Below are 57,193 nucleotides of genomic sequence, written 5' to 3'. Positions count from 1 at the left end.
GCTGACGGAAGCCGCGCGCGAGGCGAACTTCACCAACGAACTCGGTGTCGACGGGCGCATCCGATTCCTGCACAACGTGACGGGTCTGTGGCTGCTCAGCGAGGCCGTCCGTGCGTGGGAGGCCGAGGACGGAGCATCGATCAACCTGCCCTCGCTGCTGGATGCGACGGGCGGGTCCACCGAAGACGGCCCCCTCTTCGACGCGAACGATCCTGCACTGAGCGCACCCGGTGACATGCCGGCGCGCATCGCCTCGGTGCTCGCGGCCTCAGGTCATGCCGCCCCCGCGGACCGTGCGGGCTTCGCACGCGTGATCCTCGAGTCCATCGCGTCGGCGTTCGCGGATGCGGTGCAGACGGCGTCCGACCTGTCGGGCCGCGAGATCGATCGAATCCACCTCGTCGGCGGCGGCTCGCTCAACCGGCCGCTCTGCCAGGCGACGGCCGACCGGTCAGGGCTCCCCGTCTTCGCCGGCCCCGTCGAAGCGACCGCCCTCGGCAACGTGCTCGTTCAGGCCCGCGCTCTCGGCGCCGCCCCGGTTGCACTCGAAGAACTGCGCTCACTCGTGGCCCAGTCACACGTACTGGAACGATACCTGCCTCGCTGACCGATCGGATCGCTCGCACTCGCCCACTCGCGTGGTGACGCTCACGCGTTCCGATGGGTGCTCGGGTAGCCGGGCAGCAGATCACTCCGGACTGCTCGCCCGCAGGATCAACCGTGTCGGGATGACCGTGGCTTCGTCGCCCAGCGGCGTCGGCGGATCCGCGACGAGGGCGGTCACGGCGGCCTCGGCGAGCGCGGTGAAGTCCTGGCGCACGGTCGTCAGCGGGGGCAGGTAGTCGGCTGCTTCGGGGACGTCGTCGAATCCGATCACCTCGGTGTCCTCGGGCACACGGTCGCCGCGTTCGGCGAGCGTCCTAAGCACCCCGAGCGCCATCTGGTCATTGGCGGCGAAGACGGCGGTCGCGCCGCTCAATCGCGCGGCCGCGTCGTGTCCGGATGCCGCACTCCAGTCACCGCGCACGACCTCCGGCACGTCGGCTCCCGCCGCATGCAGGGCCTCGCGCCATCCGCGTTCGCGCTCTGCCGCGGCGAAGGAGTCGACGGGGCCGGCGACGTGATGGATCGTCCGATGGCCTCGGTCGAGCAGATGCCGGGTCGCGGCCATCGCCCCGCCGGCGTGGTCGCTGCACACCGTTCGCAGCCCGCTGTCGGCTGCGGCGTCGACGACGACGAGTCTCAGTCCCTCGAGCTGATCCGCGGCGTGGGTGAGGGCGGATGCCTCGTTCAGGACGACGGCCCCGTCGACGCCCTGGTCGCGCAGGCGCGCGAACGCCTCGCCGATGCCGTCTGCGGCGGTGACGACGGTGAGCGCGTAGCCGCGCTGCGCCGCGGCCTCGGCCGTGGCCTGCAGCATCCGCGAATTGCCGGTGGTCGCGAGCGTGGTGGCGACGATACCGAGGGTGAGCGAACGCCCGGTGCGGAGCGCTCTGGCCGCGCGATGGGGGCGGTAACCGAGCTCGGCCATGGCCTGCTCGACGCGCGCACGCGTCGTCGGATCGACGCGCGGGCTGTCGTTGACGACGCGCGAGACCGTCTGGCCGGACACCCCGGCGCGGCTGGCGACCATCGCCATCGAGACGCGTCCTGACGGCGTGCCGCGGCGGGGCCGCCGCGCGGGCATCAGGCCGGAAAGGTCATCGGTCACCGGCATCCCTCGCTTCTGCTCGTGCGTTCACAACTCCGCAGCGTTCACGACTCCGCCGTGTTCACAACTCCGCAGTGTTGACGTTATCACCGCTGTGGGGCTACCGTGTTTACGTGAACATGCACGCATCTCCGGAGTTGCGCCCAGCCGACCCCGTCAAGCTCGGCGCGGGCGTCGTCAAGCGGCCCACGCGCCTCGCCGACGGACGCGAGCTGATCTACTACGACGACCCCGATACGACGCTCGGACCCGATCGCGCCGTCGATGCCCGAACGCTCGATCCGCGCCCCGAGACGGCGAGCATGCGCCTCGACGTGCTGACCGGTGACTGGATCACGGTCGCATCCAACCGCCAGAACCGGGTGATGATGCCGGGCGCCGACGCCGACCCGCTGGCGCCGCAGACCCCGGAGAACCCGTCCGAGGTGCCGTCGCGCTACGACGTCGCCGTGTTCGAGAACCGCTCGCCCGCTTTCGGGCCGGCACTCGCGCAGACGTCCGGGGATGCTCCAGCCGCGGCCAACGCTCCGCGCGGGCTCGACGACCTCGATGCGCTGGGTCTCGGCCGTACGCGCACGGCGACGGGCCGGTGCGAGGTCGTGTGCTTCAGCCCCGACCATTCCGGCTCGTTCGGCACGCAGACGGTCACCCGCGCACGCACCGTGATCGAGGCCTGGGCCGACCGCACCGCCGCACTCTCGCAGCTGCCGGGCATCGAGCAGGTCTTCCCGTTCGAGAACCGCGGGGAGGCGATCGGCGTCACGCTCCCCCACCCGCACGGGCAGATCTACGCGTACCCGTACGTCACGCCGCGCACTCGGAGGGTGCTCGAGAGCATCGACCGCACCGCACCGGAGCTCTTCCAGCACATCCTCGACGAGGAGCACAGCTCCGAGCGCGTCGTGCTCCGCGGCGAGCACTGGACGGCGTTCGTGCCGTTCGCCGCGCGCTGGCCTCTCGAGGTGCATCTGATGCCGCACCGGCACGTTCCCGACCTCGCCGCGACCACGGCCGCCGAGCGCGATGAACTCGCGCCACTGTACCTGCGGCTGCTGCGCGGCGTGGATGCGCTCTACGACACCCCGACGCCGTACATCGCCGCGTGGCATCAGGCGCCGGTGAACGTCGGCCGGGATGCCGTCCGGCTGCACCTGCAGCTGACGAGTCCGCGCCGGGCCGCCGACAAGCTGAAGTTCCTCGCGGGGTCAGAGGCGGCGATGGGCGCCTGGGCGACCGAGGTGATGCCCGAGCTCGGTGCGCAGCGGCTGCGCGACGCGATCGCCCGCGCCGAGGAGGCCGCGGAGTGAGCGCGCGGGATGCCGCTACCCGGCTGTTCCGCGAACTGACCGGCCGTGATGCCGACGGCGTCTGGTCGGCGCCCGGGCGGGCGAACCTCATCGGCGAGCACACCGATTACAACGACGGGTTCGTGATGCCGTTCGCGACGCCGCATCGCACCTATGCCGCTGTCGGCATGCGCGATGACGAGCGCATTCGGGTCGCGTCGACGTTCGCCGAGGCGCCGGTCGAAGCTGAGCTCTCCGAGTTGGAGTCGAGGTTCCCGATCGCCGCCGAACAGGATGCCTGGGCCGCGTACCCGCTGGGGGTGGCGTGGGCGCTCCGGCTCGCCGGCGCGCGTGAGCGCGGCGTCGACATCGCAATCGCCTCAGACGTGCCCGTCGGTGCCGGGCTCTCCTCGTCGGCCGCGATCGAGGGCGCCACTGCATCCGCTCTGAACGAGCTGTGGGATGCCGGTCTCGACCGCACCGCACTGGCGTCGATCGGCCGCCGTGCCGAGAACGAGGCCGTCGGCGCTCCGACCGGGATCATGGACCAGATGGCGTCCATGCTCGGCGAGGCCGATGCGGCGCTGTTCCTGGACTGCCGCTCGCTCGAGGCGCAGAGCATCCCGCTCGGCATGGCCGAGGCCGGGCTCGCGGTGCTCGTGATCGACACTCGGGTCGCGCATGCGCACTCGACCGGCGGATATCGCGAGCGCCGCGCATCGTGCGAGAAGGGTGCGGCGATCATGGGCGTTGCCGCGCTGCGCGATCTCTCGCCGGCCGATCTGCCGCGCGCACGAGAGGTCATGGATGATGTGACGTTCCGCCGCGTGCGGCACGTCGTCACCGAGAATCAGCGCGTGCTCGACACGGTGCGCGCGCTGCGCGAGCACGGCGCCCGCGCGACCGGCAATCTGTTGACCGCGTCGCACGCGTCCATGCGCGATGACTTCGAGATCTCGGTGCCCGAGCTCGACACCGCGGTGCAGTCCGCGCTGGATGCCGGTGCCCTCGGCGCCCGCATGACCGGCGGCGGCTTCGGCGGTGCGGCGATCGCGCTCGTCGAGCGGGATGCCGTGCCGGCGGTGGCGGATGCGGTGGCGGCGGCGTTCGCCGCGGAGGGGTTCGCGGTGCCGAGCGTGTTCGCGGTCTGCCCGAGCGCCGGAGCCCGGCGGGACGCGTAGCCAAGCGTGCAGCTGGAACGCCGAGGCCGGCGTCGTGCTCGTCGGCCTCGCGGCGGAACTAACCGATGAGGTAGACCATGCCTCGGCCGCGGCCGGCGAGCGCGTCGATGAACTCCTGCGCGCGGCCCAGGAACTCAAGCACGTATCGTGTCCGACGCTACCCCGCCGGCCGGCTTCGGGCGCCCTGGCCTGACCGCCTTCGCGTCTCATCCCAATCGACCCTGATCGGGTCTGCTGATCCTCTCGACGAGAACGCAACGACAACACAGCCACCCAACCCCGACCGTCCGGGAAGCCGGGGCACGTCGCATGGCCTGTGCTGCGGGCGTGTCGAGTGGGTCGTCCAGGTGCGACGCAGGAGCGTCGACGCGACGTGCTGAGAGGTGGTTCTAAGGCATGGCGATAGGTCAGGAACGGCGTCGCTCCCTGCGCAGGAGGGAACGCAGAGTCTCGGCGTTCGCGTAGCCGACCCGTAGCGCGATCTCGGCGGAGGTGAGGTCCGTGGTTGCTGAGAGGTGCCGAGCTCGTTCGATGCGAAGCCGTTGGACGAAGCCGAGCGGAGTGAGGTTGAGCGCCGCACGGACTCGTCGTTCGAGGGTGCGCCGGCTGGTGCCGAGCGACTGCGCGACGAAGGCGACGTTGAACGGTTCGTCCAGGCGGGCGCGCACGAAGCGTTCGAACTCGACGACGATCGGGTCCTCGTGCCGGAGATGTTCGTAGGCGACGAAGGCCGCCTGCGACGGGCGCTCGTCGATGATGAGGAGCTTGGCGACATGTTGGGCCAGGTCGGGGCTGATCGATCGCACGAGTGAGAGCGCGAGGTCGATGTGGGCGAAGGCGGCGCCGGCGGTGACGAGGTTCCCGTCGGCCACGACCATGGTGTCGAGATCGAGGGCGACGGTCGGATAGCGCTTCAGGAACTCCGGCCCCAGGAACCAGCTGGTCGTCGCCCGCCGATGATGCATCCGCCCGGTCTCGGCGACGGCGAACACGCCGGTGCACGCCGCGGCGATCCGGGTGGTCGCCTCATCGAGGCGCCCGAGCGAGGCGATGACCGAACGAGCATCTCGGCTCTGGAGGGCGTCGTTGGTAGCGGCGGCCGTAAGGGTTCCAAGCGCAGGGACGACGACCACGTCGAACTCTCCGGACTCCGACAGCGGGTGGTCCACCGACAGGGTCATCGATGCCGTCGTGGTCACTCGCCGTTTCGGTCCGAGGATGGCGAGTTCGATCGGGTCGATCCGCGGGTCGACATCGCCGCGGACTCCGTCGGCCACCCGCACGATGTCGATGATCGACGCGATAGCCGAACCGAAGCAGCCGTCGATCGCGATCAGTCCGATACGCATGACGTAAACAATAGCAATACTGCCGTATACGCCACTCCTCACCGGCCCTCGCTCGTCATACGCTGAACTCGTCCCACGAAGAACCCCGACCTCAAGGAGAGTCCCTCATGTCCACACCCGCATCACTTCCGTATGCCTTCGTCGCCAAGATCGTCGCGGCCGATGGACAGCACGACGCGCTCGCCGATCTGCTCGCCGGCGCTGTCGCACTCGCCAACGAAGAAGTAGGAACGATTGTCTGGTTCGCGGTCAGGACCCACGCCGACACCTTCTGGATCTTCGATGCATTCCCCGACGAGGCCGCTCGCGACGCCCACGCCAACGGCGCCATCGTCGCAGCCCTGATGGCCAACCAGCACCTCCTCGGCGCAGCACCCGAGATCCTGGCGGCCGACGTCCTCGCGTCCAAGCTCCCGTAGTCCGCCAACGCACGAGACGATCGCGCCCCGCCGAGCCGTCGGACCCGACTGAATCGCCCCGGGTTTAATGGAGGGCGAGTTCTCCCGGCGCCGGCTGGCGCTGGGAGTTGATCTCACGGTAGTACTCGTTCTCCTTCTCGATGGGGGTGAGGTAGCCGATCGAGGAGTGCAGCCGGTTCTCGTTGAACCAGTGCACCCAGGACAGCGTCGCGAGTTCGAGGTCATCGGCGCTGCGGAACGGGCCATCGATCTTCACGCACTCGGTCTTGTAGAGGCCGACGACGCTCTCGGCGAGGGCGTTGTCATACGAATCGCCGACGGTCCCGATCGATGCGATCGCGCCGACTTCAGCGAGTCGGTCTGTGTAGCGCAGAGCCGTGTATTGAGAGCCGGCGTCCGAGTGTTGAATGACGCCGGTGACGTCTTCACCGGCCCGATCGCGGATCCACAGAGCCATCTCCAGCGCATCCAGCGGCAGGTCGGTGGGCATTTTCGACATCGTGCGCCAGCCGACGATGCGGCGGGAGAACACGTCGGTGACGAATGCAGTGAACGCCATCCCTGACCATGTTGGGACGTAGGTGAAGTCGACGACCCAGAGCTCATTCGGTCTGTCTGCGTGGAACTCGCGCTTGACGTGATCCTCTGCCCTCGGCGCAGAGATATCGGGGCGAGTGGTGATGAACTGTTTGCCGCGGCGGATGCCGCGCAGGCCCTGCTGCCGCATGAGACGTTCGACCGTGCACCGGGCAACGACGATGCCCTCGCGCTTGAGCAGTCGCCAGATCTTGCGAGCACCGCTGATGCCGCGGCCGAGAGCGCGGTCCCAGAAGACCCGCTCGATCTGGACCACCAGTTCGGCATCGCTGACGGCGCGCGCGGAGTCGGGCCGTTTCTTGAAGGCGTAATACCCGGACGGAGCGATCTTCACCCCGTGCTCGGTGAGCACGCGGCAGATCGGCTCGACTCCGAACCGGTCACGATGATCGTCGATGAACTGAGTCACCACGGCAGTCGCGGGTCGAGCTCCCGCGCGAAGAAACTCGACGCCGCCAACAGGATCTCGTTCGCGCGCTTGAGCTCACGCACCTCCGCCTCGAGTTGCTTGATCCTCGACGCATCGTCAGTCGTCGTTCCAGGACGCTCTCCCGCGTCGATCTGGGCCTGCTTGACCCATCCGCGCAACGTGTCCGGATTCACCCCGACGCGCTGCCCGATCCGGATCACCGCCTGATTCACAGACAACTCCGGATCCTCCTTCCGCGCTTCCTGCACGAGCCTCATCGCTCGCTCCCGCAACTCCGGCGGATACTACCTCAAAGCTGGCATAGGTCTCATCCTCTCGGGATTTCAGACCCTCCACGAGACCCGGGGCGATTCATCCCGAAAGCGACCCCGACCACACCCGCCGACCCGAACATCTGGCGAGTCCGCGACGACACCATCGACAACGACGGCAAGATCACCCTCCGCCACACCGGCAAACTCCTCCACCTCGGCATCGGCATCGGCATCGGCATCGGCAGAGCCCACATCCGCACCGAGATCATCTGCCTTGTCCACAACAGCAACGCCACCGTCATCGCCCTGAACACCGGAGAACTCCTCGCAGAATTCACCCTCGACCCCACAAAGAACTACCAACGCAAAAACGACTGAACCCCCGGAAACCGGGGGTTCAGTCGTTCACGATGTCCTGAGACATCACATGGCGGAGACGGAGGGATTTGAACCCTCGGTCCCCGTGAGGGGACTCCACCTTAGCAGGGTGGAGTGCGCCGATTCCGCCGATCTCGGCGGCGTGCGCCGACAAGCCTTGAAACGACGGGGATCCGCGTCATTCCGCGGATCCTGCGACCCAACGAGGTGAACTCGTCACGCACTCAGGACTCGGCAGCACACGCCAGAATCGACGTTCCCGGGATGCTCGGGACACTTTTGGGACACTTGGCTCCGCTCTCGACTATCTCAGCCCCGCCGACTACGGAGCACTTCACACCGCCGCAGAGAGTGCGGCATGATCAACACACAAGAACCGTCCGGGAAACCGGGTCAAGCTCCCATCGTTGTGTCACGAACTCTATTGGCGCCACTGTCCACGGCCGAACCCTCGATGGTCTCGGCCGTGCACCGAAGGCGCGCCGTGCGCGCCTTCGGTGCACGGCGTGGCCCCTTTGCCTCATGCGGCAAGGACGGACCCGCCTCGGTTCGCCAGATCACGGAGATTCACGGCCTCATCGGCTGCGACCGCTGACGGAACGTCGAGTCCGGACTCGAGAATCTTCCTGGCCGCCATGTGATCTCGGGGCTGGTTCACGGACTCCACAGCGATGAGCTTGCCGCGCGAATAGCAGAACGCGGAGTAGCTTCCTACGGCCGCATCCCCGCGTACCTCGACATCATCGATCGAGTCGTCGATGATGCCGGCGATCTGCAGCTTCAGACCCCACTGCTGGGTCCAGAACCACGGCACGGCGCTGAACGGATCGCTCTCGGCGTGCCCCTGTTCCTCCGAGAGAATCTGGCGAGCGACGAATCGAGCCTGATCGACCGCGTTCTGGACAGATTCGACCCGCTGCCGGGTGCCGTAGCAGGCGGAGACCGCACAGTCGCCGATCGCACGGATGTCACGATCGGACGTCCGAAGTTGAGCGTCAACGACTATTCCGCCCTCACAGCTCAGACCAGATACTCGTGCTAGTTCATCGTTCGGCGTAACTCCGATTCCAACGACGAGACGATCGACTTCCAGCGAGGAGCCATCGGTGAGCCGCAGATTTGGTCGCCCTGCGGGGACCAACGATGAGACCTCCGTGTGGAACCGGACGTCGACACCGTTCTGAAGGTGTGCGCGCTCGAACACCCGCGACGTCACCTCACTCACAGATCGACGCATGACCCTATCCGCGCGGCACAACAACGTCACGTCTGCACCGTAGTGGGCGGCGGCCGCCGCGACTTCAAGACCGATGAAGCCACTCCCTGCAACGACGATGCTCTCGCCGCGCCCGTTCTGCAGCACTCCGCGGAGTGCTTGCGAGTGTTCCAGATCTCGGAGCAGATACGTGGGGATTGCCGCATCGACCCCTGGCAGATCCAATCCGATGGGTGCAGCGCCAGTCGCGAGGACGAGGTGTCGAAAGCCGATCGTGCCACCGTCCGACAGCGCGACCTTCCGGGCCGCGCGGTCGATTCCGATTGCGTGAACCCCGAGCTTCAGATCGATGCGCTTGGAGTCGTAGAACTCTCGCGGACGGATCACAACATCCTCCAGATCCCCATCGCCCTTGAGAAAGTCCTTCGACAGCGGAGGACGCTGGTAAGGGATGTCCGGTTCTGCGCTGAGCACGGTGATCTCTCCCGCGAACCCTCCATTTCGGAGCGAGAACGCTACCTCCGTGCCGGCCTGCCCTCCCCCGACGATGACGACGCTCATACCTGTCGCTCCGGAATCCTCACCCTGATGCCGTCCAGCTCATCGCTTACGGCGATCTGGCAGCTCAGTCTCGACGAGTCCGTCCGTTCACATACAGTGTCCTCGAGCATCTCGTCCTCGTCTGCCTGCATCTCTGGGAGTCGATCGAGCCAGGAGTCGTCGACGTAGACGTGGCAGGTCGCACACATGGCCTGTCCCCCGCACTCCCCGATGATGCCGTCAATTCCCTTCGCCAAGGCCGTCTGCATGACACGCTTACCTGCAGCCACATCGACCTCTGTAAGTCCGCCGTCCGATGCGACGTAGTTGATCCGTGGCATGACCGATCACACCAGCAGATCGTCGCGACCGGCAGCCTTGAGGCGCTCGATATAGATCGGATAGAGGAACTTCGTCGACGGCACCAGTTTGAGCACCTTCATGATCGCGCCCTCCGCCTTCACCTCGCCTGTGGCCATCGCCAACGTCATGTTGACTTTCCCTTGCCAGAACCGGTTCGCGGTGTCTGTGGACATCTTCAGCGTGGCGTTCGGCTTGTTCGGAGCGGCATCCACAGAGTCGTATGATTTCTGCGCGGGCATGTCCAGAACGACCTGAGAGTCAGGATCTGTGCACTGGACGAGCAGCACGGCGCCAGTGGCGCTGAGCTTCGGACCGAGCTCAGCATCCTGATAGGCGAGATCGAAGATCCCACCGACATACTCGTGGAGGTCGCTGGTTGATGTGTAGCCGCTCATGGGACACGCACTTCCTCTTCGCTGAAGAACATCGCGGCGCCGTTGTCCGCGAAGTTGGGAATGTCATCGGCCGCTGCTTTACCAGCCGGCGAGGCGAGAGCGGCGAGGGCTTTCTCGCGCGAGTCGAAGACGACCTCGGCCAGCTGGTAGAAGTACGGCTGCTCGCCGTCAGGGCTGTCGGCTCGCCCCGCCGTGAAGCGCACGACGTCGGGGATCTGGGCAGCGAGAGCGAGGTGGGTGTCGCGATAGTACGCGTCGAAAGCCGCGGGATCGGTGGGTTGCCGATAGGCGATGGTGACTCTGTATGACATGTTCTGCTCCTGAGGTCGGGGTTACGGACGGTCTTCGACGACCGGGTTGAGGGCGGGGTCCCAGCTCACGAGAAGATGCTCAGGGCCCCGGAACGAAGTGTTCGGGAGGTAGGAGTACTCTTGCCCGCTTTGCAGTTGCATATGCGGAAGGCGACGCGACAGCTCGCCGAGGAAGACCTTCATCTCCAGTCGGGCGAGAGATGCTCCCATGCACGTGTGGATCCCGACTCCGAACGTGAGGTGCCGTCGGGCGTTCCCACGATCGATGTCGAACACGTCTGGATTCTCGAAGACATCGGGATCCCGATTCGCGGAGGCCGTCACGATCAGCAGTCTGCTTCCGGCCGGAATCTCGACCCCACCGACAGCGACGTCCTCAGTGGTGAGTCGTCGCCACGCCACGACAGAACCGGAGAAGCGCAGGCATTCTTCGATTGTCTGCGCCATCAGCGACGGGTCCTCGGCAAGGCGCCGCCATGAGTCGGGGTGCTCGAGGAGCGTCCGCAGGGCGTTCGCTGTGGCGTTCGTCGTGGTCTCGTGCGCAGCCAGAATCCCGCTCATCATGATGTTTTGCAGGTAATTATCGCTGATCAGTTCAGGCTGCTCGCGCTGGACTTGGATCGCGTAGGGGATCCAGCCTTCGGCATCCGGTGAGTCCTTCAGCTTGTCGACAAGTCCACCCGCGAAGGTCCAGAAGTCGGCCATTCCCTGCGCGACTCGATTCTGTTCGCTGGGGTCCGGACGCCCCCACGTGAACAGCGTCTGCTGCATGCCGAACTGCCGGCAGGTCTCGATATCCTCGTCGGGGACGCCGAGGAAGATCAGCGCGATGATGCACGGAACCTCGTAGATCATGTCGTCGATGAGGTCCGCTTCACCTCGGGATATGAAGCGATCGATGTACGTCGTCACCACGCTGCGGATTCGAGACTCCAGCTTCGCGACCTCGTCCTGCTCGAAGGGCATGAAAATGGCACGACGATGGGCACTGTGGCCCGGCTCATCCTCATTGACGATCGTGGGACCGGGAGCGAAGTCGGCTGCGTCCAGGATCTCGATCGCTTCCTCACCGATAGGCGTGATCTGCTCGAGAGCGATGGCTGCGGAGAATCGTGCGGGATCCCGGAATACCTGCTTAACGTCCTCGTAGCGGGTGACCACCCAATAGTCGAGAACGGGGCTGTAGAAGACCGGCTCGATCTCTCGTGCCTCTGCGAGAGCGATGGCCGGGTCAGCCTGATACTCCCCTACGAATGGATCGAATGCCGCTGCTCCGCGGCTCACAGGGCAACCGGTCGGAGTCTCCGCCTTCGTCGCGTTGGCGGCACCGAAGCCGGTGATGGGACAAACCGCGCCCGAACTCGGGCGCGTTTCGTGTGCAATCTGGGACACTGTTGTGCTCCTTCAGTCGTCGTTGACGTCGTGAGAACGAAGCTACGAGGTGCGCGATTCTCGAGAAATCCGGAACGCGAACCTTGTCTGTCCGTTTTGCGCGATTCAGAAACGGGCTCGTCGAAGAGTCTCTGAGGGAAGCTGCCCATATTCACGTGCGTAGGAGTCTGCGAACCGACCCAGGTGAGCGAAGCCCCACTTCGCTGCGACCGATGCCACTGAGCTCGTAACCTCGGGAGCAAGAAGATCCCGGTGGGCGCCTCGGAGTCTGGCCCGTCGTACATACTGGCCCGGTGATTCGGAGAGGTGCTCGCGGAACGCGGCCTGGAGGGCTCGAGCGCTGACTCCGACGGCGCGTGCGAGCTCGACGACGGACACCACGTCCTGCGGGGCGTCGTCAATGATCTCCAGCGCACGACGCACTACAGGCGGCGCAATCTCTGAGTGCTCCGAACTCAGCGATTCTGGATAAGCCGCGATGAGGAACCCCGTCATCAGCGCCTGACTCGCTGATCGCATCATGAGAGGGTGTCCGAACAGCCCACCAGATGTCCGGCCATGGGAGAAGAGCAGTCGCGTGGTTCCGAGCCACTGCCGTGCCGCCGCCCCTGTGAGGTCGAGATGGCTGTTGAACGGGATGAGCCTGTTGAGGCTTCGGCCCGTCATCCCTGCCAAGTGCGCCTCAAGAGTCTCCCGCCGGAATTTGACGGCGAGCATGGTGTCGGGGATCTGCCACCCCTCGATGGCAGAAGTCTCTGTGGGGCCATAGACAGCACCCCTGTTCGGAAAGAGCAGAGAGCGGCGCCCATCGACAGACGTCGACAAAGAGGCGTGAAGAGGCACATTGAACTGATAGCCGTCCGTCAACTCCTCGGTGCTGATGCGCACGCGCGCGTTGTAGCTGATCGTCGCGATCGTGACCGCATCCAAGTCGACCGAGGTCAGAGTGAGATTGAGAGATCTGGCGCCGAAGGAATCGAGTTCGTGGGGGTAGAACAGCGTGGACCCGGCTTTCACCGCCGCGTCCACCCCGAACAGATGCAGCGGGCCCGCTGAGGGCGGCTCCGCACCGATTGGGCGTCCCATGCGGGGAGTCTTCCATCTGAACGACCTTCGCGCAGCGTCGGAAGCAGCCATCTGCTTCCGACGCTGCGCTCAGTCGTCAGAGTCCCCGACCCCGGAGACGGGCCGGCCAGATCCCGGCCTTGCCCGGGTTGAGGATGCCGTTCGGGTCGAGCGCGTCCTTCAGCCTCTCGTTGAAACGCAACTGCGCATTGTCGTTCCAGGAGTAGGTTGCCGCGATCTGGTCGTTGAGAACATTGTGCGACCGGTACTCGCCGTAGCCCTCCGCAGCCGCCTCGTCGATAAGAGTCCGTACGAGGCTCAGCGTCTCAGACCTGTGCGCGCTGTCCGTGGTGTCGTACAGGAGCAGGCTGATGTGGTGCATTTCGCGGAGGCCGATGACGAACTGCGCGCAGTAGTCCTTCTCGAACTCGTCGGCGCGCTTCTTGACCATCTCGAACTGACGCAACGCGTCTGCGCCATCTGGAGCCGAGATCGGCGAGAAGAAGAAATGACCGGCGTCGGGGATCCAGTTGAAGACGTTCGCCTCCTCCGTGGTCGGGACTCCGGTGTTGATCTTGTGCCGATCGTGGAGCGTGTGCGCTCCCAGGTCCTCGGGCGTACTGGGGCGCGTCTCCGTGGTGTAGAAATGAGCGCCGGGGATCTGAGTGAAGGCACCTTCGATCATCGCAATGTACTGATCGATCACGGGCCGCGGCCCATAGCACGTCCCGTAGAAGTTCCAGTATCCGAGGTTGAGCTCACGTTTCATTCGCTCGACGACATCATCGGGGATAGGCCCGTCGCCATCGAACCAATCGGAGCGCTTCGACACCTGCGCGGCATCCAGGAAGATGTTCCGGAGCACAGGAACGTTCTGGAGTGGTGCCATGTTGATTCGCAGTGGCAGCATGATGTCGATGATCTGCTCGAGGTCCGCAGCCTTGTCGAACGTGATCTGGAACGTCAGCGAGTCCGGGGGCGCCGGGAGGAGCTGAATGCCCATCTTGGTGACGATGCCGAAGTTCGACTGGACGAACAGATTGTCCGGCTGAGGGCCGAAACTGGCCGGGAACAACTGCCACGTGTTGCTACCCGGAAGCCCGCCCATACCCGTGCGCAGCACGTCGCCGTCCGGTAGCACGACCTCGAGACCGGATTTCCACATTCCGTGGTCGCCGTAAGGCGTGTATCCGACGCCACGGTCCATCGTGTTGCCGACGACGCTTCCCCACGCCAGGTCAGGGGCGTCGATCCACAGACCGTACCCCTTCTCCTGAATCGCGTTGTAGAGGTCGTAGTAGCTGACGCCCGGCTCGATGAGCGCGTACGCGTACTTCTCGTTGATCTCGAGGACGCGGTTGAGGCGCTTTCCGAGGTCGATCAGCAGCGACCCTGCCGTGCGTGGTGCCGAGCCGCCATAGCCGAGGTTTCGGCCTGTCGAGAAAGCGTGCAGCGGGATCAGATACTCGTTGGCGACGCGAACGATCGCCTGGACCTCTTCGGTCGATCCCGGGTAGACCACTCCGCTCGGCGCGAAGTCGGTCGGATCGTCGGTCACAGGAAAGGCGTCGTAATAGCGAGAGACGGTGTCGTCGTCGTCGCGAACGTTGTCCGCACCGATCGCGTCGCGCATCGCCTTGATCGCTTCAGCGAAGTCGTCCGCGGATACGTCCGGCGGCAGAACTCGTGCGTGGTCGCGAAGCGTCTTGGCGACGGGCGCGTCGATCGGGGATTCCAGCTTTGTCATCAGTCACTCCGTTGTGGTGAGTCCGATGCGATCGCACCGGGTGGACTCAGACTCGGTGGGAGAATCTGACTCCGCAACGCATGTTCGCTATCTGGATAGGCGTGTGGACAATCGTCACGCCGACAGCGTCGTCGACGGTGCGACGCCGAACTGATTGCGGTATGAGGTCGCGAACCGACCATGGTGATAGAAACCCCATCTATTGGCGACTTCGCCAACCGTGACGGAACCGGGCTCGGAATTGTGGAGCTCTTCATGCGCGTGGTCGAGCCGACGAGCGATCAGATAGGACAGTGGCGTGGTTCCGTACTGCCTCCTGAACCCGGCCTGCAGCGCCCGAACTCCCACTCCGGCGCGTTCAGCGAGTTCGGGAACGGTCAGCAGCGCAGCGTCGGGGGACGATCTGATGAGGTCGATGACGAAGTTCACCGCCCGGGGCCCAGCCGATCCGGCCGGCTCATTGAGTTCCTCCGAGTGATCATGGCGCGCGGCGATGAGCAGTCCGTTCAGCGCCGCGTCCTGAAGATGGGTCTGAACCATCGACTGAGAAGCAAGCGACTCGACCGCCCTCAGCGGACGAGTGAGCAGCCTGATCATGGCCAGCCACTCGAGGCCCCGAGCGGTCGTGAGATCGAAGCCGAGCTCGAATTCAATGTGCGGCTTCGCGAGCTCGTGCCCCAGCAGTTGCTCAAGGCGACGTTCGACGGCTGTCCTCTCGAACTTGACCCCGATCATCTGCGTCGGCGCGTCGAATCCGGAGAATTCATGCTGATGAAGGCCATAGACCGCGGCCCGCGATGCACTCGCTATGATCGCCTGCCCGTCCCGTTCGGTACGGACCTCTCCTCGGAGCGGAACATTGATCTGGTAGGAATCCCAGATAGAACCGGTAACCACGTGCGCACCGGCGCTGTATTGGATCGATCCGAGGGTCATCGCTCCCCTTCGGTACGAACTCAACGACAGCCTTGGCGGACGCCGAGCATCGAGCGCCGCGAGGGTGTGGGCGTGGAAGACCACCCCGCCGACCGACATTGCCTCATCGAGTGATTTCGTGCGCACTGAGATCGTGCCGGTCTCCGAGACGACCCCAGTGTCGCCATCTTCAGTGTTCATGACTTCGGAGTATCACGCCAATGACCTCGCATCAAGGTGAAGAGCGCGCTATCCGCGGGATTGTCCATAATGCGAATCCACGAACACCCGTCTCCGACTTCGACGCACACTCGTCGTACCCAGACTCAATGAGGAGACAGTGATGACAGTCATCGATACCGCGACGCCCGCGGAAGCACCGGCAGTTCGAGCCGGACGGCTTTTCGTCGGCGGCAAGTGGCGAGAGGCCAGCGACGGCGGAAGAGCAGACGTCGTCGCCCCCGCGACCGGGCGTAAGCTGACAGACGTCGCCAAAGCAACGATCCAGGACGTGGATGACGCGGTTCGTGCCGCCCGCGCGGCGTTCGACTCCGGCATCTGGTCGGGCCTGTCCGGTCGCGAGCGTTCCCGCGTTCTGCACCGCGCCCACGATCTCATACGCGAGCGTGCGGAAGAGCTTGCGTATGTGGAGAGTCAGGACGCGGGTAAGCCGATCACGTTCGCTCGTGTGGTCGATGTCGAGCACTCGGCACTGCAGTACGAATATGCGGCTAGTCTCGGCCAGCATCTCGACGGCTCGGTCCGGGAGACTCCAGGCAATACGCATGCGTACGTCCGGCGCGAGCCGCTCGGGGTCGTCGCGGCGATCACGCCGTTCAACTTCCCGCTGATCCTGTCGTCGACGAAGATCGCGACCGCGCTGGTGGCGGGTAACACGGTGGTTCACAAACCCGCGTCCGACACCCCGCTCACGGCACTGCTCATCGCAGAGATCCTCCAGGAAGCCGGCGTTCCTGACGGAGTCTTCAACGTCATCACCGGTTCCGGAGCGCAGCTCGGGGACCACCTCGTGACGCACCCCGACGTCGACAAGGTGGCCTTCACCGGCTCTACCGATGTCGGCGCTCATGTCGCCGAGCTTGCAGGTCGTTCGCTGCGCCCCGTGACGGCCGAACTCGGCGGCAACGCCGCCAACATCCTGTTCGCCGACGCCGATCTCGATCAGGCTCTTGGCGCCATCATCCCCGCGTTCGTATTCAACGCCGGTCAGTTCTGCATGGCGGGGCCCCGACTTCTCGTCGAGCGGCCTCTGTACGACGTGGTTCTCGGTATCCTCGCCGACGCAGTGCCTGGTGTGCCGTTCGGCGACATAACGGATCCGACCACCGTCATCGGACCGCTCGCGTCACAGAATCAGCTCGACAAGGTGTCCGCTCTCGTTCAGGCAGCGCGAGATGCAGGCGCCCGTGTCATCGCAGGAGGCGAGAAGGTCGACCTCGACGGCGGCTTCTACTATCGACCGACTGTGCTCGCCGACGTGGACAACGACAACCCTGCCGTGGCAGAAGAGGTGTTCGGCCCCGTACTCACCGTGCAGCCATTCGACACCGAGGACGAGGCTGTCGCGCTTGCGAACTCTACTCCCTTCGGCCTCGCGTCCGGTATCCAGACGTCGAATCTTGCGAAGGCTCACCGCGTCGCGGCGAAACTCGACGCCGGGATCACCTGGGTCAACGGATGGGCCCTCCTGGACCCGTCTGTCCCGTTCGGCGGTGTGAAGAAGTCCGGTTGGGGTCGTGAGTACGGTCCCGAGGCGCTCGATTCGTACCTCCGCTCGAAGTCGATCGTGATCAACCTCGATGAAGGGGCGGGACGATGACCTCCGGACGGGCTGCCGTACTCGCCGACGGTGAGTTCCAGATCGCGCAGGTAACGTTCGGCGCACCCGCCGCGGGAGAAGTACTTGTGCGCATCGTCGCTGCCGGTCTCTGCCATACGGATCTCGGCGTGATCGCCGGCGCCATCCCCTTCCCGACGCCTGGGATCATCGGTCATGAAGGAGCCGGTGTCGTCGTCGAAGTCGGTGAGGGCGTGACGACGGTCTCGCAGGGCGACAAGGTGCTCTTGAGCTTCACCTCCTGCGGTGCGTGCGAGGCCTGCCGCTCCGACCATCCGGCGTACTGCGCCACGTGGCTGCCCCGCAACCTCGTCGGGGCGTTGCGAGAAGAGGGGTCGGGCTCGATCGATCGGGACGGTTCCCCGGTCGCCGGGCACTTCTTCGGGCAGTCATCATTCGCCGAGTACGCGATCGCCGACGAACGTTCGATTGTCCGCGTCAGTCCCGATGCTGATCTCGCCGCACTCGCCCCTCTGGGCTGCGGCGTCTTGACCGGATTCGGATCGATGTGGAACGTCCTCGATGCGGGACCGGAAGACCGAATCGCCGTCTATGGAGCCGGTGCCGTGGGGCTGTCCGCCATCATCGCCGCATCGCTCCGCTCCCCTGCGCAACTCATCGCGATCGACGTCGTGAACGAACGCCTCGCGCTGGCGCGCGAGCTCGGAGCGACTGACGTCATCAACGCGAAGACTGAGCACGTCACCGGCCGGCTTCTCGAACTCACGGGAGGCCGCGGAGCGAACAAGAGCTTCGATACGACAGGCAACCCGACAGTCGCCCGAGGCGCTCTGGATGCGGCGAGCACAGGGGGCACGGTGCTCGTTTGCGGCGCACCCCCACCCGGAACCGAGATCCCTGTCGACATCCAGGGAATCCTGACTGGAAAGATTCTCCGCGGCGTGACCATGGGCGATGCGGTACCGCAGGACCTGATCCCGCAACTCGTCCAGCTATATGCCGAGGGACGACTCCCGCTCGACAAGTTGGAGCGCCACTACACCCTAGATGAGATCGGCGCCGCCGCATCGGACATGCATGCCGGGCGCACGGTCAAGCCGGTGATCCGGATCTCGGATCGCTGAAGAGAGCAGGAGGGGCCCACTCGAGGTTTCGCGGTCGCTCTCTCCCTACCAACCCACACGTAACACGAAGCGAACTCGGCCCACGGCCACATCGGCCGCTGCGAGTCGAGTTCAGGATCTAAGGAGTGCCATGTCTCTCGAAGGAAAAGTCGCGATCGTGACGGGGTCAGGACGCGGTCTCGGGCTCGCGTACGCTCAGGAACTCGCCCGCCAGGGCGCCGCCGTGGTCATCAACGACGTATCAGTCGAGATCGCCGAGACAGCTGTCGCATCAATCGAGGCGAACGGCGGCAATGCCATCGCTGTGGTGGCACCAGTCGGGCCGACCGAGACCGCCCGGGCGCTCGTCAAGGCGGCCGTGGACACATACGGGCGGCTCGACATCCTGGTCACGAACGCCGGGGTGATCCGCGATACCGTTCTGTGGAAGATGAGCGACGAGGACTTCGATCTCGTCATCGATGTCCATCTGCGCGGCACCTTTACTTGCGTTCGCGAAGCCGCCACCTACATGCGCGAGAACGAAATTCCCGGGCGCATCATCTGCATCGGTTCCCCCACCGGGCAGCGGGGAAACTTCGGCCAGACCAACTATTCTGCGGCCAAGGCGGGCGTCGTCGGCATGGTGCGCACGTGGGCCCTCGAGCTCAAGAAGGCCGGAATCACCGCCAATGCCGTCGTCCCCGTTGCGGCCACAGCGATGACTGCGACCGTGCCGTACTTCGCGGCGGCCGTCGAGGCCGAGGCTCGAGGCGCGGTGATGCCTGCCTTCTTCCGCCACGATCTCGGATTCGGCACCTCAGAGGACGTCGCCGGTGTGGTCGCCTATCTCGCATCGGATGAAGCGTCAGAAGTCTCTGGGCAGGTCATCGGGATCGGTGGAGACCGCCTGCAGGTGTGGTCACACCCCGAGCCCGTCGCCACGGACTACCACGACGGCGGCTGGACTGCGGAAGCTCTCGCAACGGAGTTCCCCCGCATCATCAGCGACAACCGGCAGTCCGTAGGAGACCGCTTCCCTCCGCTGCCCGAAGAACTGCAGCGCTGACGGGCTGTTCGTCCTGGAGAGATCATGACGCGGTATGAACCGAACGTCGACGTCGATGCGATCGACGCCATCGACATGCATGTGCACATCGAGGTCGACGAACACGGCCATGGCTCCCTCCCGGATGACCTGACTGAGGCTGCGTCTGCCTACTTCGCTGCTGATGCCGGCAGGCCTGACCTCGACTCGATCGCGGACTACTACCGCGAACGCCGCATGGCCGCGGTCGTGTTCACCGTCGACGCAGAACACCGTCTCCAGCATCCACCGATCTCGAGCGAGACGATCGCGGCGGGCGCCGCGCGTCACAACGACGTCCTGATCCCTTTCGGCTCCGTGGACCCAGGCCGCATCGATGCGATCGACCGTGTGCGGCGGCTCGCAGAGGACTACGGGGTGAGGGGGTTCAAGTTCCATCCCACGCTTCAAGGGTTCGATCCGAGCGATGAAGCCCACCAGCCGCTATACGCCGTCCTGGAGGAGCTCGGGCTCATCGCACTCTTCCACACTGGACAGACGGGGATCGGGGCTGGGTTGCCGGGAGGACGCGGACTGCGCCTCGCATTCTCGAATCCCATGTTGCTGGACGGCGTCGCCGCTGATTTCCCTCGACTTCAGATCATCATGGCCCACCCTTCGGTTCCTTGGCAGGACGAGGCGATCTCCGTTGCCACGCATAAGCACAACACCTGGATCGATCTCTCTGGCTGGAGCCCCAAGTACTTCCCGGAATCCCTTGTGCGAGCGGCGAATTCGTTCCTGCGGGAGCGAGTCCTTTTCGGCTCCGACTTCCCTCTCTTGACTCCAGATCGTTGGCAGCGCGACGCCGCAGCCGCGAACACCTTCAAACCCGAGGTGCTGCCCTCAGTCCTGAAGAAGAACGCCGCGCGTCTTCTCAGGATCAATGAGTGACCGCTCTCACCGACTGGCTCCGCCGGTCGCTTCTACCGATCGAAAGGATCACACAATGACGACCACTGTCGCGTACTCAGACATCGCAGGCCTCGCCGGCACCGATCTGGGATTCTCCAAGTGGCTGGAGGTGACGCAGGAGCGCATCAACATGTTCGCCGACGCAACCGACGACCACCAGTGGATCCATGTAGACCCGGAAAAGGCCGCAACCGGACCGTTCCGTACGCCGATCGCGCACGGCTTCCTCACGCTTTCCCTCGCGGTCAAGTTCTGGACAGAGTTGTTCGTGGCCGAGGGCGTGACCACCAAGGTCAACTACGGATTGGACAAGGTCAGGTTCATCCTGCCTGTGAAGGTCGGTGATCGTGTACGGATGAGTGCGGTCATCGCCGAGGTCACGGAGGTCGCGGGCGGATACCAGCTCGCCGTGGATCAGACCATCCACATCGAGGGCGGCGGCAAGCCGGCGGTGGTCTCGCGCGGGATCTACCGCTTCTACGCGTAGCCACCCCAGGCAGACCTGGACGTTACGCGACTCCATCAGCAAAGAGGCTCGGATGAAGAATCAAGGACTTGGTACGTGGATCGACCGTCGACGCGCGAAATCGGAAGGTGACGTCGCTATACGGCATGGCGACAAAGAATACCGCTACGAGGAACTCGCAGATCGGATCGATCGTCTGGCCGTTGCGCTGGCAGAGCGTTCGATCGTCAAGGGAGACCGTGTGGTGTACGTCGGGAACAACCATCCTGACTTCCTCACCGCATTCTTCGCATGCGGGCTTGTCGGGGCGATATTCGTGCCGTTGAACACCCGACTCGCACCTGGTGAACTCGAGTACATGATCGCCGATTGCGGTGCGCGTCTCCTCATCACGCATGATGATGTCCGCGAACTGGCGCGCGCTGCCGCATGGTCCAGCGACGTCGCGCATCGGATCGTGGTCGATGGGCCTGCGGAGTTGCCCGCAGTCGAGGCGATCGAGGATGTCCTGTCGTCCGCAACGGATAGTCCGAGGATTGCAGACGTCACACTGGATGACCCGGCCATGATCCTCTACACGTCGGGAACGACCGGTCGACCGAAGGGAGCAGTCCTCACCCACGGCAACCTCACCTGGAACGCACTGAACGTCCTCGTCGACTATGACGTCACGTCCGATGAGCGAGCCCTCATGATCGCACCGATGTTCCACGTCGCGTCCCTCGGAATGGGCGCCCTCCCGACCCTGCTCAAGGGCGGGATGTTGATTCTGCAGGAGAAGGTGGATCCGGGCACGGTACTCCAATCGATCGAGTTGCACGGCATCACGAGCCTCTCCGGAGTGCCGACGACCTTTCAGATGCTGGCTGAGCACCCACTATGGGAGCAGACCGACCTGTCGACGCTTCGCAAACTCACCTGCGGAGGATCGAGCGTGCCCCTTCGCGTTATCGAGGCATACGAGAAACGCGGACTGAGCTTCTCGTCCGGGTACGGGATGACGGAGACGTCACCCGGTGCGACATCCCTGCCGTACCGGAAGGCACGAGATCACCTTGGCTCTTCCGGCCTGCCGCACTTCTTCACCGATGTCCGGGTGATGAATGACGACGGTCACCCCGCAGAGCCCGGAGAGGTCGGGGAGATCGAAATATCAGGACCGAATGTCATGAAGGAGTACTGGCTACGTCCGGATGCCACGCGCGACTCGCATCGCGGCGAGTGGATGCGATCCGGCGACATTGGCTTCCTCGACGCGCAAGGCTACCTCACCATCAGCGACAGACTGAAAGACATGATCATCTCGGGAGGGGAGAACGTATATCCCGCAGAGATCGAGCAGATCATCATGGAGCACCCGGCAGTGGATTCGGTCGCTGTCATCGGCATACCCGACGATCGCTGGGGAGAGGTTCCACTTGCTGTCGTGGTGCGGCGAGCTGAAATAGAGGCCGACGAGATCTTGGCTGCTCTCAATGGGCGCCTGGCCAAGTATAAGATCCCGCGCTCGATCATGTTCGTCGATGAGCTGCCCCGGACAGCGAGCGGCAAGATCCGAAAGAATGGGTTGCGGGAACAGTACGCAAAGGCGCCCCATCGAATGTGATCCACCCGAACCGCCAATCCGACCCGCAGTTACACCTTCACCCGGTGTTTTCCTCCCGCTCCGAGCATCCGCGGCGAGTGCTTTGGAACGGGGGTGGGCACCACTCGTATGCCGCTAGATCACTCGAACCGGATCCATGGTCGAGACCGCCGGGTACATCCCGTCGAAGACGCCGCTTCCGCTCGGCAACAGCACTGAGCGCGAACCTCAACCATTCTCGGCGGGCGTCAAACACGACACTCGACCTCGGCGTGGCGACGTCGTCCGGCGCTGCGCGAACCGTCACGGCCGCCGGGGGCACCACGAGGTCGACCACGCTCTCCTTGTCGACGTGCCCAATCGCCTCAAGAGAGTTGGGCTGGCGGCCCTCGCAGACCGCGGGGGTCGTGACATGAGCGTGCAGACCCGCAAGACAAAGGACGGCCGGACCCGCTACCTCGCGCGCATCAAGATCGGTGACGCCCACGTGGGCTCGAAGACGTTCGCTCGCAAGAGCGACGCAGAGCGGTGGGAGCGCGAACAGTTGCACCGACTGGAGACGGGGCGCCAGGTTGCCGTGAAGTCCAGCTTCACCCTGGCTCAGCTCATCGCTGCGTTCCAGGCGACGCGAGAGCGCGGCAATCCGCACACGATCGACACCGACAACAACAACCTCGCCGCGTTACCCCGTTCCCTTGTCCGCCGCCCACTCAGCACCATCCACGCGGACGACATCCGCGAACACCTGCTCAACGAGCTGCGCAGCGGCAAAGCACCATCGACTGTGGCCCGTGCGCGGACGACCCTTAGTGCGTTGTTCGAGGCATTCGACGCCAGTATCGGGACACACTCCAGACTCGCGGAGCACGTCAGTATCACCGGTTCTCGGGATACTCGGGACACTTTTGGGACACATGAATTGCGTCCAGCCGCGGATCAAGAGTCCTTGCGCTCAGCGGCTGCTGACGGTTCCGAAGAGCTTCGCGATCGGGGCGAGCACGAGGGGGCGTGCGGCGATCCAGGCTGCGGCGATGACGACGAGGGATGCGACGAGGAACCAGAATCCGGTCCAGTTGTCGGCGTAGGCGTTCGGGTCGACAGAGCCCTGTGCGGCGTACATGTGGTTGAGGTTGCGCAGCGCACCCGTGGCGAACACGAGGAACACGTGGATCGCGATGAACACGACGAAGTAGAGCATCACCGGGAAGTGCACCGCACGTGCCCATTCGATCGGGTACGCCTTGCTGAGACGCTCGTTGTCCTTCGGCCACATGCCGCTCATCCGGAACCCGGTGACGGCCGCGAGGGGGGCGGCGAGGAAGATCGTCGTGAAGTACGCGATCTGCTGGATGGAGTTGTAGTTCACCCAGCCGTTCTCGGTGGGCCAGTCCAGCGAGATGTACTGCAACACAGCCGAGATCGCGTTCGGGAAGACCTCCCAGCTCGTGGGGATCACCCGCATCCACTGCCCGGTCACGAACAGCAGGATGACGAACACGACACCGTTGAGCAGCCACAGGATGTCCAGCGACTGGTGGAACCAGATCGTCAGGCTCACCTTGCCCTTGGCGTTCCCACGGGGAGTCCAGAACGCGGTCGGGCGCTTCTCTGTGCGGATGCGCAGACCCGACCGGATGATCAGCACCATCAGGAACACGTTGAAGAAGTGCTGCCAGCCCAGCCATCCGGGGAAGCCGACCGGTGCCCCCTCAGGCAGGTGGTACTCACCCGGGTACGTCGCGACGAAGTCCGCCAGGGCGCCGAAGCTCAGCAGCCAGCGCACCAGCAGCACGGCCATCGCCGCGGCTCCCAGCAGGGCGATGCCGCCGACGATCACGGCGCCGGCCCACTGGGCCTTGGTGAACGGACCGATGCGCGCGGGTTCGGGCGCAGGCGACGGATGCTCGAACGCGTTCTTACCCGGGAAGACCGTCTGCTGGAACGGCAGCGGCGTGCTCACGTCGACGGTGACGACGGCGGTGGATGCCGGGATCTCGGACTTCTCGATGAGCTCAGCCGGCTCGACCTCGTCGTAGACGGGGACGATCGCTGCCGCGGTCAGGCCCTCTGGCGGCCACGGCTCGCCACCCGGCGTGCGCGGAAGGCCCCGGCGGAGCGCGGCGCCGGATACTGCAGCGGGAGCAGTTTCGACTCGCTCCGCTCGCTCAACCCGTTTCGTCTCGCCTTCGGCTCGCTCAACGGCCCGCGTGGGCGAGGCCTCCTGCGGAACCGAATCGATCCCTGAGCCTGTCGAAGGGTCGACGGCAACAGCGGCGGCAGCATCCGACGGGGGCCACGGCTCTCCACCGGGCGTGCGCGGGAGCCCGCGGCGCAGCGCCGCTGCACCCGCGGGCGTCTTCTGGGGGTCGTTGAGCGGAGGCGACGCAGTCGCCGCAGACGAAATGGGCTGCGCGACGGAGGAGTCGAAGCCGGCTTCAGTTGCAGCAAGAGAGGCAGCCGTTTCGGCTCCCTCCGCTCCCTCAACGCGTTTCGTCTCGCCGTCGGCTCGCGGGGCGACCCGCGAAGGTTGACTCCCGGTGACGGCCTCGACCACAGCATCCGCAACCTCGACGTCCCCGGCGGGCGGCCAGGGCTCGCCGCCGGCAACGCGCGGCAGGCCGCGCCTGAGCATCCGCGTCGCCATGATTACTTCTTCCGTGCTTCGAGGGCCTCAACGACCTGCGGCACGATGGTGAACAGGTCGCCGACGATGCCGAAGTCGGCGATGTCGAAGATCGGAGCCTCGCCGTCCTTGTTGATCGCGACGATGTTCTTCGCGGTCTGCATGCCGGCCCGGTGCTGGATCGCACCGGAGATACCAACCGCGACATACAACTGGGGTGACACCGAGACGCCGGTCTGACCGACCTGGTGCGCGTAGGGGATGTATCCGGCATCCACCGCGGCGCGCGACGCGCCGATCGCGGCACCGAGCGCGTCAGCAAGCTGCTCGATGAGGACGAACTGCTCCTTCGAGCCGAGCCCGCGACCGCCCGAGACGACCTTCGTCGCTCCGCGCAACTCGGGACGAGACGACTCCACCTCGACGACCTCGACCGCGCCGGCCTTCGCCGCAGCGGCACCGGATGCTGACACCTCGAGCGCTTCGACAGTCGGAGTCGCGACGGCCTCGGCGCGAGCATCCACCGCCCCCTGGCGGACAGTGATGATCGGGGCACCGAACGTGGGCGCCGAGTCGACGAGGTACGCCCCGCCATACACCGAGTGGTGTGCGACGATGCCCTCGTCATCGCGGGAGACGCCGATCGCGTCGACCGAGAGAGCGAGCTTCTCACGAACCCCGAGACGCCCGGCGACATCACGGCCGGTGATGGAGTTCGAGATCAGGATCGCATCCGGCTGCACCTTCGCATAGGCGGCCTGGACAGCGTCGACCAGCGGAACCGTGAGGACCTCAGCGTCGACATCCGCCGTCAGCACGACGGACGCACCCGCTGCGGCCGCGGCATCCACAGCGCTCTGCGCGCCACCAGGTACCAGCGCGACCGGCGAACCGATCAGCGACGCGGCACCGATCAGTGCCGCCGTGCTCGCCGCGGCCTCGCCCGACGGTGTCACGTCGACGAGGACGAGAATGGAGTCTGCGGGGTAGCTCATGGTCACACCAGCCTGTTCTGCACGAGGAACTCGACCAGCTGCGCGCCGGCATCGCCCTCATCGGTGATCTTCACACCCGCCGCACGCGGGGGCTTCTCGGAAACAGTCGTCATGATCGTGCGGGGAGCGGCGGAAGGGTCAGCGGAGACGCCGAGGTCGTCCAGCGACAGCACCTCGAGGGGCTTCTTCTTCGCAGCCATGATGCCCTTGAAGTTCGGGAAGCGCGCGTCGGGCAGGGCCTCGGTGATCGAGATGACCGCCGGGTACGACACCGACACCGACTGGTTGCCGTCGTCGGCCGCACGAGTTGCTGTCACGCCGTCCGCGGCGATCTCGACCGCGTTCAGGGCCGTCGCCTGTGCGAAATCGAGATGCTCTGCCAGCATCGCCGGGATCATCCCACCCGAGCCATCGGTCGACAGGTTTCCGGTGATCACCAGGTCGGGCTCCGCCCGTCGGATCGCCGCCGCGAGCGCCTCAGCCGTCAGCCCCAGGTCGGCGCCGGCGAGCTGCTCATCCACGACGTGCACAGCGGATGCTGCCCCGATCGCAAGGGCGCGGCGGATGGATGCCGTCGACGACTCAGGAGCCATCGCAAGAGCCACGACCTCGGTACCGTCGTTCTTGTCTGCGAAACTCAACGCCACCTCGAGAGCACGCTCAGTGATCTCGTCCAGGACCACATCACCGGCCGCGCGATCGGCCAGTCCGGTCTCCAGATTCAGCTTGCGATCGCCATAGGTGTCAGGCACCTCTTTGACAAGGACGAAGATCTTCATCGAATGCTCCTCACGACAGGGCCCTATCTATAGGTGGAATTACGTATCTATTCCCAGCCATGGTCGTCACCCAACCGCGAAAGAACGATTTCCTACATTATATATTACATGAGATACTTACCTGCCACGAGGCCTATCGGCACCCGCAGCAATGTCCTTTCTCGGCGATCTGCTTCAGCAAGGTCGCCGCCCTTATCTGCCCACTGAGCGAGCCGCACCCACGTTTCGATCACGGTGTCGGGGTTTCAGTGACATCGACTCGATGTCCTGATCCAGCAGCCAGTCCGCGAGATCCGGGTGGTCGGATGGACCCTGCCCGCAGATGCCGACGTACTCGCCGCGGCGCAGGCAGGCCTCGATCGCCATCGCGAGCAGCTTCTTCACGGCCGGGTCCCGTTCGTCAAACGTCTGCGCCACGAGCGCGGAGTCACGACCCAGGCCGAGCGTGAGCCGAGTCATGTCGTTCGAGCCGATCGAGAACCGTCGAAGTGGTCGAGGAACTCGCCCGCCAGCAGGGCGTTCGAGGGCATCTCGCACATCATCGTGACATCGAGGCCGTTCTCCCCGCGACCCAGCCCGTTCGCACGAACGGGATCGTCACATTCGCAAGCTCCATGTCATCGCGCACGCCTCGCAGCGCCTCGCAGTCCATGTCGAAGCACTCGCGGAACTCCGCGGAGATGTAGCACGACGCCCCGCGATACCCGATCATCGGGTTCTCCTCGTGCGGATCGTAGCGATCGCCGCCGAGCAGGTTCGCGCACTCGTTCGACTTGAAGTCGCTCATCGGCACGATCACCGGCTCCGGGGCGTATACCGCCGCCAGCATCCCGACGCCTCGGCGACCCGTTGCACGAAGAACTCCCGCGGCGATGGGTGCGGGCGATGCGATCGGCGACCTGCGTGCGCAGTTCGGAGGGCAAATCGTCGAACTCGAGCAGTGCCCGCGGGTGGATGTCCATCTGACGGTTGACAACGAACTCCAGACGCGCCAGCTCCACGCGCGACTCGGCGGGCGGGAACGAGAACGCCTGACCGTGACATCGAGGCCGGGCAGCAGCCGGGTCGCGTCACGTGTCCCGACCACGGCCGGGATGCCGAGCTCGCGCGCGCTGTTCGCGGCGTGGCAGGTGCGCACGCCGCGGTTCGTGACGATCGCGAAGGCCTTCTTCATGATCGGTCCCCGGTCGGGGTCGGTCATGTCCGCGACCAGTACATCGCCGGCGCGGAAGCTTGCCGTGTCGTCGATGGAGCGCAGCACGCTGACAGCGCCTGACCCGATCTTCTGCCCGATCGCGCGCCCGGTGGCGAGAACATCGCTGCGCTCGGTGTGCTCGAAACGGCGCATCACGTTCGCGTCGGCGCGAGAGACCCACGATCTCCGGACGCGCCTGGAGGATGTACAGCGTGCTGTCGACACCGTCGCGCGCCCACTCGATATCCATCGGCCGCCCGTAGTGCTGCTCGATCGTCACCGCGAGACGGGCAAGCTCTTCGATCTCGGCATCCGCGATGCTGAACAGCCGCCCCTTCTCGGCCGGACGTCCTCGAAGACGGTCGTCCCGCCCACCTGGTCGCTGCCGGTGTACCGCATCGCGATCGCCTTCTCCGCCAGCGCGCGCTTCAGGATCGCCGGCCGAGATGCCGTGAGCGCGGGCTTGTAGACGTAGAACTCGTGCGGGTCTACGGCGCCTGCTGTAGTCATCAAACCGCGCTATGGAAGGAAACCCATGCGTCATGACCACGGGCTATGGTGATCGCCATTCTTATCCGAAAGGCAAGCTCGACTGTTCGCCGCGTGCGCTAGGCTGGCCACGTTCCGCCCTCCTTGGCGGACGAACACGGCCGGGATCTTGGCCGCACGTCTACTCATCGACCTGCGCCCAGGAGATCCATGCTCACTTCCGCTCCGCGGCTCACCACCGCGTTTGCCCTGCTGATCATCGCTGTTGCTGTCACGGGCTGCGCGGCATCTGCCGATACCGCCCTTGACTCGTCCACGCTGGCGACGGCATCCGGCTACCCGCTGACGATCGACAACTGCGGCACCGATGTCACCTTCACACAGCCGCCTGAGCGCGTCCTCGCCATCAAGTCGACCTCGATCGAGATGATGCTCGCGCTCGGCCTTGAAGATCGCATGGTCGGCACCGCGTTTCCGGACGGCGACTACGCCGAGCAGTGGGCGGATGCCGGGAACAGGATACCTGTGATCTCGGAGAAGGTTCCGGGCCAGGAGGCGACGCTCGAACTCGAGCCCGACCTCGTCTACGCCGGGTGGGAGTCCAATGTCACCGCCGACGGCGCGGGCGACCGCGACGTCCTCGCCGGTCTCGGTGTCAACACGTACGTCTCACCCGCCGCCTGCCAGCAGCACGAGTACCAGCCCGACCCGCTCACGTTCGACGAGGTGTTCGCCGAGATCGAACAGGCTGGCGATATCTTCGACGTTCCCGACCGCGCCGATGCCCTCACTGCAGACCTGCAGAGCCGGTTGGATGCCGTCACACCGGACGACCGCCGCCTCACCGCACTCTGGTTCAGCTCGGGAAGCGACACCCCGTACGTCGGTGCCGGCATCGGCGCCCCGCAGATGATCATGGATGCCGCAGGGCTGACGAACATCGCCGCCGATGTCGATGAGACCTGGTCGAGCCTGAGCTGGGAGGTTGTGGTGGATGCGAACCCCGACGTCATCGTGCTCGTCGACTCGGCGTGGGGCTCGACCGAGAAGAAGATCGACATGCTCGAGATCAACCCCGCCACAGCCGCCCTTCCCGCCGTCGTGAACCACCGTTATCTGGTCGTGCCGTTCCCGGCCGGAGAGGCCGGCGTGCGCAACGTCGAGGCCGTCGAGTCACTGATCGCCCAATTGCAAAAGATCAAGGTTCCGTGACCGCGCTCTCCAGGAACGACGTCGTCGGAGCGGGCAGTGCCGGGCACTTCGCTCGACGTCGCGCACGAGGTGGACTTCGCACCGGCGCATGGGCGCTCGCACTCTCGCTTCTCGTGGTGGCCTCGGTGGTGATCAGCATCACGCTCGGTCCTGCGCAGATCTCCGCAGGCGAAGTGTGGAGCAGCATCCTCGCACGCATCGGAATCGGCGATTCCACCCTGACGCCGCTGCGCGACGGCATCATCTGGCAGCTGCGGATGCCGCGTGTGTTCGCCGCCGGCGCCGTGGGTGCGGGCCTTGCCATCTGCGGGGCGATCATGCAGGCGGTGCTGCGCAACCCGTTGGCCGATCCATATCTGCTCGGGCTCTCCTCCGGTGCGTCCTTCGGCGCGGTACTCGTGATCGTGCTGGGCGCGACGATCGCTCTGCCGATCGCCGCGTTCAGCGGCGCGGTGGTCGCACTGGTCCTCACGCTCGTGCTGGCGGGAGCCATCGGGCGCATCACCGCGTCGCGGACGATTCTCGCCGGGATCGCGGTGTCCGCCGTGCTCGGCGCATTGACGAGCCTGGTCATCTTCTGGAGTGCCACCGGCGACAGCTATCGCGAGATCCTCGGATGGCTGCTCGGCTCGCTCGCGGGTGTCACGTGGCCGACCGCGCTCCTCGCCGTGGCCGCAATCGTTCTGGTCGGAGGACCGCTGCTGCTGAGCGCGGGAACTCTCGACGCCCTCGCGTTCGGAGAGCGTGCGGCGGCCTCACTCGGCGTCGCCGTCGACCGCACGCGGTGGATGCTCCTGGGGGCCACCGCCCTGCTGACCGGATGCCTGGTCGCCGTGAGCGGCTCGATCGGCTTCATCGGACTCGTCGTGCCGCACGCGGTGCGACTGATCGTCGGCGCACGGCATCGCGCGCTGCTGCCGCTGTCGGCGCTGACCGGGGCGATCTTCCTGATCTGGGCGGATACCCTGGCCCGCACGCTGTTCGATCCGCGCGAATTGCCGGTCGGCGTCGTGACGGCGCTGATCGGCGCCCCGCTGTTCGGGCATCTGCTGCTGCGTTCGAGGAGAATCTCATGACCGAAGATCGCTGGCGTTCTGCACCGCCGCACGCAACTGCTCCCTCGTCGGCGACGCCGCTGCACGCCGAGGCGATCAGCCTCGACCGCGGTGGACGGCTGATCATCGACGGCATCGACTGCACGGTCGAAGCAGGATCCTTCACAGCGCTGATCGGTCCGAACGGCGCGGGCAAGTCGACGCTGCTGCATCTGATCGCCGGGGTCGACCCGTTCACTTCGGGCGCGATCGCACTCGGAGGGACGGATGCGCGAGCACTCCGTCGCCGCGATCGGGCCCGCTTCACGGCACTGGTCGAGCAGCAGGCCGATACCGATCTGGAGCTCGATGTGCTCGATGTCGTTCTGCTCGGGCGCACGCCCCACCTCCCCCTCCTCGGCGGACCGGGCGCGCACGATGTGAAGATCGCCGAGACGGCGCTCCAGCGCGCGGGAGCCCACGCGTACGTCGACCGGCGGTTCCAGGAACTCTCCGGCGGCGAGCGCCAGCGCGTGCTGCTGGCTCGGGCTCTCGCGCAGGAGCCCGCACTGCTGCTGATGGACGAGCCCATGAACCACCTCGACATTCAGGCGCAGCTGCACACGCTGGTGCTCATGCGCTCGCTCGCCGACAGTGGGATCGCGGTTCTCGCCGCGCTGCACGACCTCACGCTCGCGGCACGCCACGCGGACCAGGTCATCGTGCTCGATCACGGGCGGGTAGTGGCATCCGGTCCTCCCGCGGAGACGCTCACGCCGGAGCTCATCGAGCTCGTATACGGCGTGCGCGCCGATGTCATCCCGCACCCGGTCGACGGGACGCCGCTGATCGCCTTCTCACCTCTTGAGCCCGTCACCGCGCCGTACCCTCTGCGGGCGCAGGTAGGCTCGGCGGGATGAGTACCTCGGAGATCCCCGACCATCTGGGCGATCTGCTGGACCGGCCGCCTTACGGTGCACTGGGCACGGTGGGTCGCGACGATGCCGTGAACGTGAGCCCGATGTGGTTCGAGTTCGACGGCGACAGCATCCGCTTCAGTCACACGACCAGGCGAGCCAAGTATCGCAATCTGCAACGCAATCCGTCGATGATCCTCGCTGTGTTCGATCCGGACAAGCCGAGCCGGTACATCGAGGTACGCGGGCAGCTCACGGAGGTCCGGCCGACCCGACCGGTGCGTTCTATCAGCGACTCGGTCGCTGGTACGGCACGCCGGACACTCCGCCGTCACCGGACAGCGATGATCGCGTCGTGCTTCGTCGGGCGCTGAGAGCATGTGTTCAGCACCCGGACTGATCAGCTCAGCGCGGCAATGACCTCACGCTCGAACAGCTCGATGCCGGAGCGGTCGTACGCCGCCTCCGGAAAATAGTGGATCGCGTAGCCGCGGCCACGAGCCGACATGTCTTGCAGTCGCTCCACGAACTGCTCCGCGGTGCCGGTAAGACCCGAACTCCTCAGGGACGCTGGAGAAGTTCGTGTACGAGGCGTACTTCGCGGCGATCTTCAGCGTGACCTTCTCGCCGCCGCCGGCGATCCACAGCGGGATGCCGCCGGCCTGCAGCGGCTGCGGCTGCACGATCGCGCCGCCGACCTGGTAGAACTTCCCGTCCAGAGTCGCCTCGCCGGTCGTCCACGCCTGACGCATGATCTGCACGCCCTCGTCGAGGCGGCGCAGACGGTCACCGGCCGACGGGAAACCGTAGCCGTAGGCACGCCACTCGTGCTCGTACCATCCGCCGCCGATGCCCATCTCGGTGCGACCGCCGGAGACGATGTCGACAGTCGCGGCGACCTTCGCCAGGTAGGCCGGATTGCGGTACGACATGCACGTGCACATCTGTCCGAGACGGATACGGCTGGTCGAAGCAGCGAACGCCGACATGAGGGTCCACGCCTCATGCGTCGCCTCCTGGCTCGGGATCGGCGTCGTGTGGAAGTGGTCGTACACCCAGAGTGATTCCCAGGGACCGGCATCTGCGGCCTGGGCAAGGTCCCGCATCGCGCCCCATTGGGCGGCGGGCTCGATGCCCACGAGGTCGAATCGCCGCGCATGCGGGCAGTCTATGGCTAAAGCGCGCGAAGCCTCGGTGCGAGGTCGCGTTCGAATAGGGTCATGAAGCGCTCCTGATCGTGACCTGGGGCGTGGAAGACGAGGTGGTTGAAGCCCCAGTCGACGTACTCCTTGATCTGCGCGACGACCGCATCCGGGTCGGTGCCGACGATCCAGCGTTTCGCGACCTGTTCGATCGGAAGCGCGTCGGCAGCCTGTTCCATCTCTATCGGATCGGTGATGTCGTGCTTCTGCTCCTTGGACAGCGACAACGGTGCCCAGAACCTCGTGTTCGCCAGCGCCGCCTGCTCGGTCTCCTCATACGAGATCTTGATCTCGATCATTCGGTCGATCTGGGCGAACTCTCGACCGGATGCCTTCAGCCCCTCTTTCACTGCGGGAATGAGCTTGTCCGCGTAGAGCTCTTGACCCTTGCCCGAAGTACAGATGAAACCATCCCCCGCACGACCGGCATACTTCGCAACCATCGGGCCGCCGGCGGCGATGTACACCGGAATGCCACCCTCGGGCACGTCATAAATGGATGCATCGTGTGTGGAGTAGTACTCGCCTTCGAAGCTCGTTCGCTCCCCCGTCCACAGTGCCCGCATCAACCGGATCGACTCCCGCAACCGTGCGAAGCGCTCACGGAACTCCGGCCATTCCTGGTCGCTCGCACCCTGAAAGCCTGTCGCGATCTCATTCAGCGCTTCACCCGTGCCCACACCGAGGAATACCCGGCCAGGGTTCAGGCATCCCAGCGTCGCGAACGCCTGCGCGATCACCGCCGGGTTGTAGCGGAAGGTCGGCGTCATCACGCTCGTGCCGATGCGAATCCGCTCGGTGCGCGCACCGACCGCCGCTGCCCACGCGATCGAGAATGGCGCATGCCCGCCCGTGTAGCGCCATGGCTGGAAATGATCGCTCACCGCCACCGACTCGAACCCGTGCCGCTCCGCCGCGACAGCGATATCGACCAGCTCACGCGGAGCGAACTGCTCAGCCGATGCCTTGTAACCCAGTGTCAGCGTCATCAGTGACCCTCTCCGTTTCGTGACACGGCGACACCCGCCGCATATCCGTGTTCGTATCCCTGCTGGTGCGCCTCGTCGGCGCCCAGGCGGAACATGTCCTTCTCGGACGATCTCACAATGCTCGCGGCACCCGGGAGATCAAGGTCACCTACGAGACGACCCATCCCTCGCACGACAGCCACGGGACATCCACTGATCTTGCCCTTGACCAGGTCGCCGGCCGCCGCCAGCTCATCTGCGACGCAGGGCCGCGTCACGACGAGCGGTCGCCCCGCGCTGTCGAGCTCACCGTGCAGGCGATCGAACACGTGGACTCCGGCGGCACCGATCGCGATATCGGTCTGCCCGTCACGCCATGGGCGTCCCAGGGTGTCGCTAACGATGACGCCGATTTTCGATCGGGTCTCGGCGCGGATGGTTTCAGCGAGCGCTCGGGCGGAGGCATCCGGGTCCAGAGGTAGCAGGAGGATCGTACCCGGTTCGGTGTTGGAGGCGTCGACACCCGCTGCGGCCCCGACGATTCCGAGCCGATTCTGGACGATGCGCGTGACACCCCCGTCTCCGCGCAGACGTGTCGCCACAACGCGTGCGGTCTCGGCGGTGATCGCCTCCTCACGATCTACCGCTCTCACGGATCGCCCCTCGGCTTTCGAGACGATCTTGGAGGTGACGATCAGGATGTCGCCGTCGATCAACTGATCGCCGGCGTTCGCGACGGCGTCCAGGATCATCCGAGGCATGTCGGCACCCGCGGCCACTTCTGGGATCCCCGCAAGCGCCCACACCTGCATCCGATCGCTCACGTCACCTCACCAACTTCGGGAGGATCTCACGGCTGGCCATCTCGATCCACTCGCGCTGATTGCGACCGACGTTATGGACGTGGACCGCGTCGAACCCCAGATCCAGAATGGACTGCAGGTGAGCGCGATGCACGTCGGGGTCGGATGAGACCGGGATGCGTGCGCGGATATCGTCTGCGGTGACGGCGCGCGCGAGCTGGGCGACATCGAAGGGCGAGCGTATGTCACCTCGGGGGAAGCGCAGGCCGACCATCGGCCAGTCCCGCAGCACCTGAGCCATCGCCTCTTCGTCCGTGGACGCCCAGGAGAGCTGGACGTGCACGATGGTGTGGACCAAGCCCGCTGCTCTTCTGCTCTCCTGCTGTCCTTCTCTGAAGGCATTGAGCAGTGCGGTCAGTCGCTCCCTCGACCCTCCCTGCACGACAATGCCGTCCAGCGTACGTCCCGCGCGACGTGCGGTGACCGGCCCTCCGGCCCACACGTGCAACGGCGGAGCCTTGTCAGGCATCGTCCACAGGCGCGATGATTCCAAGCGGAAATGCGATCCCGCTTGCCGGGCGTCGTTGCCCTTGAGGGATGCGACGAAGAGCTTGCGGATCGCCTCGGCGGCGTCGAACAATTTCGCGGCTCGATCCGGTGCCTCAGGCCAGTACTCACCGACGACGTGCTCATCGATCGCGTCACCTGCAGACAGCATCAGACGGTGGCGATCCGGGTACAAAGCAGCGAGCGTCGCGCTGGCCTGCGCGACGGATGCCGGATGCATCCGATATCCGGGTACGGCCGATACCGCCACACTGCCCGTCGTCTGTTGTCCGATCGCCCCCGCCACAACCCATGCGAACGAGGCGTTCCCCTGGAGAGGCAACCAGGGTTGGAAGCGGTCCGCGATCACAGTTCCCGCGAAGCCACGCCGGTCTGCGTCGGCTGCGAAGCTGATCAGATCCACAGGTTCGAACTGCTCGACGGCAGCGACGTAGTGCGACTCAGCCTGCAAGATGTCTGCCCACGTCTAAGTGCAGCACAGAGGCTTCACCGGTTCGACAAAAAAATCCGCTCATGAACGACCGCCCACGACGGCAAAGTTGTGCTCGCCCAACGCAGGTACCGGGCCTGGCGCTGATGGAACACCGTCAATGAGAAGTGGGAAGCGAGGAAGCGCGAGCTCCGCCCGGTCGGGCTGAGCGGAGGCGCGCGGGAGCAACGGCGCGAACATCTTGCGATGTGCGAGGTGGGCACAATCGCGCACGTCTCTCACCGATTGAACAACACCCACCGGCTGACCGGCGTCACGGAGCACGGCGGCTGCTTCCTCCGCACCGAGTCCACCGTTCAGCGCCCACTCCTCCAGCATAGGGACGATCGTCGACCGCATCCGCTCCGCACGTTTGGTCACGTTGTCCAATGCAGGATCGGCGACGAGTTCTGGTCGTCCGACCGCCGAGCAACAGCGTCGCCACATCTCGTCAGTCGGAATGACTATCGACAGCCATCGGCCGTCCGCGGCCCGAAACGCTCCCACGGGGCTGAAGGTGTCGGTGCCTCGCGTCGGCGTCTCACCCGTGAATTCCTGGAGCGTGAGTGCGCGCTCCATGAAGGCCGCGCCGATGTCATACATCGCGGCATCGATGTGACACCCCTCGCCGGAGAGTGCGCGACGTACCAGCGCGGCTGAGATGCCCATGGCTGCCCAGACACCGGTCAGCAGATCCATTGTCGACATCGGCGCCAAAAATGGCGCACCGTCGGGGGATCCGCCGAGGAGGCTGCTCAGTCCTGACATCGCTTGGATGACCGAGTCGAACGCCGTCCACTGCTCATACGGTCCTCCCGACACACCGAACCCGGAGATCTCGCAGATGATCAGCGACGGATATTCTGCACGCAAAGATGCCGGCGACAACTCGACGCGCGCGAGGGCGCCGGGTCTGAGATTCGTCACGAGCACATCGCATTCCGCGAGCAGCCCCTTGAGTGCGCCTCGATCGTCCGCGTCAGAGATGTCAAGCGTGACTGACTTCTTGCCGCGGTTATACGATGCGAAACCCCCGCTGATGTCAGCATCACCGACACGGCGAGTGGGGTCGTATGCCCGTCGAGGGTCCCCCAGACCTGGACGCTCGACTTTGATGACCTCCGCACCTGCCTCTGCCAATATCTGAGTGCAGTATGGGGCCGCGATGTACTGCTCGAGGGAGACGACCCGAACGCCATTGAGAAGATCTGATGGGATCACGTCTACGGGCTATCCGGCGGATCTCATCGTCACGAACTTGAGTTCGGTCATCTCCTGCATCGCGTAGTGCGGACCCTCCCGCGTATTGCCCGAGTCTTTTACTCCACCGTACGGTTGGAGGTCGACCCGGACTGTGGGAACGTCGTTGATATAGACGCTTCCGAAGTCGAGCCGCTCGATCGCTCGTAGTGCGTGCGCGATGTCGTCAGTGAAGACGCCGGCGTTCAGCCCGAAATCGGAGTCGTTCGCCCGTTCGATCGCCTCGTCGATATCCTCAACAGCGACAATCGTCACAACCGGCCCGAAGATCTCCTGGCACTGGACCTTCATCTTGCTGCCGACATCACTGAGAATCGTCGGCGCCACGACGGCGCCCTCGCGGGTTCCTCCCGTCACGACCGTTGCCCCCTCGGCCGCCGCCTCGCGGATCCAGTCGTCGATGCGCGCGGCCTCGTCGAGGCTGATCACCGCAGAGACGTCGACATCCTCGTCGAGCGGGTCTCCCACCACGAGTGCCTCGACGCGCTGCTTCAATCTCGCTGTGAACTCGACGATGTGCGAGCGATGCACGAAGATGCGCTGCGTCGAAACGCAGGACTGTCCGGCCTGCACGAACCCACCGGTCGCTGCGGCATCGGCTGCGGCCGCCCAGTCGCTGCGCTCGTCCACGATGAGCGGAGCATTTGATCCGAGTTCGAGGCGCACCCTTTTGCGCGGTGCGGACTCAGAGATTCCCCACCCCACGGACGGAGATCCGGTGAAGGTGACATACGCGACGTCCGGATGCGTCGACAGCGGGCCGCCGACTTCGCTGCCGCTGCCGGTCACCACGTTCATCCATCCGGCAGGAAGTCCGGCATCCCGCAGAAGGCCCGCGAGCAGGAGCGAGGATACGGGAGTCTGGCTGGCGGGCTTGAGCACCGTGGCACAGCCCACGGCCAGCGCCGGCGCGATCTTGTGCACAACGAGGTTGAGCGGGAAGTTGAACGGCGCGATCGCAGCGACCACACCGACGGGCACTCGCACGGTCCAGGCGGTCTTGCCCTCCCCAGCCGCGACAGCATTGACCGGTACCATCGCGGATGCCTGCGTACGAGCCTCAGCGGCGGTGAACGTGAACGTGTCCACCGCCCGCGACACCTCGCCGCGTGCGGTCTTGATCGGCTTGGCGCACTCCAGCGCGATGGCGCGCGCGAACTCCTCCGCACGCTCCCTCAGTAGGACGGCCGCCGCGTCGAGGATCTCGATCCGCCGGCTCAACGGAAGCGCCCCGGCACGGTGTACGCGAAGCGCCGCGGCAACAGCGATATCGACATCCTCAGCGTTCCCACGCGGAACTTCCACGACGGCGCTGCCATCGAAGGGCGACCGCACAACCTCGGTTCGTCGGCTGACACTTCCACGCCACTCGCCGTCGATGTACATTCCCTCGAACGCAAATGCGGGCTGCGCAGGCTCCGCGTCCACTTGCTCAATCATCATCGATTCCGCCCTTCTTCTGTCCACCCGATGACCGTGATCAGCTCGTCCGGCCACTCTCACGCCCTGTTGCAAGCCTAGATTCCCCCGCGGGTCACCAGCTGACTCGCGATGATGTTCTGCTGGATCTCGTTCGTACCCTCGCCGACGATCATCAGGGGTGCGTCCCGGAAGTAACGCTCGACGTCGTATTCGGTGGAGTAGCCGTTGCCGCCATGGATGCGCACCGCGTCGAGGGCGATCTCCATCGCGGTCTCGGAGGCGAACAGCTTCGCCATGCCTGCTTCCATGTCGCTGCGGTCCCCGCTGTCGTAGCGCTCAGCCGCATACTTGACGAGCTGTCGGGCCGCTGTGAGCTTCGTGGCCATGCCGGCGAGGTAGTGACCGATGGCCTGGTGCTTCCAGATCGGCTTGCCGAACGACTCACGCTCTTGTGAATAGCGGAACGCATCGTCAAAAGCGGCAGCACCGACTCCCAAAGCGCGCGCCGCGACGTTGAGACGACCTGTCTCGAGTCCCTTCATCATCTGCACGAAGCCCTGCCCCCGCTCGCCCCCGAGGACGGCGTCATTGCCGACACGGTACCCGTCGAACACAAGCTCGCAGCTCTCGACGCCCTTGTAACCGAGCTTCGGCAGATCCTGTGAGACAGTCAGGCCCGGACCGTGCTCAGCAAGGATCACGGACATCCCGGTGTGGGCCGGCGTCGCCTCCGGATCGGTTTTGCAGAGCACGGCGATCAGCTGCGAGCGTCGTGCGTTGGAGATCCACGTCTTCGACCCGGTCAGCACCAGCTCGTCGCCGTCATCGCGCGCGACCGTGCGCATCGCCTGCAGGTCGGAGCCGCCACCAGGTTCGGTCAATGCCATCGTCGCGCGAATCTCACCGGTCGCCATGCGTGGTAGATAGCGTTGCCGCTGCTCCTCCGTGCCGTACACGCTCAGAAGCTTCGCAACAACCGTATGCCCGCCCATGGCTCCGGCCAACGACATCCATCCGCGCGACAGCTCTTCCGTGATCTGCACGTAGCACGGCATGGAGACCGGCATTCCGCCGTATTCCTCCGGCACGGCGAGCGCGAAGATGCCGAGCTGCTTCATCTGCTCTATCCAGGCCTCAGGATATTCGTTGGCATGCTCGACCTCGCGGACGGCAGGCCTGACATTGCGGTCGATGAAATCACGGACGGTCTGGACGAAGATCTCTTCCTCTTCGTTCAGCTGGTGTTGCGTCATCACGTCTGCCTTCTGGTCTCAGTGCCCTGTGGCGCTCGCAAGCAACCGAGCGTTTATGCAAAATATATTCTACATGTTGAGCCAAGACGTCGGCAACGTCAGACACGCCGACGATCGGAGAATCGGCCGCAGACCGTTCGATCAGCGGACTGGTGGCGCCCAGATCGGGCCCACATTCTCAGGCTGCTGAGGGATCCGGGCCCAACCGAGCGGCAGCGCGATGCGAAGTGCTCTGGCGAAGGACGATCCGGCCGGGATCGCGGGCGCGCGTACAGTGCAGAACCGGCCGTCAGGGATCGAAAACCGCAGAAGAGCCGCGAGTGAGAGGGCTAGGCCTTATCGAACGGTATTGGAGTTGAGCCCGCGCTACGCAGACGGAGCAGGTTCTGCAGCGAGACGCGCATCAATATGCCGGGCGAGCTGCTCACCAGAGCGCAGGATGTGATTGCTCATCGCTTCCCGCGCCGCCGCCGGGTCCCCCGCACGGATGGCATCGAGTATCCCAGCATGGTCGTCGATCGTCGTCTCCGGCCATCCCTCGATCGTGGCGTAGAAGCGGCTCGGCGCATAACGGGACACGAGCTGGATGACCCACGCAAGTTTCGTCGCGTTGGAAGCAAGATTGATATCCCGATGGAAGAGATGATTCTGTTCTTCCAGCGTGGCGAGATCGCCGCGCTCGGCGGCTGCAGTCAGCTCATCGTGGACTCGGCTGATTCGTGCGATCAGCGCCTCGTCCGCATTCGCCGCCGCTCTCGCAGCCAGCTCACCGGCAACCCACGATTGGACGAGGAACATGTCCCGTATATCATCGCCGGTGACCTTAGACACAGTGAAACCCCGTCGTGGCGCCAATTCGAGGAAACCCTCGGCCCGTAGCGCCTGGAGAGCCTCGCGTGCCGGGGTGGAAGAGATGTTCAGTTCATTCGCGACCGATTCGGGCCGCACATGCGCGCCGGGGGCAAGGGTTCCGGATGTAATCTGATCACGAACGTAGGATGCCGCCTCATCTCCGAGCTGCGGGCGTGTTCTGGGTTGGTTCAAGGTCATGGGCTCGCTTTCCGCTTATATCCACCCAAGCAGCAGTGTGCGCTCAAGCATCCCCGTATTATATTGTCTGCTTTCCGTGGGTGGACGTCGGCAGGCCCAATTCACCCAAGATGCGTTCCGTGTCAGCGCCCAGCGCGGGTATCGGATCCATCCGCGAGTCCCATGGAGCCGTCACCGGCGGGACCAGGCTGCGGACGGGTCCCACCGGCGAGTCGACGTCCCGCCACCGGCCCCTGGCCTCCAGCTGCGGATGCTGGGACAGCCCCGCCATGTCGCGCAATTCGGCGTTCGCGATCGCGGCAGAATCCAGCCGAGCCATCGCTTCCGCGCGTGTCAACCGCCGCATGGCCGGCGCGATGACCGCGTCGAGGTCTGCCCTGTGATCGACGCGCGAGGCGTTGCCCGCGAACCGCGAGTCAGTCGCGAGCGCTTCGTCAGCGATCACGTCATCACAGAACCGCCGCCACTCGCGCTCGTTCTGAACCGCGAAGAACACAGTGCCGTCGGCGCATTCATACGGTCCATATGGTGCGATCGTCGCATGGGCCGCGCCCGTGCGCGACGGCGGAGCCCCGCCGTACTCCGCATAGAAGTACGGATGGCTCATCCACTCCGCGAGCGCTTCGAGCATGGATATCTCCAGGCGCTGGCCCTCCCCCGTGATGCCTCGCTGAATGAGGGCCGAGAGCACGCCCGAGTATGCGTACATCCCCGCCGCGATGTCGGCGATCGAGATCCCGACCTTCACGGGATTCTCCAGAGTTCCGGTGATCGAGAGCAAGCCGGCTTCGCACTGGACGAGGAGGTCGTACGCCTTCTTGCTCTGGTACGGACCGGTTTCGCCATATCCGGAGATCGAGACGTGGATCAATCGAGGATTGATCTTCAGAGCCTCATCGGCGCCGAGCCCCATCCGTCCGACAGCTCCAGGAGCGAGATTCTGTACGAAAACGTCCGCACGTTCGATGAGAGCACGTGCCGCCTCCCGGCCCTCTGGCGACTTCAGGTCGAGGACAACCGACTCCTTCGAGCGATTGAGCCACGTGAAGTAGCTCGCCATGCCACGCACCTTCGTGTCGTACCCGCGGGCGAAGTCACCCGACTCCCGCTCCACCTTGATGACACGCGCACCGAGATCGGCGAGCTGGCGGGTCGCGAACGGTGCTGCCACGGCCTGCTCGAACGACACGACGGTGATGCCGTGGAGCGGACCGTGAGTCATCGGTCCGCCCCGATGTTGTCGTGCGCGAATGCCGGTGCGGCGCCGGCGCCTGCATCCGCCTCGGCGAGCACTCTGCGTGCGCGCTCCAAGACAGGCAGGTCGATCATCTGCCCATCGACCCGTGCCGCACCGTCATGATCAGCGGCATCGAGGATCTTCCGCGCGCGCTCCACCTCATCGGGAGTCGGCCGGAACGCGGACGCCACGACGGGTACCTGCCTCGGGTGAATGCACAGCTTCCCGCCCATGCCGAACCGACGGGCGACAGTCGCCGCGGCGCGCGTACGAGCGCTGTCCTCGATGTCGAGGCTCGGCGTGTCGATCGGCGCGGCGATCCCGGCAGCGCGAGAGGCCATGACGAGCCGGGATCTCACAGGTGCGAGCACGTCGTCATCCGCTACGGCGTCGATGTCCAAGGACAGATCGACCGCCCCGAAGGCGAGTCGTACGACGGATGCGGACGCTGCCAGGCCGGCGGCGGCTTCCAGTCCCATGGCACTCTCGACGAGCGCGATCACCGGTGCGTGCAGAATACGAGCCACCTCCTCCAACTCGTCCGCATCCTCGGCTTTGGCCACGACCACGGCCCACGGTGCAACTCCCGACGCGGCCAGTGCCTCGATATCGCGGGCGCCCTCGACGGTCGACGGAGCGCCGATGCGCACGGCGAAACCGCCATCAGCTGCAAGTGCGACTGCCGTCTCCCGACGCGCTCGTTCTTTCTCGGACGCTGCGACGGCATCCTCGAGGTCGATGATCACAGCATCCGCGCCACTCGATCGCGCTTTCGAGAATCGTTCGGGTCGGTCGCCAGGAACGAACAGCCATGTCCTGGCTCGCCGCACAGCGGCGAGGGACGCGATCTCAGACATCGGTCACACCGTGCACCGAGGGAAGGCTCGACTCGTCGGGACGAGGCGTCGGATTCACCGGTGCGAACCCTCGTCGGTAGACCATGAACGTTCGCTTGTAGCTGATGACGACGACCCCGTCCTGGTTGAAGCCCTCGGTCGCGACCGTGACGATGCCCACGTTCTCTCGTGACTTCGACGTCCGCTTCTCCAGAACCTTGGAGCGTGAGTAGATCGTGTCGCCGTCGAAGACCGGGGCAGGCAACCGAATCTCGTCCCAACCGAGGTTCGCCATGACATTGAACGAGAGGTCGATCACGGACTGACCGGTGACGAGCGCGAGGATGAACGTCGAGTTGACCAGGGGCTTGCCGAACTCGGTCTGCGAGGATGCCACATGATCGAAGTGCACCTTCGCGGTGTTCTGTGTCAGCAGTGTGAACCACTGATTGTCGGTGTCGGTGACGGTCTTGCCCAATGGATGGTAGTAGACATCCCCCGGCTCGAAGTCCTCGAAGAATCGACCTGTCCAGCCTTCGTTTCCGATTCGACTACCCTGCACCTCTGCCTCGGACATGATCGCCTTCCCATCGTATTCAGGCGAAGTCCTCGCCGCCCTGACTATATTATATTGTAAATACTCCCCGCCCGAACAATGCACGGTCGAGCAGGTCGGTGATGAGCCGTGCCATGTCGTCGCGGCTGCGTGACTGCCGGTTGAGCTCGAAAGCATCGGGAACCTGGTCGAACAACGCGATCAGGAAGACCTCAGAGCTGCGCAGATCGAGCGGATGTCCTCGGTCGATGCCTCCTAACTGGATGAAGAGGGCGCGCTGGATTGCCTCGACGACTGCTGTCCGCAGCCCCAGGAGCTGATCCGACTCCGGCGAGCGCTCCATCCAGACACGGTACACGCTGCGGTACTCTTCACTGAGCGCGAGGGTGGATCGGCACCACTCCGGGAACTCAGTTCCGTAGGCCGCGGGAGTCATGTGCTCCAGCCTGCGTGCACCGGCGATGGATTCCTGGGCGCACAGGTCTGCGAGCGCGGTGAGCAGCTCGAGCTTCGCATCGAAATACTTGTAGAACGTCCCGCGAGCGAATCCTGCTTCCGTCACGACATCGTCGATGCTTGCGCGCTGGTAGCCCAGCGATGCGAAGGTCCGGGCCGCCGACGCCACCAGGACACGAACCGTGCCGGCGCTGCGCGCGGTGAGTCCGTTGGTCTTCTCACGGTAGGGAGCAGGAAGCGAAGTCGGCTCACGTGTGCCGAGCCGCCCTCCCACGCGTTGCACGTTCCAGCGCCGCGGTACATCACGGCCGCCTCGCGTCGCTTCAGGTGGCGTGGATGGGAAGAGCATCAGCTGCACGAGCACGGCGAAGTAGTAGTCCTGCTCGGGCGTGTCCTCCCGGTCCACCCCGCGCATCTGCCGCACGTAGTTCCAGCGCAGGATGACGTTCGTGAGAACGATCGCGGTGTCGTGGACATCCACACCGGTCACGCCGCCTTCGGCAAGACGCTGCGCCACTCGACGGTTGAAGCGCGTGTTGAAGTGGCTGACGAGGGCGCCCACCGGTGCGCCCGGCGCGTCGATGTTCGCCCACTCGATGAACATCGTCGCGTATCGCTCGTACACGCGGGACCATTCGCCGAGCCACCAGCGCAGATTCGCGAAACCCTGGGCGCCCGGGCCGAGGGCGCCCAGCTTGCGGATGACTTCGACCACCGCCGCACCGCAGACTTCGAGGAGCTCGACGAAGAGTTGTTCCTTACTCTCGAAATACTGGTATAGCGTCGCGCGGGAGATGCCGACCGCTGCGACGATGTCCTGGATCGTCGTCGAGTGATAGCCCTTCTCGGCGAACAGCTCAAGAGCTGAGCTGAGGATGTTGTCGTGCGTCTGCGCACCGCGCAGACCCACGTCCGGGCTGGTCGGTCCGTAGCTCGAACGCCGCTGGCCCATCTCGCCCTCCGCTCTCTCCGTTACGCTCGGGCCTCGCTCTCAGCGCTCGAGGAGGAACTCGGCCTCTCCCAGTATCGCAACCGCGCCGGTCTGCCGCGTCAGCGTGAGCGACGCCACGATCCGATGGCCCGAGTCGACCTCTTCGATCGAGGTCACCTCACCCGCGCAGCTGAGGACATCGCCTGGCCAGACGATGTCGCGGAAGCGGACGTGAAAACGGCGAAGCCGTTCAGCGCCCAGCCAGTCCCCGGCGAACGCGGACAGCAGTGCCGCCGAGTGCATGCCCTGGGAGAAGACGGTGGGATAGCCCGCCTTCTCCGCGAAATCGCGGTCGTAATGCATGGGATTGAGGTCCCCTGATGCTCCCGAGTAGCGCACAAACATCTCCGTGGTCATCGGTCCGAACTCGCGATCCGGCGCGACATCGCCGATCTTCGGAATGGTGCTCATTCCTGATCTCCCTTCGCCTCACGTCCGATGAACGTCGATCGCATCTCCGCCACCGCCGCACCCGTCTGATTGCGGAACTCGGTCGTGACGATCACGAACTCCATGACTCCGCCGCGTTTGCCCGCCTTCTCGAACCGGTCGCTCACCCATTCCTGGACGGTCAGCACATCGCCGACGCGCGGCGGATCGGTGTGGAACACGAATTCCTGCTCACCGTGCAGCAGCCGTGCCCGGGGGATGCCGTGCTGAGCGCGACCGTCGTCCGGCGCCCACCGCCACGCAGTGATGAGGAAGGCGGGCGGCACGATCGCATTTTCGCCCTCGTAGGCAAGGTTGTCAGATTGCATCGCCTGCGCGAACGCCCGCACTGCTCCGCGTTCTACTACGAATTCGTATGATTCGGCCTTCTTCTCGAGACTCGTCACAATCACACGGCTCCTTCCAGCGTTAGTGAAGTTGATCAGTTGGTGACACTAGTGCCAGAATAGCCGCAAGCAGCGCAGTATCGCGCTCCCACCCATGAGGATCGGAGACCTCGGGCCATGGCCGAAGAACAACACGCCATCCTGACGACCGAAGCGGACGGCATCGCGACCATCACGATCAATCGGCCGACGGCAGGCAACGCATTGCGGACCGTCGACCGGGACGCACTGATCGCTGCACTCTCGCATGCGCACCGCGTCGCCGACATTCGCGCGGTGGTCATCCGCTCGGAAGGCAAGCACTTCTGCGCGGGCGCCGATGTCTCCGGTATCGGGGGAACAGATGATCCGGTCGTCGGAGACATCACCCGGCGCATCATGGGCGGAGCGCAGCAGCTGATCGCCGCGATCCTCGATTGCGACAAGCCGGTCGTCAGCGTCGTCCAGGGCGCGGCGGCGGGCATGGGCGCGCATATCGCGTACGCTTCCGACTTCGTCGTCGCATCCTCGCAGGCGACGTTCATCGAATCGTTCATTCTCCGCGGGCTCACGGTCGACGCGGGTGGCGCGTACCTGCTTCCGCGACTCATCGGAATGCAGAAGGCCAAAGAACTCGCTCTCCTGGGAGAAAAGCTGGGAGCGAGTGAGGCGCACGCCCTCGGACTGGTCAACCGAGTCGTCGAGCCCTCGAACCTGGATGCGGCCGCGTCCGAGCTGGCCGAGCGGATCGCCTCCGGTCCCACCACCGCGATCGCACTGACGAAGCGACTCTTCAACGCTTCACTCGACGGCGATCGAGCCGCGTCCTTCCTGGCCGAAGGCCTTGTACAGGAACTGCAGTCCCACTCGGCGGACACGCACGAAGGCCTGCAGTCCTTCATCGAACGACGCCCCGCAGCGTTCCGCGGGCGCTGAGCGAGAGGAGAACCAGATGACCGCGCGGAGCGATCTTCCTACCATCGAAGCCGACAGCCGTCCGTTCTGGGACGCAGTGCGAGACGAGGGCGTCTTCCTGATCGTGCACTGCCGCGACTGCGGCCTGGTGCATCACTATCCACGCCCGTTCTGCCCACGCTGCTGGAGCGGCGAAGTCGAATGGGTCCCGGCGAGCGGCTCGGCCACGCTCTACACGTACTCAGTCGTCCACGTCAACGACCTGCCGCCGTTCCGCGAGCAACTGCCCTACGTCGCAGCGGTTGTCGAACTCGCGGAGGGACCGCGGGTCATGACCCGACTGGTCGACTGCGATCCGGAACACCTCGAGGTCGGAATGGATCTCACGATGACCGTTCACCGCCTCACCGAAGACATCTCGATCCCGCTTTTCGCCCCCGCGCACTGACGCGGATCTCGTCAGACAGTACACATCGACGCAAGGAACACAGAGCACATGACAGGTCTTCTCGACGGAAAAGTCGCCATCGTCACCGGAGCGGGTCACGGCATCGGCCGGGGACACGCTCTCGAGCTCGCCAAGCATGGCGCGCGCATCGTTGTCAATGACCTCGGCACCTCCGTGAAGGGCGAGGGATCGGGCCGAGACGCCGACACCGTCGTCGACATCATCAAGGCCAGGGGCGGTCAGGCAGTCCCCGACTACGCGGATGTCGGCGATGAGGACCAGGTCGAGGCGATGGTGGCGAAAGCCTGGTCGGAGTTCGGTCGCGCGGACATCCTCGTCAACAACGCCGGCATCGTGCGGGACAAGGCCATCTGGAATATGCCCGCCGCCGATTTCGATATCGTGATGCGCGTGCACGTCCGCGGCACTTGGCTGGCGAGCCGCGCCGTCGTGCGGCGCTGGCGAGAGGAGGCCAAGTCCACGGGCTCGACGTACGGCCGCATCATCAACACCGTCTCGGGAGCCGGACTGCTCGGACACTTCGGCCAGTCCAACTACGCGACAGCGAAATCGGCGATCGCGGGCCTCACACTCACGACGAGCCTCGAACTGGCGAGCACCGGCGTCACCGTCAACGCGATCGGGCCTGGCGGACTCACTCGCATCTCGGCGACCATGCCAGGACAGGCCGCGCCCCTCGAGCCGGATGAACGACCCGAGGGCGAATACGATCCGCAGGATCCATCCAACTGCTCTCCTGTCGTCGCCTGGCTCGCCAGCCCCGAAGCCGGTCATGTCTCCGGACAGGTGATCCGCGCGATGGAGGACAAGATCTATCTCATGGGTGGATGGACCGAAGACGCCGTCGTGGCGAATGGGGAAAAGCGGTGGGATGCCACCAAGCTCGGGCAGGTGTTCGCGACCGATGTCTTCAAGACCCGCGCTCCCGGGCTCCGCTTCGGCTGACTCCATGTCCAGTTCGCCGACGCTTCAGGGCCGTTTCGACCATCTCGGAGCGGCCCTGTCTGCGGCGGCCGAACAGTTCGGTGATCGTGACGCCTATGTGGACGGCAGGACTCGATTGACCTTCGCCGAGTGGGACCGCACATCGATCTCGCTCGCAGGTGAGCTCCGCCGTCGTGGTGTCGGGCGAGGAGACGTCGTCGCGATCGGCTTGCCGTCCTCGGCGGCCTTCGCGATCTGCTACGTCGCCGCGGTGCGTATCGGCGCCATCGCCACCGGGATCAACACCCGGCTCGGCCGCCGCGAGATCGCCGGGATCCTGCGGCAGTCCGCCGCCCGACTTCTGATCGGCGACGTCACGACCGACACCGCCATCGAGACGATCGAGCAGCATGAACTCGATGAGCTGCTGGGTGCGCGCAGCGTTCTCGATGCCACGACTCAGGCCGAGTGGGGAAAGGAACCGGGCATCGGTCGCCACGACCCGGCTGTCATTATCTGGACCAGCGGCACGACGGGAGCGCCAAAGGGCGCGTGGTACGACCACGCAGGGCTGGAAGCGGCTGTGCACTCATCGGGCGTCATGAGTGCGCCGTTCGATCGCCGCCTAGTCGCCACGCCGTTCGCGCACGCAGGATACATGGCGAAGGTCTGGGATCAGATCGCATGGGCGATCGCCTTCATCGTTCCGCCGCAACCGTGGTCGGCGGCATCCACTGCCTTGTTCCTGCGCGAAGAACGGGTCACGGTCGCGAGCCTGGTTCCCACCCAGTGGGCGAAGATGCTCGAGCATGAGGGCGGCCACCGGCCATTTCCCCACCTGCGGCTGGGAACGTCCGCAACGGCACCGGCCTCGCCCGATCTCATCGAGCAGGTCCAGAAGCGGTTCGAGGTGCCGCTTGTCGTACGTTATGCGATGACCGAGTCGCCGAGCATCACCGGTACCGAGATCAACGAACCGCCTCATATCCAGTTCCGCACCGTGGGACGTCCGCAGGCCGGTATGGACATCCGCCTCGTCGACGATCTCGGCGCCGCGGTGCCCGTCGGCGAAGTCGGCAACGTCGAGGTGCACGGCGCCTGTCTGATGCGCGGTTACTGGCACGACGAGGAGACGACGCGCAAGGCCCTCACGGATGACGGATGGCTTCGCACCGGCGATCTCGGCTACCGTTCTCCCCGCGGCCATCTCCTGCTGACCGGTCGGCGGGGCGAGATGTACATCCGCGGTGGATACAACGTGTACCCACTCGAGGTCGAGCGGGTGCTTTCGACGCACCTGCTCGTCGGCGAGAGCGCCGTGATCGGGATCCCGGCGCCCGTGATCGGAGAGATCGGTGTGGCGTTCGTGGTCCCTTCCGGCGACCCGGCCCCCACGCTCGAGGACCTGCGCGACCACGTGCGATCGGAACTCGCCGATTACAAAGCACCGGATCGACTCGTGTTGCTGGAAGCGCTACCACGCACGGCGATGATGAAGGTGGATCGTCATGTTCTTGTAGCAAATTTGAACTGCACTACATATAATATTTAGTTAGCGCCTACTGGATCGAGGAGAACAGAAGATGGACGACGAAGAGTTCACCATCGAGAAACGTCTTGAGCGGGGGCGCGAATTCGCGGACCGGATGAGGCCGGGAATGAACCAATTCCTTGTCGAGCACTTTAACGGTCCATCAGCGGATTTCGGCCGCTACCTGACGGAATGGGCTTTCGGGGAGGTGTGGCAGCGTGAGGGCCTGAGCATCCGCGATCGCGAGATCGCAATCCTCGGCGTTCTCATTGGCGGTGGTTATCTCAAGGAGGTACGTGCTCATGTCCGGATCGCCGTCAATCTTGGCCTCACACGCAATGAGGTCGCCGAGATCGCCATGCAGTCTGCGCTTTACGTCGGAATGCCGCGCGCAGGGGAAATATTCGCACTCATCGAGGAAGCGTTGCCCATCGAGCAGTTCGATATTGAAGGTCGGCCTCTCGCCTCGTGGCCCGGGTAGGTCGCCTGGTATGGAACTGGTAACAGCAAGGTTATATAGCATAAACTGCGCGCCAATAAAGCCCTTTGAACTGAGATTTCCCCGAACGGAGCAAAGATGACGGAATCCTTTGATGTAGTGGTGCTCGGTAGCGGCATCGCCGGTCTCACTGCGGCGTTTACGGCCGCCTCAAAGGGGCTTTCTGTTGCGGTTCTCGAAAAATGGGACAAGCTCGGTGGAAGCACCGCATGGTCGGCTGGCCAGATCTGGATCGCCAACAATCCCTACGAAACCGAGGCCGGGATCGACGACTCCGAGCAGGACGCTGTCGACTATCTCATGTCCCTCAGCCGCGGAATCCTGGATGAAGAGGTCGCCAGGAATCTCGCGCGCAACGGCCCGCGCGTTCTCGACTACCTCGATGAAGTAGGCAAGATCGGTCTGTACATTGTGAACGACGTGCCCGATTACCATCCCTCAAACCCTGGAGGAAAACCGGGGGGCGGACGCACTCTGGAGATGCCACTTTTCCCCTTTTCAGAGCTCGGAGAGTGGGCGGATAAGGTGACGATGAGCCCTTATCTGCCAAAGAATTTCAAATCCACGGAGACGATGCTCGGCGCAGTGGTGCCGCAACCGCCCAGCGCGGAAGAGCTCAAGCGCCGCGAAATCACGGATGAGCGCGGCATGGGGCAGGCCATAATCGGCTGGCTGCTCAAATTGTGCCTCGACAACGGCGTCGTCGTCTACACGGAGCACCGCGCGACGCAACTCGTTGAAACGGACGGACGCATCACCGGTGTCATCGCGCAAACTCCCGCCGGCGAGAATCAGTTCGACGGTTCGAGGGGGGTGATTCTCGCGACCGGGGGATTCGAGTGGAACGAGAACCTCAAGAAGACGTTCCTTCGCGGCCCGCTCAATCTGCCTGTAACTGTCCCGACGAGCGAAGGCGATGGTCTTTACATGGCGCGAAAGGTCGGTGCCGATCTTCAGAACATGAGGGAGGCCTGGTGGTCGCCTATTGCCGAACTGCCAGCCGGTGTGAATTCAATGAACCGCGCGATGGTGAGTTCCGACCGCACTCGCCCACGTTCGATCATGGTCAACCGGGCGGGTCGACGTTTTGCCAACGAAGCTGCCTCATACAACGCACTAGGTGGAGCTTTGCATCAGGAAGACGTAGCAAGTTTCTCATATGCGAATCTGCCGGCCTACCTGGTCTTTGACCAGGGGTACATGGACCTTTACGGCTCCGTGGGAGCGCCCGCCGATGCTGAACATCCATGGCTCAAGTCTGCCGAGACGCTCGCGGACCTTGCGGTCGAGATCGACGTTCCTGCCGACGTACTCGTCGCGACCGTCGAGCGTTGGAATGCGAACGTCGCCAGCGGCCATGACCCCGATTTCCACCGCGGTGAGAGTGCTCACGACTTGTGGTGGGGCGACCCCTATAAGAAGGGCACGATTGAAGGGACGCTCGGGCCGATCGACAAAGGGCCGTTCTACGCGTTGGAAGTGAACATCGGATCACTGGGCACGAAGGGCGGGCCGAGAACAGACGAGCACACACGAGTCATCGACCTTGATGGGAATGTCATCGAAGGCCTCTACGCGGCAGGCAACGTCTCTTCCCCACTCGGCATGGCGTACACGGGCGCTGGCGGAACCCTCGGACCATGCCTTGTCTACGGCTTCCTCGCCGGTGAGCACGTCTCACACATCATCTAGCGCCACCGCAGCGTCCTGACCCGAGACACTAGGGCCCGACGCGACCGGAGAGGTCCACAGACTCAATCTGTGAAAAGCGTCAATGTCCATGGGTCCAGCATGCTCCCTTCGGGGTAGACATCACCAAGCAGAGCGGCGCCGGCGCCGGTGAGCTTCACCGCCTTCGCCGTTCGCCGAGTTGGGCCCGTCATCCAGATGGACGATGCCAGGCTGCTCCCGAAAGGGATGCGTTCTGCAAGAGTCTCATCGAGATTGTCCGACACGGAAAGTACTACCGAATCACCATCGCGCTCAAGACGGGGATGAGCGATTTCGAACCGCAGAAGGCCGTTGTATCCGGTGAACCGCACTGCGCCACCGAAGTCGAGAGGCTCATCCAGATCGCCGACGCGATGATCCGCAAGAGCCGACGTCAGAGGAAAACCGAAACCCCCGGAACTGAGGCGCTCCGCGCCATCAAGCACGCGAATTTCCCCCCCGGGCAGACCCTCCACGTAAGAGCGCAGACTCTCTCTCACGCCCCAGCGCAGCACCCCTCTGGATTCCCAGATGGTTCCCGGTCGATCGGCATCGTCGTCCGCCATGAGCACTCCTTTTGCGTCGTTGGGGCGAGTTCAGACTCGCATGCCACACGTCTGGATCCTATCCGACTGAAACTCAACATGATGCAGAATATCTAATTCTGCGATAGGCTAGGCAACGTCACCGCGCCTCTGTGACCCTGATCCTCTCCGAGGCCAGCCGACAAGCACGATTCCGAACCACGAAGGAGTGAATATGATGGCCGATCCGCCAGGGGCCGAGCCCGGACCCGGTCTTGACATCGCGCATCCTGGTCGGAGGGCGTGCAAATGCTCGTAACGTTGATCGCGGGTTTGGCGATCGGCGCCGCGTACACGATGGTCGCCGTCGGATACAACCTCACGTGGTTGACATCCAAGACTGTGAACTTCGCCTATGGCGCATTCATCGTCGCAGGAATGTTCCTCAGCGTGTACCTCTACAACGCCGGGTTACCACTGATCATCGTCTTCGCGGTCCTGGCACTCTCGGGGTCGATCGTCGCCATCATCGAGTATCTCATCGCCATTCGCCCCCTCGAGGGCCGGGGCGATCATGCCGAACTGGTGACGACCGTCGGTGTCACCACTGCGATCCAGGGCACTATCCTGCTGCTTTCGCCAAGCGAAGACGCCGTGAGAGTACCCTTCCTCAACAACGAAGGCTGGAATGCGATGATCCCGATGCCCGGCGGTGGACGCATCGCCGTGGCTGAGATCGTCCTCATCGCCGTCTCGGTTACAGTCGCTCTGCTCGCCCACTTCTGGGCTACTCGCACCAGGTCCGGCCTGGCGGCCCTCGCGCAATCGGAGGACCGCGACGCCGCACTCGTGCTCGGCGTTAGGCCCAAGCGCATGGCCTTCGTTGGCTTCATGATCTCGGGCGCCATCGGATTCGCGCTGGCGCCGTTCGTTGGCCCCGTGACGTTCGCCGTCGTCGAGATCGCGTTCATGCTGGCACTCAAGGGCTTCGTCGTCCTCGCCATTGGCGGAATGGGGAGCCAACTCGGTGCGCTGCTTGGCGGACTCGGACTCGGACTCGTCGAGGCCCTCGTGATCCGCTTCACCGGGTCGTCGTACCAGAACCTCGCCGTATTCATCATCTTCATTGCGACACTTCTGTTGCGACCGCAAGGCCTCTTCGGCCATGCAAGGGAGCGAGTGGTATGACTCTCACCTCACCGATCAAGACCGTCTCCGATAGCAAGATCCCGGCGTGGGCTCTTCCCTCCGGATGGATTGTCGTCACAGCATTCCTCGCGCTCGCCCCTGTAATGGGCCTGCTCGGCGGCGCGTGGATGCGGCAGATCCTCCTCGTGATGCTCATGGCCCTGATCGTCAGCGGACTGAACATCAGCTGGGGATTCGCCGGTGAACTGTCCTTCGCCTCGGCTGCCATGTACGCGGCAGGCGCCTACACGACCGCCTACTTCGCCATGAACTTGTGGAACGATCTGGTGATCGCGCTCGTCGCTTCCGCGATCTCCGGCCTTATACTCGGGCTCATATCCGGCATCCCGGGATTGCGGCTGGGCGGTTGGATGCTGGCCACCTCGTCGCTGTTCCTCGTGCTCCTCGTTCCCGACATCGTCGACATATTCGAAGAGCAGCTCGGTGGAGACCAGGGACTTCCCGGCATTCCACGCGCATCGATCTTCGGCTTCCAGCTCGACAACATCGGCCTCTACGTGGCGACGATCATCATCACGAGCCTGTGGTTCGTGCTCTATCGCAACCTGGTCAAGTCCCGCACCGGCAACGCGTTCGCCGTGATGCGTCACAGCTCGATCCTCTCGAACTCGGTTGGCATTTCGGTATACAGCCTGAAGCTCAAGGCATACTCGATCGCAGGCCTCCCTGCAGCGCTCGCCGGATGTCTATTCGCCTACCTCGACGGTTTCATCGCCCCTGAGGCTTTCGGAGTGAACTTCACGATCGGTGTCCTGGCCGCCGCGATCCTCGGCGGCCGACGGAGCATCTACGGGGTTTTCCTCGGCGCTGCGATCATGCAGCTGGGTCCGCTGCGCACGACGGTCTTCGGTGACTTCGCTCTAATCGTCTACGGCATCCTCCTCGTCGCAGTCGGCGTGCTGCTCCCCGGAGGTCTCGGTGGCGCGTTTACTGAGTTGCGCTCGCGACTCTCCCGCGGTCGCGAGAAATTGACAACGAAGCGATCCGCCACTGCGCCGACCGATCCCGTGGTCGGGAAGATCCCCGGCAAGGTGCTCGCTGTGAGCGGCGTGTCGAAAAACTTCGGTGGTCTCGCTGCATTGAGTGACGTCTCCTTTGAGGCCTCACCTGGCGAGGTCGTAGCTCTGATCGGACCCAACGGGTCGGGCAAGACGACACTGCTCAACGTGATCAACGGCTTCTACAACACAGATGCCGGAAATGTGAAGCTCGGCGACGCGACCATCAGCTCCCTATCCGCGAGTCGCACAGCCGGTTCCGGCGTGACCCGCACGTTCCAGACGCCCTCTGTCCCTGACCTGACGGTGCGGGAAGCAGTCGCCACAGCTCTGTACAGCCGTGATCGCGTCAGCATCATCGAGACGATGCTTCGCCTCCCGCGTTATCGCGCCGCAGTGGCGCGCGATCGTGAGGAAGTCGATCTGATTCTCGAAGCTACCGGACTCTCGGACGTCGCGGACGCCCAGGCGACCTCACTGCCCTTGGGCACGCGACGGATGCTCGAACTCGCGCGGTCTCTCGTGAGCCGTCCCGCACTCGTCCTCCTGGACGAGATCGCCTCCGGTCTCGATGAAGAAGAGATTGCATCGCTTTCTGCGATCATCCGCGCTGTCCGTGACGCCGGTGGGACAGTGCTCCTAGTCGAACACAACTTCTCGCTGGTGCGCGATCTTGCCGACCGGGTCGTCGTACTCTCGCAGGGGCGACTGGTGACGACGGGCACACCCGATGAGATCTCCACACACCCGGAGGTGATCCAGCACTACCTCGGCGAACCAGTCGAAAGCGCTGCATCGGCCTCACTGCCGAACGCTACCGATGAGGACGAACACTTCCTCGAGGGACAGGACTCGAAATGACCCATGCACTGGAAGTCGTCGACCTCACATGTGGATATGGTGATCTCACTGTTGTGCGGAATGTCTCGCTCACCGTCGAACCCGCCACGATTACCGCTGTACTCGGTCGTAACGGGGCAGGCAAGACGACGACACTTCGGGCCATCGCGGGTCTCCTCCCACTGAAGTCCGGAGAAGTTCGACTGCACGGAGAGTCGATAAACGGCGTGCCTGCGTATGCGAGGCGCAGACTCGGCTTCGGATACGTGCAGGAGAATAAGCGCATCTTCCGCCAACGCACCGTCGAAGAGAATCTCCTCATGGGTGTCTACGGACTCGGTATGAAGCGGGCGGAGGAGCAACGCCGCATCCGAGAGGCCTATGATCGGTTCCCCATCCTCAGCGAACGCCACGACCAGCCTGCGGGCTATCTCAGCGGCGGTCAGCAGCAGATGCTCGCGATCGGGCAGGCATTGCTAAGCAAGCCCTCGGTTCTCATGCTAGATGAGCCGTCTTCGGGATTGGCGCCCTCAATCGTCAACGAAGTCATGCAGACCGTGCGCAACCTGAGGGATGAAGAGGGAATGTCGGTCCTGCTGATCGAGCAGGTCGTGAGCACCACCCTCGCTGTGGCAGACAACGTCGTCGTCCTGGACATCGGTCGAGTCATGCACGCGGGGCCGGCAGATTACCCCGGCCTTGCTCAGATCGTGGAGAACGCATACATGGCAAACACGAGGGAAGATTCATGACATCGGGCATTCTCGAAGGCAAAGTTGCCATCATCACCGGGGCCGGCAGAGGAATCGGACGGGCGCACGCCCTCGAACTTGCATCTCAGGGCGCCGCGGTCGTGGTGAACGACGCGGGAGTCTCCGTCAGCGGAGATCGGGGTTCCGTCGTTCCCGCCCAGGGCGTCGTCGACGAGATCCGCGAACGCGGCGGTTCAGCCGTCGCCGCATCTGGGTCCGTCACGTCCCCCGACGATTGCGCGGAGACGGTAGAGCTCGCCCTGCGGGAGTTCGGCCATCTGGACATCGTCGTGAACAACGCTGGAATCCTGCGTAACGCTCCGCTGATCGATACCTCCCCGGAGGACTTCGATGCTGTGGTGTCAGTCCATTTACGTGGCACATTCCTCATGGTCCGGGAAGCGGCCAGGCACTGGTCCGCGCACCCGGGCACCGGACGGCGCATCATCAACACGACGTCATCGACTGGCATGCTTGGGGAGCCTGGCCAGTCAGGCTATTCTGCAGCCAAAGCCGGTATCCTCGGCCTGACGATGACTGCGGCGAAAGAACTCGGCGAGTACGGTGCAACGTGCAACGCGATCTCGCCCGTGGCCATCACCCGCATGACCGAGCAGTTCGCTTCGGCGTGGGGCGGCGTGTCGGAAGACGCCTTCACCCCCTTCGATCCTCGCAACGCAAGCCCGGTGGTCGCCTACCTTGCCTCAGATGCGGCAGGGTGGCTCAACGGCCAGGTGCTGCGTGTCGAAGGCAATTCCGTCATCCGAATGAGCGGCTGGTCACGAGGTTCCCGCTGGGACGGCCGCGCGGGCGAGTTCTTGACGACTTCTGAACTTGCGTCGGCGGTGCCGCAGCTATATGGTACGTTCCCAGCTCCCATGCTCTCCGACCCTGGGAACAGATGATACGGCCGACATAGAATCCGCCCCTGCTTCGCCGTCGAGCAAGATAGGGGCGGGCCGTTGTCTACATGCGCACAGCTGATCGCACGCGGCAGGCTACAGGAACGCCGCAACTCGCTTGCAAGCGGCGCAGAACGCAACACTGTCGTCGCTGGTCGCGCCCGCATGCGCCTAGGCCGTGTTGATTAAGTCGGTCTTGATCCAGATGAGGGTCGAGGAGAGGCAGATGGCAGCGCGGTAGTTTCGGGCGAGTTTGTCTGATCGCAT

52 protein-coding genes, 2 pseudogenes and 1 other annotated feature (1 of these 55 cut by a window edge) are annotated in these 57,193 nt (G+C 64.6%); of the genes and pseudogenes, 24 read left to right on the top strand and 30 right to left on the bottom strand.

Annotation, left to right across the window (positions count from 1 at the left end; all coding sequences use genetic code 11):
- Window positions 1-607, top strand: the end of a protein-coding gene (locus tag AB0269_RS14235; RefSeq protein WP_366211909.1) for a rhamnulokinase family protein. 863 nt of this gene lie to the left of the window's left edge; the window shows 607 of its 1,470 coding nt (coding positions 864-1,470); its start codon lies beyond the left edge, outside the window; its stop codon occupies window positions 605-607.
- A gap of 81 nt (window positions 608-688) precedes the next feature.
- Here AB0269_RS14235 and AB0269_RS14230 read toward each other — a convergent pair whose 3' ends face one another.
- The gene (locus tag AB0269_RS14230) at window positions 689-1,639 is read right to left on the bottom strand and encodes a LacI family DNA-binding transcriptional regulator (protein WP_366211955.1); all 951 of its coding nucleotides are present in this window, start codon (window positions 1,637-1,639) and stop codon (window positions 689-691) included.
- 191 nt (window positions 1,640-1,830) lie between these two features.
- Here AB0269_RS14230 and galT point away from each other — a divergent pair, with 191 nt between their 5' ends.
- Together galT and galK are read left to right on the top strand one after the other, a co-directional pair.
- Window positions 1,831-3,018, top strand: coding sequence for a galactose-1-phosphate uridylyltransferase (galT, locus tag AB0269_RS14225; RefSeq protein WP_366211954.1), 1,188 nt, complete (start codon window positions 1,831-1,833; stop codon window positions 3,016-3,018).
- A complete protein-coding gene (gene galK / locus AB0269_RS14220) occupies window positions 3,015-4,178 on the top strand; it encodes a galactokinase (protein ID WP_366211908.1) in 1,164 nt (387 codons plus the stop codon). The genes galT and galK overlap by 4 nt, the downstream gene beginning before the upstream one ends.
- 407 nt (window positions 4,179-4,585) lie before the next feature.
- Here galK and AB0269_RS14215 read toward each other — a convergent pair whose 3' ends face one another.
- Window positions 4,586-5,527 carry a helix-turn-helix domain-containing protein gene (locus AB0269_RS14215; RefSeq protein WP_366211907.1) on the bottom strand — a complete coding sequence of 314 codons (942 nt, stop codon included), beginning with the start codon at window positions 5,525-5,527 and terminating at the stop codon, window positions 4,586-4,588.
- 107 nt (window positions 5,528-5,634) lie between these two features.
- On the opposite strand from AB0269_RS14215, the gene AB0269_RS14210 reads away from it, so the two are divergent.
- On the top strand, window positions 5,635-5,946 hold the full coding sequence (locus AB0269_RS14210; RefSeq protein WP_003941073.1) for a putative quinol monooxygenase: 312 nt from the start codon (window positions 5,635-5,637) through the stop codon (window positions 5,944-5,946).
- A gap of 64 nt (window positions 5,947-6,010) precedes the next feature.
- Here the strand turns inward: AB0269_RS14210 and AB0269_RS14205 are convergent.
- The 9 genes from AB0269_RS14205 to AB0269_RS14165 form a co-directional block, all read right to left on the bottom strand.
- Window positions 6,011-7,230 (bottom strand): IS3 family transposase gene (locus AB0269_RS14205; protein ID WP_366211906.1). Its coding sequence is split into 2 segments (ribosomal slippage): window positions 6,011-6,990 and window positions 6,990-7,230, totalling 1,221 coding nucleotides; the frame shifts between segments, so codons are not numbered across the junction.
- Window positions 6,863-6,990: a sequence feature (AL1L pseudoknot), on the bottom strand. (Overlaps the previous gene by 128 nt.)
- An 895-nt stretch (window positions 7,231-8,125) precedes the next feature.
- Entirely contained in the window at window positions 8,126-9,382 is a 1,257-nt protein-coding gene (locus tag AB0269_RS14200; protein WP_366211905.1) for an FAD-dependent oxidoreductase, read from the bottom strand.
- Window positions 9,379-9,702 carry a 2Fe-2S iron-sulfur cluster-binding protein gene (locus AB0269_RS14195; RefSeq protein WP_366211904.1) on the bottom strand — a complete coding sequence of 108 codons (324 nt, stop codon included), beginning with the start codon at window positions 9,700-9,702 and terminating at the stop codon, window positions 9,379-9,381. Before AB0269_RS14195 ends, AB0269_RS14200 begins: the two co-directional genes overlap by 4 nt.
- 6 nt (window positions 9,703-9,708) lie before the next feature.
- Window positions 9,709-10,119, bottom strand: a complete 411-nt coding sequence (locus tag AB0269_RS14190; protein WP_366211903.1) for an SCP2 sterol-binding domain-containing protein — start codon at window positions 10,117-10,119, stop codon at window positions 9,709-9,711.
- Complete coding sequence (locus tag AB0269_RS14185; protein WP_366211902.1) at window positions 10,116-10,430, bottom strand: EthD family reductase; 315 nt, start codon at window positions 10,428-10,430, stop codon at window positions 10,116-10,118. Before AB0269_RS14185 ends, AB0269_RS14190 begins: the two co-directional genes overlap by 4 nt.
- 21 nt (window positions 10,431-10,451) lie before the next feature.
- Window positions 10,452-11,714, bottom strand: a complete 1,263-nt coding sequence (locus AB0269_RS14180; protein ID WP_366211901.1) for a cytochrome P450 — start codon at window positions 11,712-11,714, stop codon at window positions 10,452-10,454.
- 213 nt (window positions 11,715-11,927) lie between these two features.
- Entirely contained in the window at window positions 11,928-12,908 is a 981-nt protein-coding gene (locus AB0269_RS14175; protein WP_366211900.1) for an AraC family transcriptional regulator, read from the bottom strand.
- Between the two features lie 76 nt (window positions 12,909-12,984).
- Window positions 12,985-14,634, bottom strand: coding sequence for an FAD-binding oxidoreductase (locus tag AB0269_RS14170; protein ID WP_366211899.1), 1,650 nt, complete (start codon window positions 14,632-14,634; stop codon window positions 12,985-12,987).
- A 114-nt stretch (window positions 14,635-14,748) separates the two neighbouring features.
- Window positions 14,749-15,750, bottom strand: a complete 1,002-nt coding sequence (locus AB0269_RS14165) for an AraC family transcriptional regulator (RefSeq protein ID WP_366211898.1) — start codon at window positions 15,748-15,750, stop codon at window positions 14,749-14,751.
- Between the two features lie 142 nt (window positions 15,751-15,892).
- On the opposite strand from AB0269_RS14165, the gene AB0269_RS14160 reads away from it, so the two are divergent.
- The 6 genes from AB0269_RS14160 (at window position 15,893) to menE (ending at window position 22,545) form a co-directional block, all read left to right on the top strand.
- Window positions 15,893-17,389 (top strand): aldehyde dehydrogenase family protein, encoded by a 1,497-nt coding sequence (locus tag AB0269_RS14160; protein WP_366211897.1) that lies wholly within the window; start codon window positions 15,893-15,895, stop codon window positions 17,387-17,389.
- Window positions 17,386-18,492, top strand: a complete 1,107-nt coding sequence (locus tag AB0269_RS14155; protein WP_366211896.1) for an NAD(P)-dependent alcohol dehydrogenase — start codon at window positions 17,386-17,388, stop codon at window positions 18,490-18,492. Before AB0269_RS14160 ends, AB0269_RS14155 begins: the two co-directional genes overlap by 4 nt.
- Before the next feature lie 130 nt (window positions 18,493-18,622).
- Window positions 18,623-19,540, top strand: coding sequence for an SDR family NAD(P)-dependent oxidoreductase (locus tag AB0269_RS14150; RefSeq protein ID WP_366211895.1), 918 nt, complete (start codon window positions 18,623-18,625; stop codon window positions 19,538-19,540).
- 24 nt (window positions 19,541-19,564) lie between these two features.
- Complete coding sequence (locus AB0269_RS14145) at window positions 19,565-20,452, top strand: amidohydrolase family protein (protein ID WP_366211894.1); 888 nt, start codon at window positions 19,565-19,567, stop codon at window positions 20,450-20,452.
- Window positions 20,453-20,507: 55 nt separating this feature from the next.
- Window positions 20,508-20,960 carry a MaoC family dehydratase gene (locus tag AB0269_RS14140; RefSeq protein WP_366211893.1) on the top strand — a complete coding sequence of 151 codons (453 nt, stop codon included), beginning with the start codon at window positions 20,508-20,510 and terminating at the stop codon, window positions 20,958-20,960.
- A 52-nt stretch (window positions 20,961-21,012) separates the two neighbouring features.
- Window positions 21,013-22,545: an o-succinylbenzoate--CoA ligase gene (gene menE, locus AB0269_RS14135; protein WP_366211892.1), complete on the top strand. Its 1,533-nt coding sequence runs from the start codon at window positions 21,013-21,015 to the stop codon at window positions 22,543-22,545.
- A 931-nt stretch (window positions 22,546-23,476) separates the two neighbouring features.
- Here the strand turns inward: menE and AB0269_RS14130 are convergent.
- The 4 genes and pseudogenes from AB0269_RS14130 to AB0269_RS14115 all read right to left on the bottom strand — a co-directional run.
- Window positions 23,477-25,168 carry a cytochrome b/b6 domain-containing protein gene (locus AB0269_RS14130; RefSeq protein ID WP_366211891.1) on the bottom strand — a complete coding sequence of 564 codons (1,692 nt, stop codon included), beginning with the start codon at window positions 25,166-25,168 and terminating at the stop codon, window positions 23,477-23,479.
- A 2-nt stretch (window positions 25,169-25,170) separates the two neighbouring features.
- On the bottom strand, window positions 25,171-26,142 hold the full coding sequence (locus AB0269_RS14125; protein WP_366211890.1) for an electron transfer flavoprotein subunit alpha/FixB family protein: 972 nt from the start codon (window positions 26,140-26,142) through the stop codon (window positions 25,171-25,173).
- Between the two features lie 2 nt (window positions 26,143-26,144).
- The gene (locus tag AB0269_RS14120) at window positions 26,145-26,921 is read right to left on the bottom strand and encodes an electron transfer flavoprotein subunit beta/FixA family protein (RefSeq protein ID WP_366211889.1); all 777 of its coding nucleotides are present in this window, start codon (window positions 26,919-26,921) and stop codon (window positions 26,145-26,147) included.
- A gap of 104 nt (window positions 26,922-27,025) precedes the next feature.
- A pseudogene (locus AB0269_RS14115) lies at window positions 27,026-28,614 on the bottom strand (putative PEP-binding protein); the annotation flags it as partial.
- Window positions 28,615-28,815: 201 nt separating this feature from the next.
- Here AB0269_RS14115 and AB0269_RS14110 point away from each other — a divergent pair.
- The 4 genes from AB0269_RS14110 (at window position 28,816) to AB0269_RS14095 (ending at window position 32,142) form a co-directional block, all read left to right on the top strand.
- Complete coding sequence (locus tag AB0269_RS14110) at window positions 28,816-29,817, top strand: putative F420-0 ABC transporter substrate-binding protein (RefSeq protein WP_366211888.1); 1,002 nt, start codon at window positions 28,816-28,818, stop codon at window positions 29,815-29,817.
- Window positions 29,818-29,930: 113 nt separating this feature from the next.
- Entirely contained in the window at window positions 29,931-30,893 is a 963-nt protein-coding gene (locus tag AB0269_RS14105) for a putative F420-0 ABC transporter permease subunit (protein WP_366211953.1), read from the top strand.
- Complete coding sequence (locus tag AB0269_RS14100; protein ID WP_366211887.1) at window positions 30,890-31,771, top strand: ATP-binding cassette domain-containing protein; 882 nt, start codon at window positions 30,890-30,892, stop codon at window positions 31,769-31,771. Before AB0269_RS14105 ends, AB0269_RS14100 begins: the two co-directional genes overlap by 4 nt.
- Window positions 31,768-32,142, top strand: a complete 375-nt coding sequence (locus AB0269_RS14095; RefSeq protein ID WP_366211886.1) for a TIGR03618 family F420-dependent PPOX class oxidoreductase — start codon at window positions 31,768-31,770, stop codon at window positions 32,140-32,142. Before AB0269_RS14100 ends, AB0269_RS14095 begins: the two co-directional genes overlap by 4 nt.
- A gap of 26 nt (window positions 32,143-32,168) precedes the next feature.
- Here the strand turns inward: AB0269_RS14095 and AB0269_RS14090 are convergent.
- From AB0269_RS14090 to AB0269_RS14025, 14 genes and pseudogenes are all read right to left on the bottom strand, one after another.
- Window positions 32,169-32,874, bottom strand: a pseudogene (locus tag AB0269_RS14090) (TIGR03560 family F420-dependent LLM class oxidoreductase).
- 68 nt (window positions 32,875-32,942) lie between these two features.
- The gene (fgd, locus tag AB0269_RS14085; protein ID WP_366211885.1) at window positions 32,943-33,959 is read right to left on the bottom strand and encodes a glucose-6-phosphate dehydrogenase (coenzyme-F420); all 1,017 of its coding nucleotides are present in this window, start codon (window positions 33,957-33,959) and stop codon (window positions 32,943-32,945) included.
- Window positions 33,959-34,750, bottom strand: a complete 792-nt coding sequence (cofE, locus tag AB0269_RS14080; RefSeq protein ID WP_366211952.1) for a coenzyme F420-0:L-glutamate ligase — start codon at window positions 34,748-34,750, stop codon at window positions 33,959-33,961. Before cofE ends, fgd begins: the two co-directional genes overlap by 1 nt.
- A 13-nt stretch (window positions 34,751-34,763) precedes the next feature.
- Window positions 34,764-35,759 carry a TIGR03557 family F420-dependent LLM class oxidoreductase gene (locus AB0269_RS14075; RefSeq protein ID WP_366211884.1) on the bottom strand — a complete coding sequence of 332 codons (996 nt, stop codon included), beginning with the start codon at window positions 35,757-35,759 and terminating at the stop codon, window positions 34,764-34,766.
- 60 nt (window positions 35,760-35,819) lie between these two features.
- Window positions 35,820-36,998 (bottom strand): CoA transferase, encoded by a 1,179-nt coding sequence (locus AB0269_RS14070; RefSeq protein ID WP_366211883.1) that lies wholly within the window; start codon window positions 36,996-36,998, stop codon window positions 35,820-35,822.
- 9 nt (window positions 36,999-37,007) lie between these two features.
- On the bottom strand, window positions 37,008-38,552 hold the full coding sequence (locus tag AB0269_RS14065) for an aldehyde dehydrogenase family protein (RefSeq protein ID WP_366211882.1): 1,545 nt from the start codon (window positions 38,550-38,552) through the stop codon (window positions 37,008-37,010).
- Window positions 38,553-38,554: 2 nt separating this feature from the next.
- Window positions 38,555-39,712, bottom strand: a complete 1,158-nt coding sequence (locus AB0269_RS14060; protein WP_366211881.1) for an acyl-CoA dehydrogenase family protein — start codon at window positions 39,710-39,712, stop codon at window positions 38,555-38,557.
- Between the two features lie 366 nt (window positions 39,713-40,078).
- A complete protein-coding gene (locus tag AB0269_RS14055; RefSeq protein ID WP_366211880.1) occupies window positions 40,079-40,762 on the bottom strand; it encodes a GntR family transcriptional regulator in 684 nt (227 codons plus the stop codon).
- A 58-nt stretch (window positions 40,763-40,820) separates the two neighbouring features.
- Window positions 40,821-41,984: a CaiB/BaiF CoA-transferase family protein gene (locus AB0269_RS14050; protein WP_366211879.1), complete on the bottom strand. Its 1,164-nt coding sequence runs from the start codon at window positions 41,982-41,984 to the stop codon at window positions 40,821-40,823.
- Window positions 41,981-42,856 carry a CoA ester lyase gene (locus AB0269_RS14045; RefSeq protein WP_366211878.1) on the bottom strand — a complete coding sequence of 292 codons (876 nt, stop codon included), beginning with the start codon at window positions 42,854-42,856 and terminating at the stop codon, window positions 41,981-41,983. Before AB0269_RS14045 ends, AB0269_RS14050 begins: the two co-directional genes overlap by 4 nt.
- Window positions 42,849-43,412 (bottom strand): MaoC family dehydratase, encoded by a 564-nt coding sequence (locus tag AB0269_RS14040; RefSeq protein ID WP_366211877.1) that lies wholly within the window; start codon window positions 43,410-43,412, stop codon window positions 42,849-42,851. The genes AB0269_RS14045 and AB0269_RS14040 overlap by 8 nt, the downstream gene beginning before the upstream one ends.
- Window positions 43,413-43,461: 49 nt before the next feature.
- A complete protein-coding gene (locus tag AB0269_RS14035) occupies window positions 43,462-44,799 on the bottom strand; it encodes a TetR/AcrR family transcriptional regulator (RefSeq protein ID WP_366211876.1) in 1,338 nt (445 codons plus the stop codon).
- 39 nt (window positions 44,800-44,838) lie between these two features.
- Window positions 44,839-45,249, bottom strand: coding sequence for a MaoC/PaaZ C-terminal domain-containing protein (locus tag AB0269_RS14030; protein WP_366211875.1), 411 nt, complete (start codon window positions 45,247-45,249; stop codon window positions 44,839-44,841).
- Entirely contained in the window at window positions 45,246-45,674 is a 429-nt protein-coding gene (locus AB0269_RS14025; RefSeq protein WP_366211874.1) for a MaoC family dehydratase N-terminal domain-containing protein, read from the bottom strand. Before AB0269_RS14025 ends, AB0269_RS14030 begins: the two co-directional genes overlap by 4 nt.
- A 117-nt stretch (window positions 45,675-45,791) precedes the next feature.
- On the opposite strand from AB0269_RS14025, the gene AB0269_RS14020 reads away from it, so the two are divergent.
- From AB0269_RS14020 to AB0269_RS13995, 6 genes are all read left to right on the top strand, one after another.
- Window positions 45,792-46,589, top strand: a complete 798-nt coding sequence (locus tag AB0269_RS14020; RefSeq protein WP_366211873.1) for an enoyl-CoA hydratase/isomerase family protein — start codon at window positions 45,792-45,794, stop codon at window positions 46,587-46,589.
- 16 nt (window positions 46,590-46,605) lie between these two features.
- Window positions 46,606-47,016 carry a Zn-ribbon domain-containing OB-fold protein gene (locus AB0269_RS14015; protein WP_366211872.1) on the top strand — a complete coding sequence of 137 codons (411 nt, stop codon included), beginning with the start codon at window positions 46,606-46,608 and terminating at the stop codon, window positions 47,014-47,016.
- Between the two features lie 48 nt (window positions 47,017-47,064).
- A complete protein-coding gene (locus AB0269_RS14010) occupies window positions 47,065-47,982 on the top strand; it encodes an SDR family NAD(P)-dependent oxidoreductase (RefSeq protein ID WP_366211871.1) in 918 nt (305 codons plus the stop codon).
- Window positions 47,983-47,986: 4 nt separating this feature from the next.
- Entirely contained in the window at window positions 47,987-49,513 is a 1,527-nt protein-coding gene (locus AB0269_RS14005) for a class I adenylate-forming enzyme family protein (RefSeq protein ID WP_366211870.1), read from the top strand.
- A gap of 31 nt (window positions 49,514-49,544) precedes the next feature.
- A complete protein-coding gene (locus AB0269_RS14000) occupies window positions 49,545-49,973 on the top strand; it encodes a carboxymuconolactone decarboxylase family protein (RefSeq protein ID WP_366211869.1) in 429 nt (142 codons plus the stop codon).
- 96 nt (window positions 49,974-50,069) lie between these two features.
- The gene (locus AB0269_RS13995; RefSeq protein ID WP_366211868.1) at window positions 50,070-51,683 is read left to right on the top strand and encodes an FAD-dependent oxidoreductase; all 1,614 of its coding nucleotides are present in this window, start codon (window positions 50,070-50,072) and stop codon (window positions 51,681-51,683) included.
- Window positions 51,684-51,745: 62 nt separating this feature from the next.
- Here AB0269_RS13995 and AB0269_RS13990 read toward each other — a convergent pair whose 3' ends face one another.
- On the bottom strand, window positions 51,746-52,267 hold the full coding sequence (locus AB0269_RS13990) for an HtaA domain-containing protein (protein ID WP_366211867.1): 522 nt from the start codon (window positions 52,265-52,267) through the stop codon (window positions 51,746-51,748).
- A 267-nt stretch (window positions 52,268-52,534) separates the two neighbouring features.
- Between AB0269_RS13990 and AB0269_RS13985 the strand changes: the two genes are divergently transcribed.
- The 4 genes from AB0269_RS13985 to AB0269_RS13970 are packed head-to-tail and all read left to right on the top strand — an operon-like array spanning window position 52,535 to window position 56,929.
- Window positions 52,535-53,413, top strand: a complete 879-nt coding sequence (locus AB0269_RS13985; protein ID WP_366211866.1) for a branched-chain amino acid ABC transporter permease — start codon at window positions 52,535-52,537, stop codon at window positions 53,411-53,413.
- Window positions 53,410-55,293 carry a branched-chain amino acid ABC transporter ATP-binding protein/permease gene (locus AB0269_RS13980; RefSeq protein WP_366211865.1) on the top strand — a complete coding sequence of 628 codons (1,884 nt, stop codon included), beginning with the start codon at window positions 53,410-53,412 and terminating at the stop codon, window positions 55,291-55,293. Before AB0269_RS13985 ends, AB0269_RS13980 begins: the two co-directional genes overlap by 4 nt.
- Entirely contained in the window at window positions 55,290-56,024 is a 735-nt protein-coding gene (locus AB0269_RS13975; protein ID WP_366211864.1) for an ABC transporter ATP-binding protein, read from the top strand. The genes AB0269_RS13980 and AB0269_RS13975 overlap by 4 nt, the downstream gene beginning before the upstream one ends.
- The gene (locus tag AB0269_RS13970) at window positions 56,021-56,929 is read left to right on the top strand and encodes an SDR family NAD(P)-dependent oxidoreductase (protein WP_366211863.1); all 909 of its coding nucleotides are present in this window, start codon (window positions 56,021-56,023) and stop codon (window positions 56,927-56,929) included. Before AB0269_RS13975 ends, AB0269_RS13970 begins: the two co-directional genes overlap by 4 nt.
- The last annotated feature ends 264 nt before the right edge of the window (window positions 56,930-57,193 follow it).

Origin of the sequence: Microbacterium sp. NPDC077644, from assembly GCF_040702785.1 — a bacterium.
GTDB lineage: Bacteria > Actinomycetota > Actinomycetes > Actinomycetales > Microbacteriaceae > Microbacterium.
The sequence above is the reverse complement of the archived record's forward strand: the minus strand, read 5'-3'. Positions and strand labels throughout refer to the sequence as shown.

Excerpts from the sequence above, each read along its gene's own strand:
- AB0269_RS14110 (WP_366211888.1), top strand. The coding sequence starts at position 28,816 with ATGCTCACTTCCGCTCCGCGGCTCACCACCGCGTTTGCCCTGCTGATC.
- AB0269_RS14160 (WP_366211897.1), top strand. The coding sequence starts at position 15,893 with ATGACAGTCATCGATACCGCGACGCCCGCGGAAGCACCGGCAGTTCGA.
- AB0269_RS14000 (WP_366211869.1), top strand. The coding sequence starts at position 49,545 with ATGGACGACGAAGAGTTCACCATCGAGAAACGTCTTGAGCGGGGGCGC.
- galT (WP_366211954.1), top strand. The coding sequence starts at position 1,831 with ATGCACGCATCTCCGGAGTTGCGCCCAGCCGACCCCGTCAAGCTCGGC.
- AB0269_RS14150 (WP_366211895.1), top strand. The coding sequence starts at position 18,623 with ATGTCTCTCGAAGGAAAAGTCGCGATCGTGACGGGGTCAGGACGCGGT.
- AB0269_RS14100 (WP_366211887.1), top strand. The coding sequence starts at position 30,890 with ATGACCGAAGATCGCTGGCGTTCTGCACCGCCGCACGCAACTGCTCCC.
- cofE (WP_366211952.1), bottom strand. The coding sequence starts at position 34,750 with ATGCAGGTGTGGGCGCTTGCGGGGATCCCAGAAGTGGCCGCGGGTGCC.
- AB0269_RS13990 (WP_366211867.1), bottom strand. The coding sequence starts at position 52,267 with ATGGCGGACGACGATGCCGATCGACCGGGAACCATCTGGGAATCCAGA.
- AB0269_RS14020 (WP_366211873.1), top strand. The coding sequence starts at position 45,792 with ATGGCCGAAGAACAACACGCCATCCTGACGACCGAAGCGGACGGCATC.
- AB0269_RS14010 (WP_366211871.1), top strand. The coding sequence starts at position 47,065 with ATGACAGGTCTTCTCGACGGAAAAGTCGCCATCGTCACCGGAGCGGGT.
- AB0269_RS14175 (WP_366211900.1), bottom strand. The coding sequence starts at position 12,908 with ATGGGACGCCCAATCGGTGCGGAGCCGCCCTCAGCGGGCCCGCTGCAT.
- AB0269_RS14145 (WP_366211894.1), top strand. The coding sequence starts at position 19,565 with ATGACGCGGTATGAACCGAACGTCGACGTCGATGCGATCGACGCCATC.
- AB0269_RS14215 (WP_366211907.1), bottom strand. The coding sequence starts at position 5,527 with ATGCGTATCGGACTGATCGCGATCGACGGCTGCTTCGGTTCGGCTATC.
- fgd (WP_366211885.1), bottom strand. The coding sequence starts at position 33,959 with ATGACGCTGACACTGGGTTACAAGGCATCGGCTGAGCAGTTCGCTCCG.
- AB0269_RS14120 (WP_366211889.1), bottom strand. The coding sequence starts at position 26,921 with ATGAAGATCTTCGTCCTTGTCAAAGAGGTGCCTGACACCTATGGCGAT.
- AB0269_RS14045 (WP_366211878.1), bottom strand. The coding sequence starts at position 42,856 with ATGTCTGAGATCGCGTCCCTCGCCGCTGTGCGGCGAGCCAGGACATGG.
- AB0269_RS14050 (WP_366211879.1), bottom strand. The coding sequence starts at position 41,984 with ATGACTCACGGTCCGCTCCACGGCATCACCGTCGTGTCGTTCGAGCAG.
- AB0269_RS14040 (WP_366211877.1), bottom strand. The coding sequence starts at position 43,412 with ATGTCCGAGGCAGAGGTGCAGGGTAGTCGAATCGGAAACGAAGGCTGG.
- AB0269_RS13975 (WP_366211864.1), top strand. The coding sequence starts at position 55,290 with ATGACCCATGCACTGGAAGTCGTCGACCTCACATGTGGATATGGTGAT.
- AB0269_RS14125 (WP_366211890.1), bottom strand. The coding sequence starts at position 26,142 with ATGAGCTACCCCGCAGACTCCATTCTCGTCCTCGTCGACGTGACACCG.
- AB0269_RS14035 (WP_366211876.1), bottom strand. The coding sequence starts at position 44,799 with ATGGGCCAGCGGCGTTCGAGCTACGGACCGACCAGCCCGGACGTGGGT.
- AB0269_RS13980 (WP_366211865.1), top strand. The coding sequence starts at position 53,410 with ATGACTCTCACCTCACCGATCAAGACCGTCTCCGATAGCAAGATCCCG.
- AB0269_RS14055 (WP_366211880.1), bottom strand. The coding sequence starts at position 40,762 with ATGACCTTGAACCAACCCAGAACACGCCCGCAGCTCGGAGATGAGGCG.
- AB0269_RS14195 (WP_366211904.1), bottom strand. The coding sequence starts at position 9,702 with ATGCCACGGATCAACTACGTCGCATCGGACGGCGGACTTACAGAGGTC.
- AB0269_RS13995 (WP_366211868.1), top strand. The coding sequence starts at position 50,070 with ATGACGGAATCCTTTGATGTAGTGGTGCTCGGTAGCGGCATCGCCGGT.
- AB0269_RS13970 (WP_366211863.1), top strand. The coding sequence starts at position 56,021 with ATGACATCGGGCATTCTCGAAGGCAAAGTTGCCATCATCACCGGGGCC.
- AB0269_RS14130 (WP_366211891.1), bottom strand. The coding sequence starts at position 25,168 with ATGGCGACGCGGATGCTCAGGCGCGGCCTGCCGCGCGTTGCCGGCGGC.
- AB0269_RS14095 (WP_366211886.1), top strand. The coding sequence starts at position 31,768 with ATGAGTACCTCGGAGATCCCCGACCATCTGGGCGATCTGCTGGACCGG.
- AB0269_RS13985 (WP_366211866.1), top strand. The coding sequence starts at position 52,535 with ATGCTCGTAACGTTGATCGCGGGTTTGGCGATCGGCGCCGCGTACACG.
- AB0269_RS14200 (WP_366211905.1), bottom strand. The coding sequence starts at position 9,382 with ATGAGCGTCGTCATCGTCGGGGGAGGGCAGGCCGGCACGGAGGTAGCG.
- menE (WP_366211892.1), top strand. The coding sequence starts at position 21,013 with ATGAAGAATCAAGGACTTGGTACGTGGATCGACCGTCGACGCGCGAAA.
- AB0269_RS14165 (WP_366211898.1), bottom strand. The coding sequence starts at position 15,750 with ATGAACACTGAAGATGGCGACACTGGGGTCGTCTCGGAGACCGGCACG.
- AB0269_RS14230 (WP_366211955.1), bottom strand. The coding sequence starts at position 1,639 with ATGGCGATGGTCGCCAGCCGCGCCGGGGTGTCCGGCCAGACGGTCTCG.
- AB0269_RS14170 (WP_366211899.1), bottom strand. The coding sequence starts at position 14,634 with ATGACAAAGCTGGAATCCCCGATCGACGCGCCCGTCGCCAAGACGCTT.
- AB0269_RS14185 (WP_366211902.1), bottom strand. The coding sequence starts at position 10,430 with ATGTCATACAGAGTCACCATCGCCTATCGGCAACCCACCGATCCCGCG.
- AB0269_RS14030 (WP_366211875.1), bottom strand. The coding sequence starts at position 45,249 with ATGAGCACCATTCCGAAGATCGGCGATGTCGCGCCGGATCGCGAGTTC.
- AB0269_RS14015 (WP_366211872.1), top strand. The coding sequence starts at position 46,606 with ATGACCGCGCGGAGCGATCTTCCTACCATCGAAGCCGACAGCCGTCCG.
- AB0269_RS14005 (WP_366211870.1), top strand. The coding sequence starts at position 47,987 with ATGTCCAGTTCGCCGACGCTTCAGGGCCGTTTCGACCATCTCGGAGCG.
- AB0269_RS14190 (WP_366211903.1), bottom strand. The coding sequence starts at position 10,119 with ATGAGCGGCTACACATCAACCAGCGACCTCCACGAGTATGTCGGTGGG.
- AB0269_RS14210 (WP_003941073.1), top strand. The coding sequence starts at position 5,635 with ATGTCCACACCCGCATCACTTCCGTATGCCTTCGTCGCCAAGATCGTC.
- AB0269_RS14155 (WP_366211896.1), top strand. The coding sequence starts at position 17,386 with ATGACCTCCGGACGGGCTGCCGTACTCGCCGACGGTGAGTTCCAGATC.
- AB0269_RS14140 (WP_366211893.1), top strand. The coding sequence starts at position 20,508 with ATGACGACCACTGTCGCGTACTCAGACATCGCAGGCCTCGCCGGCACC.
- AB0269_RS14060 (WP_366211881.1), bottom strand. The coding sequence starts at position 39,712 with ATGACGCAACACCAGCTGAACGAAGAGGAAGAGATCTTCGTCCAGACC.